General features: G+C 39.3%; 50 protein-coding genes, 1 tRNA gene and 2 pseudogenes (2 of these 53 cut by a window edge). 31 read left to right on the forward strand and 22 right to left on the reverse strand.

What is annotated here, in order from left to right; genetic code table 11:
• Together PMI_RS10485 and PMI_RS10490 are read left to right on the forward strand one after the other, a co-directional pair.
• A protein-coding gene (locus PMI_RS10485; protein ID WP_012368258.1) for a chondroitinase family polysaccharide lyase crosses the window boundary here: on the forward strand, nucleotides 1–50 show its final stretch. It extends 3,016 nt beyond the left edge of the window; 50 of the gene's 3,066 nt are visible here — the last part of the coding sequence; its start codon lies beyond the left edge, outside the window; the stop codon is at nucleotides 48–50.
• Nucleotides 51–107: 57 nt separating this feature from the next.
• The gene (locus tag PMI_RS10490; protein WP_004250316.1) at nucleotides 108–3,149 is read left to right on the forward strand and encodes a chondroitinase family polysaccharide lyase; all 3,042 of its coding nucleotides are present in this window, start codon (nucleotides 108–110) and stop codon (nucleotides 3,147–3,149) included.
• A 922-nt stretch (nucleotides 3,150–4,071) separates the two neighbouring features.
• Here the strand turns inward: PMI_RS10490 and PMI_RS10500 are convergent.
• The 11 genes from PMI_RS10500 to agaR all read right to left on the reverse strand — a co-directional run bounded on the left by PMI_RS10500 (nucleotide 4,072) and on the right by agaR (nucleotide 14,103).
• Entirely contained in the window at nucleotides 4,072–5,142 is a 1,071-nt protein-coding gene (locus PMI_RS10500; protein WP_004244200.1) for a glycoside hydrolase family 88/105 protein, read from the reverse strand.
• Between the two features lie 17 nt (nucleotides 5,143–5,159).
• Entirely contained in the window at nucleotides 5,160–5,915 is a 756-nt protein-coding gene (kduD, locus tag PMI_RS10505) for a 2-dehydro-3-deoxy-D-gluconate 5-dehydrogenase KduD (protein ID WP_004248613.1), read from the reverse strand.
• Nucleotides 5,916–5,996: 81 nt separating this feature from the next.
• On the reverse strand, nucleotides 5,997–6,827 hold the full coding sequence (gene kduI / locus PMI_RS10510; protein ID WP_004244203.1) for a 5-dehydro-4-deoxy-D-glucuronate isomerase: 831 nt from the start codon (nucleotides 6,825–6,827) through the stop codon (nucleotides 5,997–5,999).
• A 42-nt stretch (nucleotides 6,828–6,869) separates the two neighbouring features.
• Nucleotides 6,870–8,039 carry an N-acetylglucosamine-6-phosphate deacetylase gene (gene nagA, locus PMI_RS10515; protein WP_004248614.1) on the reverse strand — a complete coding sequence of 390 codons (1,170 nt, stop codon included), beginning with the start codon at nucleotides 8,037–8,039 and terminating at the stop codon, nucleotides 6,870–6,872.
• Nucleotides 8,036–8,470, reverse strand: coding sequence for a PTS galactosamine/N-acetylgalactosamine transporter subunit IIA (agaF, locus tag PMI_RS10520; protein WP_004244205.1), 435 nt, complete (start codon nucleotides 8,468–8,470; stop codon nucleotides 8,036–8,038). Before agaF ends, nagA begins: the two co-directional genes overlap by 4 nt.
• A gap of 99 nt (nucleotides 8,471–8,569) precedes the next feature.
• Nucleotides 8,570–9,460, reverse strand: coding sequence for a PTS system mannose/fructose/sorbose family transporter subunit IID (locus PMI_RS10525; protein ID WP_004244207.1), 891 nt, complete (start codon nucleotides 9,458–9,460; stop codon nucleotides 8,570–8,572).
• Nucleotides 9,450–10,217 (reverse strand): PTS N-acetylgalactosamine transporter subunit IIC, encoded by a 768-nt coding sequence (agaW, locus tag PMI_RS10530; protein WP_004244210.1) that lies wholly within the window; start codon nucleotides 10,215–10,217, stop codon nucleotides 9,450–9,452. The genes PMI_RS10525 and agaW overlap by 11 nt, the downstream gene beginning before the upstream one ends.
• Before the next feature lie 49 nt (nucleotides 10,218–10,266).
• Nucleotides 10,267–10,761 carry a PTS N-acetylgalactosamine transporter subunit IIB gene (gene agaV / locus PMI_RS10535; protein ID WP_004244211.1) on the reverse strand — a complete coding sequence of 165 codons (495 nt, stop codon included), beginning with the start codon at nucleotides 10,759–10,761 and terminating at the stop codon, nucleotides 10,267–10,269.
• A gap of 24 nt (nucleotides 10,762–10,785) precedes the next feature.
• A complete protein-coding gene (locus tag PMI_RS10540; protein WP_004244212.1) occupies nucleotides 10,786–11,976 on the reverse strand; it encodes an SIS domain-containing protein in 1,191 nt (396 codons plus the stop codon).
• A gap of 12 nt (nucleotides 11,977–11,988) precedes the next feature.
• On the reverse strand, nucleotides 11,989–13,269 hold the full coding sequence (kbaZ, locus tag PMI_RS10545; protein ID WP_004248615.1) for a tagatose-bisphosphate aldolase subunit KbaZ: 1,281 nt from the start codon (nucleotides 13,267–13,269) through the stop codon (nucleotides 11,989–11,991).
• A gap of 54 nt (nucleotides 13,270–13,323) precedes the next feature.
• Nucleotides 13,324–14,103 (reverse strand): transcriptional repressor AgaR, encoded by a 780-nt coding sequence (gene agaR, locus PMI_RS10550; RefSeq protein WP_004244214.1) that lies wholly within the window; start codon nucleotides 14,101–14,103, stop codon nucleotides 13,324–13,326.
• 536 nt (nucleotides 14,104–14,639) lie between these two features.
• On the opposite strand from agaR, the gene PMI_RS10555 reads away from it, so the two are divergent.
• The 7 genes from PMI_RS10555 (at nucleotide 14,640) to PMI_RS10585 (ending at nucleotide 22,198) form a co-directional block, all read left to right on the forward strand.
• The gene (locus PMI_RS10555) at nucleotides 14,640–15,875 is read left to right on the forward strand and encodes an anaerobic sulfatase maturase (protein ID WP_012368262.1); all 1,236 of its coding nucleotides are present in this window, start codon (nucleotides 14,640–14,642) and stop codon (nucleotides 15,873–15,875) included.
• A 40-nt stretch (nucleotides 15,876–15,915) separates the two neighbouring features.
• Complete coding sequence (locus PMI_RS10560) at nucleotides 15,916–17,526, forward strand: sulfatase family protein (protein ID WP_012368263.1); 1,611 nt, start codon at nucleotides 15,916–15,918, stop codon at nucleotides 17,524–17,526.
• 53 nt (nucleotides 17,527–17,579) lie between these two features.
• A complete protein-coding gene (locus PMI_RS10565) occupies nucleotides 17,580–19,055 on the forward strand; it encodes a DUF2264 domain-containing protein (RefSeq protein ID WP_004244217.1) in 1,476 nt (491 codons plus the stop codon).
• Between the two features lie 114 nt (nucleotides 19,056–19,169).
• A complete protein-coding gene (locus PMI_RS10570) occupies nucleotides 19,170–20,024 on the forward strand; it encodes a tagatose bisphosphate family class II aldolase (protein WP_004248618.1) in 855 nt (284 codons plus the stop codon).
• Nucleotides 20,021–20,992: a sugar kinase gene (locus PMI_RS10575; RefSeq protein ID WP_012368264.1), complete on the forward strand. Its 972-nt coding sequence runs from the start codon at nucleotides 20,021–20,023 to the stop codon at nucleotides 20,990–20,992. Before PMI_RS10570 ends, PMI_RS10575 begins: the two co-directional genes overlap by 4 nt.
• On the forward strand, nucleotides 20,973–21,611 hold the full coding sequence (locus PMI_RS10580; RefSeq protein WP_004244222.1) for a bifunctional 4-hydroxy-2-oxoglutarate aldolase/2-dehydro-3-deoxy-phosphogluconate aldolase: 639 nt from the start codon (nucleotides 20,973–20,975) through the stop codon (nucleotides 21,609–21,611). The genes PMI_RS10575 and PMI_RS10580 overlap by 20 nt, the downstream gene beginning before the upstream one ends.
• A gap of 5 nt (nucleotides 21,612–21,616) precedes the next feature.
• On the forward strand, nucleotides 21,617–22,198 hold the full coding sequence (locus tag PMI_RS10585) for a DJ-1/PfpI family protein (protein ID WP_004244223.1): 582 nt from the start codon (nucleotides 21,617–21,619) through the stop codon (nucleotides 22,196–22,198).
• A gap of 88 nt (nucleotides 22,199–22,286) precedes the next feature.
• On the opposite strand, the gene PMI_RS10590 is transcribed toward PMI_RS10585, so the two are convergent.
• On the reverse strand, nucleotides 22,287–23,702 hold the full coding sequence (locus PMI_RS10590; protein ID WP_004248621.1) for an NAD(P)/FAD-dependent oxidoreductase: 1,416 nt from the start codon (nucleotides 23,700–23,702) through the stop codon (nucleotides 22,287–22,289).
• 604 nt (nucleotides 23,703–24,306) lie between these two features.
• Between PMI_RS10590 and PMI_RS10595 the strand changes: the two genes are divergently transcribed.
• Nucleotides 24,307–25,194, forward strand: a complete 888-nt coding sequence (locus PMI_RS10595) for a PhzF family phenazine biosynthesis protein (RefSeq protein WP_004248622.1) — start codon at nucleotides 24,307–24,309, stop codon at nucleotides 25,192–25,194.
• Between the two features lie 130 nt (nucleotides 25,195–25,324).
• On the opposite strand, the gene PMI_RS10600 is transcribed toward PMI_RS10595, so the two are convergent.
• Together PMI_RS10600 and PMI_RS10605 are read right to left on the reverse strand one after the other, a co-directional pair.
• Nucleotides 25,325–26,614 (reverse strand): arsenic transporter, encoded by a 1,290-nt coding sequence (locus tag PMI_RS10600; RefSeq protein WP_012368266.1) that lies wholly within the window; start codon nucleotides 26,612–26,614, stop codon nucleotides 25,325–25,327.
• 75 nt (nucleotides 26,615–26,689) lie between these two features.
• The gene (locus PMI_RS10605; RefSeq protein WP_012368267.1) at nucleotides 26,690–27,025 is read right to left on the reverse strand and encodes a metalloregulator ArsR/SmtB family transcription factor; all 336 of its coding nucleotides are present in this window, start codon (nucleotides 27,023–27,025) and stop codon (nucleotides 26,690–26,692) included.
• A 431-nt stretch (nucleotides 27,026–27,456) separates the two neighbouring features.
• Here PMI_RS10605 and PMI_RS10610 point away from each other — a divergent pair, with 431 nt between their 5' ends.
• Nucleotides 27,457–28,167: a fimbrial protein gene (locus PMI_RS10610; protein ID WP_004244233.1), complete on the forward strand. Its 711-nt coding sequence runs from the start codon at nucleotides 27,457–27,459 to the stop codon at nucleotides 28,165–28,167.
• 82 nt (nucleotides 28,168–28,249) lie between these two features.
• On the opposite strand, the gene PMI_RS19830 is transcribed toward PMI_RS10610, so the two are convergent.
• Nucleotides 28,250–28,426 (reverse strand): phage tail fiber protein, encoded by a 177-nt coding sequence (locus PMI_RS19830; RefSeq protein ID WP_004244242.1) that lies wholly within the window; start codon nucleotides 28,424–28,426, stop codon nucleotides 28,250–28,252.
• Nucleotides 28,427–28,650: 224 nt separating this feature from the next.
• A tRNA-Arg gene (locus tag PMI_RS10615) sits at nucleotides 28,651–28,727 on the reverse strand.
• A gap of 190 nt (nucleotides 28,728–28,917) precedes the next feature.
• Here PMI_RS10615 and folD point away from each other — a divergent pair.
• From folD to fruK, 3 genes are all read left to right on the forward strand, one after another.
• The gene (gene folD, locus PMI_RS10620) at nucleotides 28,918–29,790 is read left to right on the forward strand and encodes a bifunctional methylenetetrahydrofolate dehydrogenase/methenyltetrahydrofolate cyclohydrolase FolD (RefSeq protein WP_004244243.1); all 873 of its coding nucleotides are present in this window, start codon (nucleotides 28,918–28,920) and stop codon (nucleotides 29,788–29,790) included.
• A 3-nt stretch (nucleotides 29,791–29,793) separates the two neighbouring features.
• Complete coding sequence (gene ybcJ / locus PMI_RS10625) at nucleotides 29,794–30,006, forward strand: ribosome-associated protein YbcJ (RefSeq protein WP_004244244.1); 213 nt, start codon at nucleotides 29,794–29,796, stop codon at nucleotides 30,004–30,006.
• A gap of 636 nt (nucleotides 30,007–30,642) precedes the next feature.
• On the forward strand, nucleotides 30,643–31,584 hold the full coding sequence (fruK, locus tag PMI_RS10630; RefSeq protein WP_004244246.1) for a 1-phosphofructokinase: 942 nt from the start codon (nucleotides 30,643–30,645) through the stop codon (nucleotides 31,582–31,584).
• 65 nt (nucleotides 31,585–31,649) lie between these two features.
• On the opposite strand, the gene cysS is transcribed toward fruK, so the two are convergent.
• Nucleotides 31,650–33,041, reverse strand: coding sequence for a cysteine--tRNA ligase (cysS, locus tag PMI_RS10635; protein WP_004244247.1), 1,392 nt, complete (start codon nucleotides 33,039–33,041; stop codon nucleotides 31,650–31,652).
• 391 nt (nucleotides 33,042–33,432) lie between these two features.
• Between cysS and ppiB the strand changes: the two genes are divergently transcribed.
• The 6 genes from ppiB (at nucleotide 33,433) to PMI_RS10665 (ending at nucleotide 38,875) form a co-directional block, all read left to right on the forward strand.
• On the forward strand, nucleotides 33,433–33,927 hold the full coding sequence (gene ppiB, locus PMI_RS10640) for a peptidylprolyl isomerase B (protein WP_004244249.1): 495 nt from the start codon (nucleotides 33,433–33,435) through the stop codon (nucleotides 33,925–33,927).
• 12 nt (nucleotides 33,928–33,939) lie between these two features.
• The gene (locus tag PMI_RS10645; protein ID WP_004244250.1) at nucleotides 33,940–34,662 is read left to right on the forward strand and encodes a UDP-2,3-diacylglucosamine diphosphatase; all 723 of its coding nucleotides are present in this window, start codon (nucleotides 33,940–33,942) and stop codon (nucleotides 34,660–34,662) included.
• Nucleotides 34,663–34,794: 132 nt separating this feature from the next.
• The gene (gene purE, locus PMI_RS10650) at nucleotides 34,795–35,316 is read left to right on the forward strand and encodes a 5-(carboxyamino)imidazole ribonucleotide mutase (RefSeq protein WP_012368268.1); all 522 of its coding nucleotides are present in this window, start codon (nucleotides 34,795–34,797) and stop codon (nucleotides 35,314–35,316) included.
• A complete protein-coding gene (gene purK, locus PMI_RS10655) occupies nucleotides 35,313–36,380 on the forward strand; it encodes a 5-(carboxyamino)imidazole ribonucleotide synthase (RefSeq protein WP_012368269.1) in 1,068 nt (355 codons plus the stop codon). Before purE ends, purK begins: the two co-directional genes overlap by 4 nt.
• 123 nt (nucleotides 36,381–36,503) lie before the next feature.
• A complete protein-coding gene (locus PMI_RS10660; RefSeq protein WP_004244255.1) occupies nucleotides 36,504–37,772 on the forward strand; it encodes an MFS transporter in 1,269 nt (422 codons plus the stop codon).
• A gap of 77 nt (nucleotides 37,773–37,849) precedes the next feature.
• A complete protein-coding gene (locus tag PMI_RS10665; RefSeq protein ID WP_004244256.1) occupies nucleotides 37,850–38,875 on the forward strand; it encodes a mechanosensitive ion channel family protein in 1,026 nt (341 codons plus the stop codon).
• A gap of 99 nt (nucleotides 38,876–38,974) precedes the next feature.
• Here the strand turns inward: PMI_RS10665 and ybbP are convergent, their stop codons facing one another.
• Nucleotides 38,975–41,416, reverse strand: a complete 2,442-nt coding sequence (gene ybbP, locus PMI_RS10670) for a putative ABC transporter permease subunit YbbP (protein ID WP_012368270.1) — start codon at nucleotides 41,414–41,416, stop codon at nucleotides 38,975–38,977.
• A complete protein-coding gene (gene ybbA / locus PMI_RS10675; protein WP_004250296.1) occupies nucleotides 41,413–42,099 on the reverse strand; it encodes a putative ABC transporter ATP-binding protein YbbA in 687 nt (228 codons plus the stop codon). The genes ybbP and ybbA overlap by 4 nt, the downstream gene beginning before the upstream one ends.
• On the opposite strand from ybbA, the gene tesA reads away from it, so the two are divergent.
• The 5 genes from tesA (at nucleotide 42,070) to PMI_RS10700 (ending at nucleotide 45,965) form a co-directional block, all read left to right on the forward strand.
• Nucleotides 42,070–42,699, forward strand: coding sequence for a multifunctional acyl-CoA thioesterase I/protease I/lysophospholipase L1 (gene tesA / locus PMI_RS10680; RefSeq protein ID WP_012368271.1), 630 nt, complete (start codon nucleotides 42,070–42,072; stop codon nucleotides 42,697–42,699). The two genes, ybbA and tesA, sit on opposite strands and share 30 nt — an antisense overlap.
• Before the next feature lie 50 nt (nucleotides 42,700–42,749).
• A complete protein-coding gene (locus PMI_RS10685) occupies nucleotides 42,750–43,535 on the forward strand; it encodes an SDR family oxidoreductase (protein ID WP_004244260.1) in 786 nt (261 codons plus the stop codon).
• A gap of 85 nt (nucleotides 43,536–43,620) precedes the next feature.
• Nucleotides 43,621–44,478, forward strand: a complete 858-nt coding sequence (locus PMI_RS10690) for a co-chaperone YbbN (protein ID WP_004244262.1) — start codon at nucleotides 43,621–43,623, stop codon at nucleotides 44,476–44,478.
• Nucleotides 44,479–44,517: 39 nt separating this feature from the next.
• Nucleotides 44,518–45,441: an SPFH domain-containing protein gene (locus PMI_RS10695; protein ID WP_004244263.1), complete on the forward strand. Its 924-nt coding sequence runs from the start codon at nucleotides 44,518–44,520 to the stop codon at nucleotides 45,439–45,441.
• Between the two features lie 2 nt (nucleotides 45,442–45,443).
• Nucleotides 45,444–45,965 (forward strand): NfeD family protein, encoded by a 522-nt coding sequence (locus PMI_RS10700; protein ID WP_004250295.1) that lies wholly within the window; start codon nucleotides 45,444–45,446, stop codon nucleotides 45,963–45,965.
• Here the strand turns inward: PMI_RS10700 and cueR are convergent.
• Entirely contained in the window at nucleotides 45,931–46,332 is a 402-nt protein-coding gene (gene cueR / locus PMI_RS10705; protein WP_004244266.1) for a Cu(I)-responsive transcriptional regulator, read from the reverse strand. The genes PMI_RS10700 and cueR overlap by 35 nt on opposite strands.
• Before the next feature lie 134 nt (nucleotides 46,333–46,466).
• Between cueR and copA the strand changes: the two genes are divergently transcribed.
• The 4 genes from copA to ybaK all read left to right on the forward strand — a co-directional run bounded on the left by copA (nucleotide 46,467) and on the right by ybaK (nucleotide 52,871).
• Nucleotides 46,467–49,421, forward strand: coding sequence for a copper-exporting P-type ATPase CopA (copA, locus tag PMI_RS10710; protein WP_012368272.1), 2,955 nt, complete (start codon nucleotides 46,467–46,469; stop codon nucleotides 49,419–49,421).
• A 335-nt stretch (nucleotides 49,422–49,756) separates the two neighbouring features.
• Entirely contained in the window at nucleotides 49,757–51,409 is a 1,653-nt protein-coding gene (locus PMI_RS10715) for a YadA-like family protein (RefSeq protein ID WP_012368273.1), read from the forward strand.
• A gap of 125 nt (nucleotides 51,410–51,534) precedes the next feature.
• On the forward strand, nucleotides 51,535–52,344 hold the full coding sequence (locus PMI_RS10720; RefSeq protein WP_012368274.1) for a TraB/GumN family protein: 810 nt from the start codon (nucleotides 51,535–51,537) through the stop codon (nucleotides 52,342–52,344).
• Between the two features lie 47 nt (nucleotides 52,345–52,391).
• The gene (gene ybaK / locus PMI_RS10725; protein WP_004248647.1) at nucleotides 52,392–52,871 is read left to right on the forward strand and encodes a Cys-tRNA(Pro)/Cys-tRNA(Cys) deacylase YbaK; all 480 of its coding nucleotides are present in this window, start codon (nucleotides 52,392–52,394) and stop codon (nucleotides 52,869–52,871) included.
• 123 nt (nucleotides 52,872–52,994) lie between these two features.
• On the opposite strand, the gene ushA is transcribed toward ybaK, so the two are convergent.
• Both ushA and PMI_RS10735 read right to left on the reverse strand, forming a co-directional pair.
• The gene (gene ushA, locus PMI_RS10730) at nucleotides 52,995–54,659 is read right to left on the reverse strand and encodes a bifunctional UDP-sugar hydrolase/5'-nucleotidase UshA (protein ID WP_004244272.1); all 1,665 of its coding nucleotides are present in this window, start codon (nucleotides 54,657–54,659) and stop codon (nucleotides 52,995–52,997) included.
• 215 nt (nucleotides 54,660–54,874) lie between these two features.
• Nucleotides 54,875–56,076 (reverse strand): annotated as a pseudogene (locus tag PMI_RS10735) (RNA-guided endonuclease InsQ/TnpB family protein).
• A gap of 22 nt (nucleotides 56,077–56,098) precedes the next feature.
• On the opposite strand from PMI_RS10735, the pseudogene tnpA reads away from it, so the two are divergent.
• Nucleotides 56,099–56,514: pseudogene (gene tnpA / locus PMI_RS10740) on the forward strand (IS200/IS605 family transposase).
• Between the two features lie 734 nt (nucleotides 56,515–57,248).
• Nucleotides 57,249–57,671, forward strand: partial view of a YbaL family putative K(+) efflux transporter gene (ybaL, locus tag PMI_RS10745; protein ID WP_004244273.1) — the beginning only. 1,338 nt of this gene lie beyond the right edge of the window; the window shows 423 of its 1,761 coding nt (coding positions 1–423); it begins with the start codon at nucleotides 57,249–57,251; its stop codon lies beyond the right edge, outside the window.

Below are 57,671 nucleotides of genomic sequence, written 5' to 3' on the forward strand. Positions count from 1 at the left end.
CCAGTTACTTTGGCATTCCACAAGAAATTAAACTCTCTCCTCTCTCTTGATTAAACCTTTAAAGGAGCGCATTCGCGTTCCTTTTTTATTTTGCAGGAAATCTGATTATGCTAATAAAAAATTCTTTAGCTTATGCGATTACACTAAGTTTCTGCTTATCCTTACCCGCACAAGCATTACCTTCTCTTTCTCATGAACCTTTTGGCGATCTTTATCTTTTTGAAGATGAAATGCCAAATACCTTGAGCACCTCAAATGACCATCAGCTATCACTAAGTAAAGAGCATGCTAAAGATGGCGTACAGTCACTCAAATGGCAGTATCAACCCCAATCAACATTAACACTTAATAATGAAGTTAATTATCAAGATGATAAAAATACAGCAACACCACTCACTTTTATGATGTGGATTTACAATGAAAAACCACAGTCAACGCCCCTTACATTACAATTTAAACAAAATAATCAAGTAGCATTAAGTTTTAAAACGGAACTGAATTTCACAGGTTGGCGAGGTATTGCAGTTCCTTTTCGTGATATGAAAGGCTCAGCAACAGGCAAATTAGATAAATTAGTCATTACTGCACCAGATCAAGCAGGTACGCTTTTTTTTGATCAAATAATTATGAGCGTACCTTTAGATAATCGTTGGCCTATTCCTGACTATCAAATTCCATATGTTAATAATGCAGTAAATACAATGGTGAGTAAAAATTGGAGTGCATTATTGATGTACGATCAAATGTTCACAGCGCATTATCCTACATTAAATTTTGCGACTGAGTTTCGCGATGATCAGCCTGAAGTGGCATCTATTTATCAACGTTTTGAATACTATCAAGGTGTCAGTCGTGATAAAAAAATCACCGCTGAAATGATCGACAAAAATTTAGCATTATGGAAAAAATTAGCCTTAGAACAACATGCTGATGGCTCAATAACCGCAAAAGCCCTTGATCATCCTAATCGCCAGAATTTTATCAAAGTCGAGGGGGTCTTTAGTGAAGAAACCCAAAAAGCATTACTTGATGCCAACATGCTAAGAGATGTAGGCAAAACGCTTCTTCAAACAGCGATTTACTTGCGTAGTCACTCCTTATCAGCAATCGATAGAAAAAAATTAGAAACGCTCTATTTATTAGGCACTCGTTACGTTCTTGAACAAGGTTTCACACGGGGGAGTGGTTACCAAATTATTACTCACGTAGGTTATCAAACAAGAGAGCTTTTTGATGCATGGTTTATTGGTCGCCATATTCTAGCAAAACATAATCTGTTAGCACCGACACAACAAGCCATGATGTGGTATAACGCAACAGGGCGCATATTTGAAAAAGATAATGAAATCGTTGATGCAAATGTCGATATTCTCAATACCCAATTACAGTGGATGATAAAAAGTTTATTGATGTTGCCAGATTATCAACAGCGCCAACAAGCCTTAGCACAATTGCAAAGTTGGCTAAACAAAACCATTCTTAGTTCTAAAGGTGTCGCTGGTGGCTTTAAATCTGATGGCTCTATTTTTCACCATTCACAACATTATCCAGCTTATGCCAAAGATGCATTTGGTGGCTTAGCGCCTAGTGTTTATGCCTTAAGTCATTCCCCTTTTCGTCTTTCATCACCAGCACATGCACGCTTAAAAGATGTATTATTAAAAATGCGTATCTATACCAAAGAAACACAAATTCCTCTGGTATTAAGTGGCAGACATCCTACGGGGTTACATAAAATAAGTATTGATCCCTTCAAATGGATGGCTCTTGCAGGTACGCCCGATGGTAAACAAGAGCTAGATACTACATTAGCAGCCGCTTATGCAAAATTAGCAAACAAAGATAGCTTTGAAGGTATTAAAGCAGAAAATGAACCGGTAGGTGCATGGGCAATGAATTATGCTTCAATGGCAATCCAGCGTAGAGCATCAATAACAGCGCCACAGCAAAGCTGGCTTGCTATCGCTCGTGGTTTTAGTCGTTATTTAGTGGGTAATGAAAGTTATGAGAATAACAACCGTTATGGTCGTTACTTGCAATATGGGCAACTTGAAATTATTCCTGCGGATTTAACTAAATCTGGTTTTAGTCATGCAGGTTGGGATTGGAATCGATATCCAGGAACGACTACGATCCACCTTCCTTATGATGAACTAGAAGCAAAACTAAGCCAATTGCCAAGTGCAGGCATAGAAGAAATGTTGCTTTCAACACAACGTTATTCTGGTGCCAATACACTAAATAATAACAGTATGTTTGCCATGAAATTACATGGTCACAGTAAATATCAACAACAAAGTCTAAGAGCGAATAAATCCTATTTCTTATTTGATAATAGAGTGATCGCATTAGGCTCTGGTATTGAAAATAACGATAAACAACATACAACAGAAACGACACTGTTCCAGTTTGCTGTTCCTAAGTTACAATCAATTATAATTAATGGTAAAAAAGTGAACCAACTCGGTACTCAATTAACCTTAAATAATGCCGATACATTAATTGATCCGGCGGGTAACTTGTATAAATTAGCTAAAGGGCAAACGGTAGAATTTAGTTATCAAAAACAATACTCTGTTGATGACAGAAATTCACAGCAAACAGAACAATTGTTTGCAACAGCCGTTATCTCTCACGGTAAAGCCCCTAAAAATGCAAATTATGAATATGCAATAGCCATAGAAGCACAAGATAATAAAGCGCCTGAATACACCGTATTGCAGCATAATAATCAACTTCATGCAGTAAAAGATAAAATCACGCAAGAAGAGGGATATGCTTTTTTTAATGCCACCGAAGTCAATTCATCTCAAGCTTTATTATTATCAAGTGATTCCCCCACTATGGTAATGGTAAAAAAACAAAAACAACAATTAACGCTAAGTATTGTTAATCCTGATTTAAATTTATATCAGGGTATTGAAGCTGACCAAATTGATAATAAGGGTAACCAGGTTGAAGTGAGTGTTTATTCTCGCCAATGGCTTACAGCCGATCCTCAACCAATAAGTAGTACAGTTACTGTAAAAGGGATTTGGAAATTAGCCACACCACAATTAGGTGTTAATATTAGATATCAAAATAATAATACGCTAATTACAACAACGACTATACAAGCAATACCAATAACAGTTTATTTAATTAAGTAAAAGTCGTAACTTTTAAATTAAAGAGTCTCGATATAAAACATCGAGACTCTTTTTATTTATAAATCAATTTAGCGAATCAATTATTTTATTTAAATAATAATAAATCATATCTTCATTTATTATTGATAATAAATCTGTTGTCTCATTTTAATAATTTGTTATGCTCTGCGCCGGGTGCTTGGATCAATCTGGTTCAAGCATTATGCCAATACCAGAAAGAGAAAAGCCCCGGAAAATATACAGTATATTAACCGAGGCGGACTCAAACATAGACAATTTGATTCTGCCTCCATTCTTATCGGAGCGCAAGAGGAAATGAAAAAATATTCTTTAATCGGGCTAATAATGGTCGCCATGATAACACCGAGTAATCTATTATTAGAGCAGAAGCCTGTTGTTTATTCCCCGCTAATAAGGAGTATTTAATGGTTCAGGTTAATACTTCACTAATTGAGTATTAATCTTGTGGGGGAGTTATCCCCCACAATTTCCTAATTCGATTGTTGTGTTTTAATCTAAGCACCCTAATTTATAAGAAGAGGTAACAATTTTATGTTACCTCTTCTTTTATTTATAACTCAACTTAACGAATCAATTACTTTATTTAAATAATAAATAATCATATCTTCATTTATTATTGATAATAAATCTGTTGTCTCATTTTAATAATTTGTTATGCTCTGCGCCGGGTGCTTGGATCAATCTGGTTCAAGCATTGTGCCAATACCAGAAAGAGAAAAGCCCCGGAAAATATACTGTATATTAACCGAGGCGGACTCAAAAACACACAGTTTGATTCTGCCTCCATTTTTATCGGAACGCAAGAGGAAATGAAAAAGTCGACTTTTATTTTAGCCAATATATTAGTTAGAAACAAATTAAAAGGAATAGGTATTAAATTACCAATTATTAATATAAAGAGCTAATTATTTAACGTCATTTTTAATACTTCACTACCCGCTAATAAGTATGCTCCAGCGCCATAATCCATATTATGCTCAAACTTTACCTCTCGCGGATTAAATGCCGGAAGTTGTACCCAACCAATCATGCCATTATCATGAATACAGGATTGTAATGCTGACCACGCTCTATGTAATGCGGGAAAATATTCTTCTTTATTTAATTCACCCTGATTTATTCCCCATGCAAGTCCATAACAAAAAAGCGCCGTAGCTGAACTTTCAGGTGCAGGGAAATTATCAGGATCTAATAAACTGGTGCGCCAAAAACCATCTTCATGTTGGTAATCTAGGATAGAACGCGCTAATTGTTTAAACAGTGTTATATAACGATCGCGCTCATGATAATCATCAGGCATATATTGAAGAATGCGAGGAATAGAAGCCAAAACCCAACCAATACCGCGACTCCAAAATACTTTTTCACCATTAGCTTCACGCATTTCATTTCCCTGACCATCAGGAATATAGCGGTGATCGCGGAAAATAAGTCCAGTTTCAGCATCACGTAAATGTTCAATAGCATCCCAATAAGCGGTATGCATATAATCCAAATAACGTCGTTCGCTAATAATTTCAGCCAAAGCAGCAAAACCAGGAGGTGCCATAAAAAGAGCATCGCACCACCACCAGTCTTCACGCCCTGGTTTTGGATCATTTAGCATGATATCAAACGCTTTAATCGTCGGTTCAAGAATTTCAGATTGTTCAAACAAAGGACTTATCGCCAAATAAGCTTGAGCGCAAACATGATCATCCGCAAAACGTGCATTAGGACCTGTTCTAAATCCAGTATGTAAGGTGTAATTTAACACACCATTAAGGTACTCTTTATCTTGTGTCGCTTGCCATGCCGCACTTACACAGGTCCATAAAACACCGCGTTCCCAATCTGTATCTTTAATAAAACGAGTTTTACCACTACGGCGACGAACACTACGAACTTGATGAGCAGATTGATAACGATAAACCCGTTTCATATTTTGTAACACGAGATCTCTTTGTAAAGCCTCTGTATTAGCGTGTTCCATCCTAGTTCTCCATAAGATTATCGAGCTAACCAACCACCATCAACCGCAATGGTATATCCATTGATATAATCACTAGCTTTAGAGGCTAAAAATATGGCAGGACCTGCGACATCTTCAGGTGTTCCCCAACGCCCCGCAGGAATACGCTCTAAAATAGCAGCATTACGCGCTTCATCAGCACGAAGTGCAGCGGTGTTATCGGTTGCCATATAGCCAGGAGCAATTGCATTTACATTAATATTATATTGTGATAATTCCGTCGCTAATGCTCGTGTTAATCCCATTACCGCGGATTTACTTGCCGTATAAGAAGGAACTCGGATACCTCCTTGATAAGAAAGCATTGACGCGATGTTGATTATCTTGCCACCTTCGCCTTGTTTGACAAACTGGCGAGCCACTTTTTGCGATAAGAAAAACAGTGTCTTTTGGTTAATATTAATCACATCATCCCAATCTTTTTCACTAAATTGCAAAAGATCTTCACGGCGAATAATACCGGCATTATTCACTAAAATATCAATACGTCCCATCACCTTAACAGCCTCATCCACTAAAGCATCTAATCCATCTTGTTGGATTAAATTTTGCGTGATGTAATGAAAACGACGGCCTAACGCTTCGACTTTTTGACGCGTTTCAGGAGCATCTTGAATACCCACGCCAACAATATCCGCACCGGCTTGTGCTAAACCTATTGCCATTCCTTGCCCTAAGCCTGTATTACACCCAGTAACAATGGCAACTTTGCCTGTTAAATCAAATAAATTCATGATTAAAACCTCTAGAAGTGTGGCAATAATTGCCACACTTTTTTTTGTAGGAATAAAGAATAAAATGTAATTAATTATCTGTTATTTCAGATCTTTCATAGCAACATGATCCATATCGTGGAATACCTGGTTTTCACCCACCATTCCCCAAATAAAGGTATAAGATGCGCTTCCTACGCCAGAATGAATTGACCAACTAGGACTAATGACAGCTTGTTCGTTGCGTACCACTAAATGACGAGTTTCAGTTGGCTCTCCCATATAATGGAAAACCACATTGTCATCTTTCATATCGAAATAAAGATATACTTCCATACGACGTTCATGAGTATGACATGGCATTGTGTTCCACAAGCTACCCGGCTCAAGCACTGTCATCCCCATGGATAATTGACATGTTGGTAACACTGAAGGATGTAAAAACTTATAAATCGTACGAACGTTACAATTTTCTGCATTACCTAACTTTTCAGGTGAGGCCTGCTGTTGAGTAATTTTGCGAGTAGGATAAGTGTGATGTGCTGGTGCACAGTTAATATAAAAACGCGCCGGTGTCTCTACAGAATCACTGGTGAATTCAACAGATTTGGCTCCCATACCAATATAAATGGCTTCACGAGGGCCAATTTCAAATACCTCACCGTCTATAATAACTTTACCCGCACCACCAATATTAATAGCCCCTAATTCACGTCTTTCTAAGAAGAAATCAACACCAAGTGCTTTACCCGCCATTAATGCTAAAGGTTGAGTTGTTGGGACAACTCCCCCAACAATAATCCGATCTATATGGCTATAAGTGAGATTCATTTCCCCTTCACAGAATAGGTTCTCAATCAGGAACTCTTTACGAAGTCCTTCTGTATCAAGCCTTTTAGCATGTTCACTATGAATTGGCTGACGAATTTCCATTATAAATACCTCATTTTTACTGATGGGAGCATAACGAAAAGGTTATGCATTATCCCCGGATACAGAGTAAATATGATTTCCTCTGATGAATGTATCGGTAAGATGAAAACACTCATCCACCACGGCAAAGCTGGCTTGTTGACCTGCTTTGATATAACCCAATTTATCCCCTATGCCGAGATATTCAGCGGGGATCGCCGATGCCATTTGAACTGCTTCCCACTCAGGAATATGTGCAAGTTGCACCATGTTTCTTAACGCACTATCAAGACTGCAAGTGCTACCAGCTAGCGACCCATCGGCAGTTTTTGCCTGTCCATTGGTGACGGTGACCGTTTGAGCACCTAATGTGTAATCACCATCAGCTAAACCTCCCGCTCGCATACAATCTGTAATTAGGGCAATCTGTTGATATCCTTTCATGCGATATGCCAGTTGCATCATTACAGGGTGAACATGGATACCATCAGCAATAAGTTCAGCTAATACACTGTGATATAACACTGCACCACAACATCCCGGCTCACGATGATGAAGCCCGGTCATGCCGTTATACAGATGCACACCACAATCAGCACCGTGTGAAAAAGCTCGTGAAGCTTGTTCATAAGTTGCTGCTGTATGTGCCACACTTGGTTTAATTCCTCGGCTGACCAACCAATCAATCGCATTCATCGCACCTTCAGCTTCAGGTGCAACAGCAACACGCAATAGCGATCCCCCAGCACTGTCGAGTAATGTTTCTAATTCACAGATGGTCGGCGCTTTGAGATATTTCACAGGGTGTGAACCACGATGGCGTTCTGTAAAATAAGGGCCTTCTAAAAAGCTACCGAGTAACAACGCACCTGTTGCTTGAGGTTTTGATACAAACTCACGGACTTGTAATAGCGCATGACGGATATCCTCCATCGGTGCTGTGACAGTCGTTGCAACCCAAGCCACAACCCCTGTTTTAACCAGCGCATCGGCTATAGTTTGTAGTCCTTGTTGCGTTGCATCCATCACATCAGCCCCTTCACGACCATGAATATGGATATCCACAAAACCGGGTAATAATGATTTTCCTTTTAAGCGAATAACTGGGCAATCTGTTGGTGCTTGTGTGGTGATTGATTCAATATTTTCACCATTAACATGGACATAGCAGAGATAACGGATACCTTCAGGTGTAAAGGTTCTATCTGCTAAAATGGCATATCGCTGATTCATAAGCCGTCTTCTTCTTCAACATCATGACTATCTATTTGTGCCAATTGCTCTCGAATATCTTGAATGCTGTCTTGACCAATTTCGCGTAGCGTTTGCACCAATTCCGTCGTTGAACACCCTTCCCGTTCAAATGCCGCATTTACAATCATGGGTAAATTAACCCCAGCTAACACCTCAACAGAGGGATTTTGCATCATGATTGCCATTGCGCGATTACAGGGGGTACCGCCAGGTAAATCTGTTAAGAAGAGATATTGCTGGCATGACATAGCGTTAATCGCTTCACGCATTTTTTGTTCAAGCTCATCCGGAGAAATTGACTCAATAAAATCAATAAACGCGATATTTTCTTGCTCACCAGCAATCGCCTTTACAGCGGATGCCATACCTGTAGCAAAATTAAGATGTCCTGAGACAATAAGACCTATCATGAGTAACTCCTTGCGAGTAGCAGATAGCTCTACTACCCGTTTGTAGCAAGTTAATAATGTATTTCGATTAACAGTGTCGACAATTAGGGCATCTCTTTTTTATAAGAATCCTAATACATGCCCAATAACGCCAAATGCTAGGGTTGAAAAAATCAATACCGGTGGCTTACCCCAAAAACCGGTACTTTTCACCATTTTGTACATTAAGAAAACTAAGCACAGTGGCAGTAAATTCGGCATAATTTTGTCGAAGAGGGCTGTTTGTAATTCAACGACTTTTCCGCCAAGTTCCAGCGAGGCGGTGGTTTGCACTTTGATAAAGGTCGCCGAGAGCGCACCAATAACAAAGATCCCCATAATATTTGCCGCTTTCGCTAATTTTTCAGTGGCATCGCTCATATTGACCATTGCCGCAGTACCTGCGCGATAGCCCATAAACATCAGTCCGAAATACACTAAAAAATGCACAATTTGATACAAGAAGAAGAAAACGAAAGGTCCTGCAATCGAGCCTTCCATTGCAATAGAAGCACCTAATGCTAAGGTCAAAGGCATTAAGGTCATATGGTCGATAGCATCGCCAATACCCCCAGTCGGCCCCATTCCTGCCACTTTCATCACATTAACAGTCGATGGCTTTTCTTTGTTCTCTTCCATTGCCACCGCCGTTCCTAATAAAAAGGTAAACAGCTTTGGACTGGCATTAAAAAATTGCAGATGGTTTTTCAACGATGTTGCATAATCGCGTTTATTATTGCCGTGAATTTTCTTCAATGCTGGAATAATTGAGAAAGCAAATCCACCACCTTGCATACGTTCAAAGTTGAAGTTACCTTCCATAAATAAGCCACGGAATGCACACTTCCAAAGTATGCCTTTAGTAATAACTTTTCTGACAGCAGTATCTTGATACTCATCAATGCCATCAATCAAAGAACCTGTTTCTGGTTTATCCTGCGTTTTCAATGCGGTGCTGTTATCAGATACCATCTTCGAAATCCTCATTCTGCTGACTTGAATTTTTATTGTTACCACTAAAGAAGAAGTAGAGTGCGGCGGCTGATGCGCCTAAAATAGCGACGGCCATAATTGGGAGTTTGAGATAGGTTGTCATCACGAAACCAATAAAGAACACACCGGCCACTTCTTTTGACCACATAATTTTTAGAAGCATTGCAAAACCAATTGCGGGTACCATTTTCGCCCCAATACCTAATCCTTCTAATAAGACTTTTGGCGTGTTCTCATCAATCCATTGAGCAGCATGTTCACCAAAATAAACAGTAACAAAAGCGACTAAAGCATAAAGGAGTGAACGGACAATAAGTGTAATAATCAGCAAGCGAGAGATCCCCGCACCGTCAGCCTTTTCTGCATATCGATCCGCTTTACCCATGGTAAATGCAGTCATAGCAAAGAAACCAATCACCAACATCTGCATTAAAACAGCAATAGGCATACCTATTCCCATTGCAACTTCCGGTGATTGTTTTGTCATTACCGCAAAAGCAACTGCTGCAATGGTGCCTAATGTCACATCTGGTGGCTGAGCTCCGGCATTAGGTACAAGCCCTAACCATGCAAGTTCTAAGGTAGCACCTGCAATTAATCCTACTTGCATATCTCCCATAATCAGACCGACAACGGGCCCTGTAATTAATGGTCGATGGATATTTAATGCCACGTCGTACTTATCGATACCGCAAAAGAAGGCCCATAAAGCCACTAAAGAAGCTTCAAAAATCATAAATTATCCTCAAACCTGCCTATAGCAGGTTTTCTTGATCAGGAAATAATCAGGCTGATGCGAGTGTTAGTACATCAACAGGAGTTTGATCTGGTGTGTTTTGGACTGTGCAAGTAACCCCTTTTTCGATAAGACGCTTAAAAGCACTAAGATCTTTTTCATCGATAGAGACTGTTTTCGCAATTTGACGTTTACCTTCATGAAAATGCATATTGCCAACATTACAATGAGTAATAGGCACGCCACCTTCAACTAAACGGGCTACATCAGTTGGGTTATTACACAGAACAAAAATTTTCTGACGAGGAGATGCTTTGCTAATAACATCAATAGTTTTTTGAATAGAGAAAAAGCGAACCGCATATTCGCCGCCAGCAGATGCTTTCATTCCCGCCTGCATAAATGCAGCATTGGGACCTTCAGCAGCATCATCATTAGCGACTAAAATTAGGTTTGCTTCCGTATGTTTACCCCATGTAATGCGGATTTGTCCATGAAGTAAACGTTCATCAATGCGGGTCCAGACAATATTAGGTGTGTTCATAACTAGCTCTCTTATTATATTTTATTAATTTAAAGCAGACTGTGTGTCTTCTGTTTTAAGTGAGAACGGATAAATTGTGACGCCTTGTACAACTCGATTGATTTCTCCGGTTGGAGATGGATTATCAGGCGTATTCCCTAGTGCAATAGAACTGTGAAATGCAAATGATTGCGCCAACATCAAATAAGGGAACAATAGCGCCACATCTGAACAGTTCTCTAACGCTGGAATATAAACAAAACTCTCTGGTGAAAAAGTTTTATCATTTCGTGCGGTGATCGCGATCACCTTGCCTGATGCATTATCGTGAATAACCTCTCGTAATAAATCTGTCTCGTATTGACGTGTATAAGGATCATTAGAGAAAAACATCACCACAAGGGTTTCTTTATTTACGATGGATTTAGGCCCGTGTCGAAAGCCTAATGGGGTATCAAAATTGGCTACGACTTTACCCGCCGTCAGCTCTAACATTTTTAATGCGGCTTCTTGTGCTAGCCCTTGTAATCCTCCGCTACCAAGATAAATAACGCGTTTGAATTTTCCTGCGTATTGATGGCGGATAATTTTATTTGCTTTGTCAAATTGCGCTTTGTAATCACTAAAAAACGGCGCAATAGCATCAGTAAATACACTATCGCCTAAAAAGATAGTGACCGCCGCCATCATCATTGAAGAAAAACTTGATGTCATTGCTAATGAGCGATCGTTTGACTCTTCCGGCATTAATAACGCCAATGCCTTATGACTATTTTGGCAATATTGATAAAGCTGGCCCTGAGGGTTACAGGTTAAAACTAAGTGGTAACATTGCGATAAGCACTTCTTTGCAATATCTAACGCAGCCACACTTTCGGGGCTATTCCCTGAACGAGCAAAAGAAATCAGTAATGTAGGGATATCTTCGGCTAAATATTCTTGAGGATCAGCGACTAAATCCGTTGTGGCAATAGCATCAACACGACGTTTTATAGCTCCCGTCAAAATAGGTGCTAACGCTCTACCGGCAAACGCGGATGTTCCAGCTCCCGTAAGAATTATTCTGCTATTTGATGCCTCCAATGCTTTTTCTAAAAAAGACTCAATATCAGCACGTTTTTCTCGAATTGATAGCCATGTTTTTTTCCAGCACTCTGGTTGCTGGTCAATTTCTTTCGCTGTCCAAAATGCGTTTAACTGCTCAAGTTCAGCGGTTTGATAGCTTAAATATTCCATGGTTTCCCTCAATTAATGGACATTGCACGCATCGGCATAAACCGACAACACATCACGAATTTTCGCAATAACAAATGACTCAGGCGTACCCGCAATTTTCCCCTCTCTAAACTGGGTAAATTGATAAGGCAAATATTGGCTAAGTAAGGGAAGTGGAATAGGCTTAACAGATAAATTATCCATTAATGTGTCAATAGCAGTATTAATCTCGGCATCAGGCCAATAATAACGAATACGATCACTAAAACTATAAACACGAGCAAAGGCGAGTTGACGTTCATCACCGTGATAATATTTTTGCCAAAAATTAGGCTCACGGCACATCAATTGTTCCATTTTTTCACGTAATCGAGAGCACTTTTCAAGAGGAAATAATGTTTCTTCAATGGCGCAAAGAGCATATAAACCTTCACGCATAGCAAATGTTAGCGCCGGCCCAACTTTTAAAATAGCAAAGTGATCATGGACGAGTTGCTGATAAGCTTGATTGGTTTGATAATCTGTAGAGTGAGCTTCAAAAACCAGATGAGAATAGTCATTTACTACTTGGCTTAACGCTTGTGCTTTTTCAGATTGATAATCAATAATACCGGTATGATCAAATTCAACCCCAGGCTGTACAACTAAACCTATAACACGAGTCCAACACTCTCCCACACCAGCGTCATAAAATGCTTGGCGATGGCACGCTAATGTTTTACGGGCAGCATCAGGTGAAGTCACCTCAACGGTATCAAGCTCTTCAGCAGCGCCACCAGGAACGGGGACTTCTGTGCCAACAACATAAACAATATCACTAAAACCAAATGTCTTTTTGGCGGTATTTTCTGCAATAACAGCAAGACGAGCTGCACGCGATGCCACGATTTCATCTGTTAAAGGAATAGGATCATCTGCACAAGACATACTGCAATCAAGATGGATTTTTTTAAATCCCGCGGCAACATAATGTGCAATAAGTACATCCGCATTTGCCATCGCTTCTTCAGCATTAAGATGCTGCCAGCGATTAGGCCCTAAATGGTCACCACCAAGGATAAGCTTTTCGACAGGAAAACCGACATTTTCCGCTTTCTCAATAACATATTGGTAGAAATCAGCGGGAGTCATACCTGTATAACCACCAAACTGATCAACCTGATTAGAGGTGGCTTCAATCAGCAGAAAGGAATCATCGTCCAGCGCTTGTAATAAAGCAGCTTCTATTACTAAAGGGTGGGCAGAACAAACAGAATAAATACCATTCTGTTTGCCTGATTTATGTTGCTGAACAATCTTTTCTAAAGGATGCATGTAAATACTAACTCCATAATCAACACCGGCGGTGTTGCTAATGGAGTTAGCAAATTACGCTGTCTTATCGTCCACGATGATAACGTCGATTTTATGATCTTTCAGTTCCTGAACATACTCATCAGGAATACCCGAATCCGTCACTAACACATCAATATCACCAAACTCTCTGATCATATGACAGCTGCGTTTACCGAATTTCGTAGAATCTGCAACCGCAATAATCGTTTCTGAGATATCACACATTAAACGGTTAAGACTGGCTTCCTGTTCATTGTGAGTAGTGATACCAACACGTAAATCAAATCCGTCAACACCAAGAAAAACCTTATCGAAACGGTAATTTCTTAGACTATTTTCAGCTTGTGAGCCAGAAAAAGACAATGCACTTTTTCGCAATACACCACCTGTCATTAAAACTTCAACACCTGTGGTATTTGCTAACTCCATTGCGACATCCAGACCGTTAGTCATGACGACTACATTTTCGCGCGACTTTAAATGTGTCGCGATTTCGCGTGTAGTTGTCCCCGAGTCAAGAATGACGGTGTCTCCATCCTTTATCAGCGTTGCGGCAGCTTTCCCGATTAATGTTTTAATGCCCGCATTTTGTCCACGTTTTTCATGGATACTCAGTTCAGCAATAAAGCCTGTATTAGGAATTGCTGCGCCATGAGAGCGAACGATATAGCCATTTTTCTCAAGAAAACTTAGATCGCTGCGGATAGTGACACTTGAGACTTTAAATAATTCAGCGAGATCTTCGACTCTGGTTTTGCCCTGTTGGTTAACCATATCGAGGATTTCCATACGCCTCTCAACTGCCGCTTTCACTTTCGTCTCCTTACGAAACCAAAAGATTTACTTTCGATTGATTTCGAATGTAGTTTACTACGCCAAATTTAACCGACAACGCAAAAAAACAAAACTTTTGATCTCTTTCACAAAGTTTCGATTTCACTGTCGATTTCTTACGATTATTTTCGTGTCATGTCAATGATAGCCTTGAGGGCATCAGTTTCCAATAAATAAAATGATATAAGGTAATGTCACTCTTATGATTACACCATATATAGCTATATAAAATGCCATGAAATAGAATTAATAGCGAAATATTTCACAAAAATCAGATTAAAAATTCAAAATGATTATTTATTTTCGAAAAATAAAAGAGTCATATCGCTCAAATAATCAAAAGAACACGAAATTATCGCCATGAGAACATCGTTAAATTGAAAATTATTGTGTTATATACTTATCAATAAACTTTCATTTACTTTCGATATTCTATATTTGTGATTTTAATCTCTTTTGTTTTGTAAAAATTTACGTAATGTAACAGGATAAAAAATAAACTCAGGAAATAAATAATGGCATCAAATCAACCTGCTTTATTTCATATGATGGCAAAGCCGACAAGCTACCACTGTAATATTAAATGTGAATATTGCTTTTATCTGGAAAAAGAAAATATTTTTCAAGATGAGACAAAAGAAACAGGCCATACAGTGATGCCTGATGGTGTACTTCGTCGTTATATTAAAGACTATATTCAGTCACACAGTGGCGATCAGGTTGATTTTGCTTGGCAAGGTGGTGAACCAACGCTGGCAGGATTAGCTTTCTTTGAAAAAGTGGTCAAATACCAAAAGCAATTTGCTAACGGCAAGACAATTACCAATAGTGTACAAACCAATGCGATTGCCATTAATCGCCAATGGGCACAATTCTTTGCTGATAACCACTTTCTATTAGGCGTTTCAATTGATGGCATTGAAGCCGTTCACGATAAATATCGTATTTCAGTCAATGGTAGCCCAACATTTGAACGCGTAAAACGCGCCATCAATTTACTAAATGAGTATGGTGTTGAATTTAATACATTAACCGTTGTAAATGATCAAAACTGGAATAAAGGAAAAGAGACTTATCAAGCTTTAAAAAATTTAGGTTCAACTTTTTTTCAATTTATTCCCATAGTCGAAGTGGATAGACGTTTCCCACACACTCATGGCGGACATTATGCTCCCGGTCCTAACGCACAATTAGCGGCTTTCTCTGTTCCCGCTGAAGGTTACGGAAAATTTATGACCGATATATTCAATGAATGGATACGCCAAGGTGATGTAGGAAAAATATACATTCGCTTATTTGATAGCTTATTAGGGACATGGATGGGATATCCTGCATCAACATGTATTCAATCTAAAACTTGTGGTCAAGCATTAATTATTGAAGCCAATGGTGATGTTTACTCTTGTGATCACTATGTTTATCCCGCTAATAATTTAGGCAACATACAACTAACAAGTCTTGCACAGCTCGCAACATCAAAAACACAGCAACGCTTTGGTCAAAATAAATACGATAAACAAACCAACCTTTGCAAACAGTGTGAAGTGCAAAGCTTATGTTATGGCGGTTGTCCTAAACATCGCATTATTGCGATAGAAGGCGAAAAATATCGCCACAATTATCTATGTCACTCTTATAAAAAAATATTTTATCACACGGCAATCGGCATGCAATTAATGCGTCAAGCGATAGCTCGTGGAGGCCTTGCCAGTGATGCACTTGGGGCGATGCAAAAAAACTATCTCAAGTGACTCTTATTTTATTTCATTTTATTTATTTTGGAGACAATCTGTGACCTTACCTTTTGTTAAAAAAAACATACTCGCGGGGATCATTGCCACGTCATGTTTAAGCCTTCCAATATCAGCCCATGCTGGTGGCACACCTGAAAAACCGAATGTACTGTTAATCGTAATGGATGATTTAGGCACAGGACAACTTGATTTTGTACTGGATACCTTAGATGTAGATGCGTTAGCTCAGCGACCAACACCTCCTCGTTATAAAGGTGATATCAATAAAATGATAGAAGCCGCACGTATTGCGATGCCTAATGTCAGTGATATGGCAGAAAACGGTGCAAAAATGACTAATGCATTTGTAGCTCATCCCGTTTGTGGCCCTTCTCGTGCAGGTATCTTTACAGGACGCTCGCCCGCCAGTTTTGGTACTTACAGCAATGATGATGCCATTTTAGGTATACCCCAAGATATCAAATTGTTACCTTCACTTTTCCAAGAAAATGGCTATGCCACTGCCAGCATTGGTAAATGGCATAATGCAAAAGTTATCCGTAAACCGAAAATAAATGAAAATAAACAAACCCGTGATTATCACGACAATATGATCTCAACCCCTGAAGCGGGTTATGCGCCTCATGAGCGGGGCTTTGATTACGCCTTTAGTTATTATGCATCAGGTGTTGCCTTATGGAATTCGCCTGCATTTTGGCGTAATGGTGTCAATGTTCCTGCTCCGGGTTACACCACCCATCTATTAACGGATGAAACACTAAAATTTATTGATGAACATAAAGATAAACCTTTTTTTATCAATCTTTCTTATAGCGTTCCACACATACCGTTAGAGCAAGCATCTCCTGCTAAGTATATGGATAAATTTGATACAGGGAATGTGGAGGCAGATAAATATTTTGCCGCCTTAAATGCAGCAGATGAAGGTATTGGACAAATCATTGCGAAATTAAAAGAAAATGGTGAGCTAGAAAATACATTAATTTTTTTCTTATCTGATAATGGTGCAGTTAATGAATCCCCCATGCCCATGAATGCCATGGATAGAGGCTTTAAGGGCCAGATGTTTAATGGTGGAGTTAGAGTACCTTTTATTGCTTATCAACCCGGAACTATTCCCGCGGGAACAAAAAGCGATGCGATGATCTCCGCACTTGATATTTTGCCAACCGCGTTACAAGTCGCTGATATTCAAATTCCTGATAGCCTGCAAGTAGAAGGTAAAAATATTATGCCATTGCTTAAAGGTGAAACAACGCGTTCGCCTCATGCTTATCTGTATTGGGCAGGCCCCGGCACTAAGCATTATAGTGAAGAAAACCAAGAGTTTTGGCATGGTTATCATCAATGGATCACCTATCAACGTCAAACGCCTCCAGTAAACCCTAACTTAGAGAAACTGTCTAAAGGTGCTTGGGCAGTGCGTGATGGTGAATGGGCGCTCTATTTTTATGATGATGGTAAAAATCAACCACAGCTTTTTAACGATAACACCGATCCTGGCGAATCAATCGATTTGGCAAAACAAAATCCACAAAAAGTGGCTGAACTAAAAAATGCGTATTACCAGTGGATCAAAGATAAACCTAAACCTGTTATTTGGGGGCAAGATCACTATCAAATACTAGTAGATTCAGCCAAACCTTAAACTCAACTTCCGTTTTGTTTCGCAAGGATGCGTCTTTTTTCTGAGATACGAAAATGGTTATTGAAATTGCATCTAAACCACGGCCTAAACTGCCTTATGAGCACCCTGATGTAAAAATTTATCAACGCTTATTTAAAGAAAATATAATCCGGCGATTAGTCAGAAAATCGGCTTATCACCGTCATGATAATGCTATTGCTGATTTTTTTAAGGATGAGACACACTCTCTTTTTTCGCTCTGTGAAAGACTTACTCAGTATATTACAGAAGCTTTTCATCACTATCAGGTTTGGGGTTATTCCCATGCCTATTACCCCGGTAGTCCTGGCCAACAAACCGTCAGAACCGATGCGCTAGAAGGGGTCAGTCGAGTACTTCCTTTACTTGCCGCATGGACAGTAAATAGCAAAAAAAGCACATTACTAGGTTTAAACCAGCAAATTTACCATTTACCCTCAATGATAAAACAAAGCTTTATTCATGGAACAGATCCTCTTCATAAAGGCTATTGGGGAAAACTTGAAAATTACGATCAACGAATTTGTGAGGCATCTGATCTCGCTCTTACTCTTTGGATCAGCCGTGAATGGGTTTGGGATACGTTATCTTCGGAGATCAAACAGCAAATAATTAACTGGTTTGAACAAGTTAATCACTGCGAAATTGTTGATAATAACTGGCATTTTTTCCCACTAACCGTCCAATTTGTTATTAAAGCACTGACAGGTAAAGATACCATTGCCCATTGGCGTTATGAAAGATTAAAAGAATTTTATGTCGGTGATGGATGGTTTCGTGATGGGGCAAAAGGTAATTATGATTACTACAATGCGTGGGGGTTTTATTATTCTCTTTATTGGCTAGCGCAAATTGATCCACAATTTGATCATGATTTTATTACTCAATCCCTGAATAATTTTAATCAACACTACCTTTATTTTATCACCCCAAAAGGTATTCCTTTTTTTGGTCGTAGTGCCTGTTATCGTCTTGCTGTTTCTGCGCCATTACTCGCAGGCGTTGATTTACAATGCCCTTTTGTCAAAGTTGGAGAGGCTAAACGGGCTTTTGAAAGTAGCTTACGTTATTTTATTTCTCAAGGTGCACTCAAAAATGGCGCTCCCACTCAAGGGCTATTTAATCATGATGCTCGTTTAGTTGATAATTACAGTGGTCCAGCAAGCTCTTTTTGGTCATTACGGGCTGTCATTATCGCTCTTTATTGTGCTGATCGTATTAATTTATGGCAAGCACCATCACTTCCTTTACCTATCGAAAAAAATGACTTTCGTTTCGAAATACCCGCTATCCAAGCATCAATTATCGGGGTGAAAGCAACACAAGAAGTCAGTGTTATTTTTCGAGAGGATTATACACAACAACAATCACCTTTAACTCGCCGTTTAGAAAAACAAACGCGAGTACAAAAAATCACAGAAACTGTAATTGGACAATCAAGACGCCCTAAAAACAACCTATTACGCAAAGGAGTCACCAGTTACAGTTCTAAAATGACACATTTCTTCTGACTTACTTTCATTTGCTTTCGGTGCGAAGGGAATAAAAATGTGATTTAGATCTTTTACCTTTCTATTTCTTTCGTTTATTATTAATCGTAATTAAACGAAAGATGAGAGGCAAACATGTATCTGGTTTCTACTCGTAATATGCTCAATAAAGCACAGCATGAAAACTATGCTGTGCCCGCTTTTAACATTCATAACTTGGAAACTATCCAAGTGGTAATGGAAACTGCGGCTGAAATGGCATCACCTGTGATCTTAGCAGGCACACCTAGCACGTTTGCTTATGCTGGTAGTGATTATTTAATTTCGATTTGCCAGCAAGCGGCTGAACAATATCGCATCCCAGTAGCACTACATTTAGATCATCATGAAAATATTCCTGATATTTGCAATAAAGTGATTTCGGGGGTGCGATCAGCCATGATCGATGCTTCTCATTTTCCTTTTGAAGAAAACATTCGCCTGGTTAAAGAGGTCGTCAATTTCTGTCATTATTGGGATTGCACCGTAGAAGCTGAATTAGGTCGTCTTGGTGGGCAAGAAGACGATTTAATCGTTGATGCGAAAGATGCGCTATTTACCGATCCTGATTCAGCAGTACAATTTATCAAAGCCACGGGAATTGACTCATTAGCAGTGGCGATTGGTACAGCACATGGTATGTATAAACATGAACCACATCTTGATTTTGATCGTCTACATGCCATCCGCCAAAAAACAGAGATCCCTTTAGTACTACATGGCGCGTCAGGTATTCCTGATACTGATGTACGTCATTGTATCGACTTAGGTATTTGCAAAGTTAACGTAGCAACCGAACTTAAAATTGCTTTCTCTAACGCAATTAAGCAGTACTTTTTAGATAATCCTGATGCCAGTGATCCTCGCCATTATCTAGTGCCAGGTAAAGCGGCGATGAAAGCGGTGGTTGCAGATAAAATTCGCGTCTGTAAAAGTGATGGGAAACTGTGAAAATAAATAGAACTGTCGCCATTATTGGCGAATGTATGATAGAGCTAAGTGGCCAACCTTTTTTGCCACAACAACAGCGTTTTGGGGGCGATACATTAAATACAGCACTGTATTTAGCGCGCCTCATTCCTACATTACATCCGCAATATATAACAGGTTTAGGCACTGATAATTACAGTGCCTTAATGCAAAAAGCATGGGAAAAAGAGGGGATCAACTGCAAGTCAGTGATCACCATTCCCGAAAAACTTCCCGGTTTATATGCCATTGAAATTGATACTTGTGGTGAGCGTAGCTTCCATTATTGGCGTAGTGATGCCGCTGCACGTTATATTGCAACGGACAACCGTTTTGCAACACATCTAGATACCTTGCCCGACGATAGTGTTATCTATCTTAGTGGTATTTCACTGGCCATTTTAACGCCGAAAGGAAAAGAAGCGTTAATCACGCAATTAATCCGCCTTAAACAGCGAGGGATCACCTTAATTGTCGATTCAAACTATCGGCCTCGTTTATGGGATCTAATACCTCATGCGCAAGAGTGGTTCGAAAAACTATATCGACTCAGTGATATCGCTTTAGTCACCGGAGATGATGAACAAGCTCTCTGGCAACAACCCAGCCTTACTGAGCAAAAAATTGTCGAACGCCTTCATCAATGGGGCAATAAAAACGTCATTGTTAAACTAGGAGCAAAAGGGGCTTTCTGGTCTGATGGTGAAAATACCGGTTATATCTGCCCCAAACCGATACAGCATGTCATAGACACTACGGCAGCCGGGGATTCTTTTAATGCTGGTTTTATTGCTGCATGGCTACAAAACTACCCTTTGCCTACATGTTGTTTATGGGGAAATACATTAGCAGGATTAGTTATCCAACATCATGGCGCCATTATTCCCCATAACATCACTGATTCATTCTATTCACTCATCAAGGATAACCATGAGACAGTCAATTGTTGATACACTTTCAGTACTGAAAGTGATCCCCGTGATCCAAATTAATCGCGCCGAAGATGCAATTTGGCTGGGTGAAATACTAACCCAAAATCAATTACCTATTGCTGAAATTACCTTTCGTACTCCAGCAGCCGCCAAAGCAATAAAGCTGATGAGAGAACACTTTCCTGAGCTTATTCTTTGTGCGGGTACCGTATTAACAGCGCAACAAGCTGATATAGCAAAAGAAGCGGGTGCAAGCTTTGTTATTTCTCCCGGTTATAATCCAAAAACCGTCGATTATTGCCTTCATAATGGCATTGATATTGTGCCTGGAATAAATAACCCAAGCCAAATTGAAGTTGCTCTTGAGCGGGGTTTAACCTTGCTAAAATTTTTCCCAGCAGAAGCTTCTGGTGGAGTAAAAATGCTAAAAGCAATGGCGGCACCTTACTCTCAAGTTCAATTTATGCCTACTGGAGGAATTAGTCTAAACAATGTTAGTGATTACCTCGCTATCGGGCAAGTTATCGCATGTGGTGGCAGTTGGATTGCTACTACTGAGGCAATTGATAATCAAGACAAACAGACTATTGCTCGCAATATTCAAAATATCCATTCATTACTTAAGAATAAAGGATAAACAAAATGAAACAGGTTGCCGTTTTATTGGCTGATGGTTTTGAAGAAGGTGAAGCGGTTGTTTTTATTGATATCATGCGTCGCCTTGATATTCATGTAGATGTACTTTCTTGCATGGATACACTGGTGTTAAACACCTATTTTAACACTAAGATCAGTGCTGATTACCTATTAACCGAAAAATTCACACACAGTTATGACGCAGTAATGATGCCGGGTGGTCCTAAAGGTACAGATCGTCTATGTGCAAATTCACTCGTGATTGATTTTATTAAACGCCATATTGCACAAGACAAATACATTTGTGCTCTATGCTCTTCCGGTGCAAAAGTATTAGCAGCACATCATCTTCTTGAAGGTCGTTATTACAGCACTGGTGATAAACTTGCTGATAAATATGATGATGGTCATTATCTTGACCAAGATGTTGTTGTTGATGGGAAATTTATCAGTGCCAAAGGATTAGGTGTTAGCTTTGAATTTGCCTTTACGGTAGCTAAATATTTGCTCAGTGATAATGTAGAAAAAGTAGATTGGCAAGCTAATCACATTTACTTTAAACATTGGCCGTTGTCTTACCTTGACTAAATATTAAATAACTAAGCCCTCTTTTTAAACCGCCGTTAATAACAGTGCGGTTTATTAGAGGGCTTTCATTTCTTATCAAAAAAAAGAGTTAGAAACGATACAGACTAAATGGTTTGGCATCTAATACAGGTTTTTTGCCTAATAATAAATCTGCTGTAATTTCTGCTGATACAGGGCTTTCTGTCATTCCCCAACCTGTTGCAGTATTAATAACTAGACCTGGATACTCTTTAACATCAGAGATAATTGGGTTTTCATCTGGTGCAATCGCCATCGCACCACTCCACTGATCAATTAACGTTGATTCTTTAAATGCTGGGAACTCTTTTTTCAGTTTTTCCAGTGAGGCATTTAATTCTGGCAGATCAGGCAGAGCGGTCATATCACGATATTTTTCAAATGGCGACTCTTCATTAAGATCCCAATGTGTTGATTGCATAAAGGAATTAATCAACTGCTCATTTAACGAAATATGTACTGGGAAATCAGGTAAAGCCAGCAGAGGTAAATATTTATAGCCGTAAGTAAATGATTCTTTTACTACCGGAGCAACAATGACACGAGGAGAAGTTGCATACGTTCCATCCGCTTGCTCACGGAAGAAAATTCCGCCGGGTAAAGCAACGTTTCCACCTGGCGCATTTGGTGCTGCGCTAATTAATTGCTGTGATTGATAAGCAGGTAATGTTGGTACATCAACATTTAGGTTCTGCATAAATAAACGTGACCAAACACCACCGGCGACAACAACACGAGAGGTTTTAATTGGTCCTTTTTCTGTTACAACATCAGAAATAACACCAGCTTGCGTTTCTAAACCACGGGCTGCACAGTTTGTGAAAATTTTGATACCCATTTTTTTGGCATATTCTGCCATCACAAAAGTCGCAACTTCAGGATCGAAGCTTCCTGAGTCTTCTTCGAAACCAGCAATTTTCCAATCAGTGGTAGCGCCACGTAAACGCTGTTTTAACTCAGCGCCTTCAATCATTTTTGTTCTAAATGGAATGTCTGAGCCAACATCTTTGCTTTTAGCATCAATCCATTTTCTTACGTTTTCTAAATCTTCTTCATCTAAAGGAACTTCTACACGACCTTGTGTACGATAAGTGGTATCAATACCAACTTTAGCGTTCATTTCACGCCAGCGGTGCTTCCCGAGGTGATGTAATAAGAAGGTTTCATCTGGCATTTTATAGCTAATAGCTTGACCATAGAATCGAGATGATTGTTCGCCGGCAATATTTCCTTTTTCAACGATTGTGACAGATAAGCCACGCTCAGCAAGGTTAATCGCGGTCATGATACCTAAAATACCCGCACCAATTACAACAACATCATCTTGTTTCGGTAATGGACCGCCAGTTCCCTCAACAAAACCATGTCTCGGCGTACCAGGAACAAAACGCCCTTCTCGCGTTAACATAGGTGTTAAAATCCCAGCGCCTGCAGCAACAGCAACCACTGTGCCACCAAGAATAAATTTTCTTCTACTTATTGCCATTTCGAAACAATTCCTTTCATGCAGTGAATAATTATCATTATATAATCACGGCATTTTATTCTATTTGTAACGCAATAGTAAACTAGTTGTGATTATTTTTTTGGTGAATAGTATATGAATGAGCTAATATATTCAAAATGTAAGCAATTGATTCAAGGTATTAATATTTAAGGCATTATTGGATTAAAATAATTTTTTTAATAAAAAATTTAATATTTTCATTAGGTTTATATAAATCAAGTTCATAATAACTGATAGAAAAATAACCATTGATACAAAATTTTTCACTAAAAAAGCTATTATCATGGCGTTTTTTATCATAGCGGTGTTAATATAATTTCATCTATTAACGCACTTTTTGATCAAAGAATATTCAGGCAGATAAATAACGTTGGAATAATGTTAATCTTTTCCTCTATTTTAGAGATGCGTATTGATGCTTATTTCAATAGTGTGTTGTTCTTTCAGACTAGATATTTATATAATTCAAATTGCTTAAAAAATAACGCCCTACCCATCATCAAAATTAATTATCTATTAAGTACTGCTATCCCATTATTTAACAACTATAAATCAATCGGTTAGCCTCAAACACGGTGAGTAAATGCAAAATCAAGTCGCACAATCAATGAAAAACAGTATCAAGGTATACTTGGTAAACTCATTTACTCGTGATCATTGCGGTGGCAACCCTGCCGGAGTCGTCCTCAATCCTCCCAAGCTAACGACAGAACAAAAAATCGCCATTGCTCAACAAGTTGGATTTTCTGAAACGGCATTTGTCTATTCGGGTGATGACACTGATTTTAAAGTAGATTTTTTTACTGCTGAAGGAGAAGTTGATTTTTGTGGGCATGCAACATTAGCGGTTTTTTTCACTCTGTCATCGCTTAAGTTACTCAAACCTGGCGATTATAGCCAAAAAACCAAGGCAGGAATTTTAACCGTTACCATTAATCACGATAATATTGTGATGGAACAAACGCTTCCTATTACCCGTAAGGGGCCTTGTGTTAACGATGTCGCAAAGGCGCTGGGCATTCTACCTGAAGTGATAGAAAAGACAGATTTACCAATAGAGATTGTCTCAACAGGATTAAACGATATTTTTGTTCCCGTACAATTTGGCTATTTAGATGCCTTACAGCCTGACTATCAAGCTATCGCTGCTTTAAGCCATAAATTTGATACTATCGGCTTTCATGTCTTTGAACTTAGTCATGATCAAAATATTACTGCCCACTGCCGAAACTTTGCACCACGCTATGGCATTAACGAAGAATCAGCCACAGGTAGCTCGAGCGGTGCTTTAGGGTGTTATCTTGTTCATCACCTTTTGCCAAACAAAAGGCAATTTTTGTTCGAACAAGGTAGAGCAATGCAATGCTCTTCTTTAATTGACGTATTTATTGATTCGACAGCAAAAAACGTCACTCGCGTTCAAGTTGGTGGAAAAGCGACATTGATTGGTACAAAAATAATTGAGATCTAAAAATACTATATTTAATAAGTGGCGTTGAACCGATGATTATTTATCATTTGGCAACGCCACTATTACGAATCAAAACAAGTTGATAGAGCAAAACGTCACAATTTAACAGGTGATAGTCACTGTGTTGCTCTTAATTAAACAGTGAAAGCCGAAGCACTAAAGCAACGAGTGTAACAATGAGCACAGGGATAGTCATGATGATCCCTGTTTTGAAATAATATCCCCATGTGATCGTCATATTTTTTTGTGATAAAACATGTAGCCACAATAATGTTGCCAAGCTACCTATTGGTGTAATTTTTGGCCCCAAATCAGCACCAATCACATTGGCATAAATCATCGCTTGTTGAATTACCCCTGTCGCGTCACTTCCTTCTATGGATAGAGCACCAATTAATACCGTTGGCATATTATTCATTATTGATGATAAAAAGGCGGTAATAAATCCCGTACCAATTGTTGCTATCCATAACCCTTTATCAGCAAGGTAATTAAGTATTTCAGAAAGATAATTAGTTAATCCTGCATTTCTTAAACCATAAACAACCAAGTACATACCTAAAGAGAAAATAACGATTTGCCACGGTGCGCCACGCAACACTTTTTTAGTATTAATCGTACGGCCTTTGGCTGCAATTACCCAAAGAATTAAAGCGCCAATTGCCGCTATTGCACTAACAGGAATGCCTAATGGCTCTAAAATAAAAAAACCAATGAGCAATAACAACAATACAAGCCAACCTGCTTTAAACGTAGTCATATCCTTAATAGCTAAAGCTGGCTCACTCAGCTTTTTAACATCATATTGGTTAGGAATATCTTTACGGAAAAACCAATGTAGCATCACAAGCGTTGCAACAATTCCCGCAATATCGACTGGCACCATAATTGATGCATATTCAGTAAATCCAATATTAAAGAAGTCCGCAGAAACGATATTCACGAGGTTCGAAACAATCAGCGGCAAGCTCGCTGTGTCTGCGATAAACCCAGCTGCCATAACAAAGGCTAATGTCGTACCTTTGTTGAAACCAAGTGCAAGTAACATCGCAATCACAATAGGTGTTAGTATCAATGCTGCACCATCATTAGCAAATAAAGCAGCAACCATTGCACCAAGTAGCACGATATAACTGAATAGTAATCTTCCTTTCCCACCACCCCACTTGGCAACATGTAATGCCGCCCATTCAAAAAAGCCACTTTCATCTAAAAGTAGGCTAATAATAATTACTGCAACAAATGTCGCTGTGGCATTCCACACAATGTTCCAAACAGTCGGAATATCTTGAAAACTGATCACACCAAAAAGGAGTGCCAATATAGCGCCGGCCGTTGCACTCCAACCAATACCCAACCCTTTCGGCTGCCAGATAACCAAGGTGATCGTTAAAACAAAAATTAATGCAGCAACAAACATAACAACCTCGTTTAAAAGGTGCATTCACACACACCTAATCATATATGTTTTTTCGAATATATTTAGTTAAATTTTTTACACAGAACAACGATGACCAGACTCTTTTTTCTCTAGGATCTTGAGTAAATCTGCAACTCTATTTTTCTCTGTGGTATAAGTTATATCAATGATACTTTTCACCCACGGCAGTAATACAGGAGATAATCGATAATGAACCCATTTGCCTTGCTTCGAATCGAGCAAAAGACCCGACTCTCTCAGCATAGCTAAGTGTCGAGATGTCTTGGGTTGCGATAAATTTAACGCAGTATAGATATCACAAACACATAGCTCACCAGATACTTTTAAAAGCAATACGATGTCTAGTCTGGTTTGATCACCTAAAATTTTAAACAGTTGTAATGGTTTCATGTATCCCCCTTTACGATCTTTAGCTTAAAAATACCCCCATCAAACACATACGTCAAATCATATATGAGTTATACATTATTGTGGCATAATCTCGCTATCTATTATGCCTATAATAAATACTTATTATCGAGTTCTATTTAAATGAATTATTAATTTAATTAAATATTGATAGGAAGATCATAGAGTTCAAATAAGAAAATCAAAATAAGATACGTTATTTATCATAATTTCACTGCCACATCCAACCTATTAAAAATAAAAAGTTCAACTTGAATTATTTAAATGAAACCTACTATTAAAATAACATCAAATTAAGAAAGTCTTAATTAGAGAAATTAGAAATATATACTTACTCATTATTAATTAAATAAATAAAAGGTGTATCATATGTATATTAGTTTGTTGTCTACTTTATAAAAAGGAATAATTATATGAAAAAAACATTACTCAGTCTTGTTATGCTGACTGTAATATCAACGCCAGTATTGGCTAAAACGCCTATCGCTAATTTGAAAATCAATGGTGATATCAAACCACCAACTTGTACTATTAATGGCGCAACACAAAGTGATGTTATTTTTGATTTAGGTAAAATTAGTCCATCGTTGATCCCTAAATCATCAAATTATATATATCCTCATAATACAACCTCGACTAACGTCACTATTGAATGCGATGCAAACACTTATCTTACATTTAAAGCCACTGATACTTATGTAAACAGTCAGCTTGATCTTGATCAAACCAGTAAAACTAAAGCTAGTGGGATATTTCACCTGGTTAATAAAGACCAGGTAGACACTTCCGTGGGGGGAATACTATTCGTTTGGTACAATGTGACTGTAGACGGAAAACCCGCATTTATTAGCCGGGCAAATGATGCAACGGTAGGTTTTTCAGATAATAAAACTGTTATAGTTAAAGAAGTCACTAATGGTTGGACGACAAAACAACAAGAAAATGTAGATAAAAATAGTTTAGATTTAATGCCAGGTCAGATTTTTTCTACCAGCATTTCAGCAGGGAAAGCATCTTCTGCATTTATTTTATCTAAAGATTCATTAAATAAAAAAGGTATAGATATTTCTAACGGATTAGATTTTATCGGCGAGGCTGTTCTCACTTTTAACTTTGGTGTCTAATTTTTAGAATAATTGATAATCACAATATAAAGATTTATTATATTGCGATTATCTTTTTATACTAATATGAATGTTATTTATGCTATCCTAGCTTTCTTCCTCTTCTTTCTGTCTGCATTTTTTCCGCTTTCTGTGCTTCTTCTATCTCACGTATTCTCACGAGAATAGAACCGTCCTCTATAACTGCAGAGTCGTCCCAAATAAGTGACTGTTTATTAACGTCGAGTGGCGTTTCAATACTGTTATCAACACAGCCCAATTTAGTTGACAGAGAAAAGTAAAACTACGTTATGGAGAATGTATGCAAAGAGAAAGGAGTTTCCAAAACCACAAAAAACGAAAGCCGGCACATTTTTAAATTAGCCAGAGCATGTCTATGAAGAGTGGGTTAGAAGTGAAAAATGGTAATGCTAATTTGACCCGTTACTTGACCCGCATATCTCGCAGATTTTTTTAAAAATCGCATAAGGTGTTGATTTTAAATGGTACGCCCTACAGGATTCGAACCTGTGACCTACGGCTTAGAAGGCCGTTGCTCTATCCAACTGAGCTAAGGGCGCCTAGAGGGGAAATAGACGTTAGCATTTATGCTGATAACGGGTGTGAATTATACTTTCAACATTCTGAGAGTCAACGATTTTTCCACAAAATCAAACTAGATGGTTAAAATATGGTAAGTAATCAACTGACAGATTGCTTATGATCTGACAAAATAGAGCAATACCATAATTGAATAATTTGGATGTATAGATGTCAGCAAGAATTATAGATGGGAAAACGATTGCGCAGACCATCAGAAGTGAAGTGGCAGAAAAAGTAAAACAACGTATTAAGATAGGAAAACGTGCACCGGGTTTAGCGGTTATTTTAGTCGGTGATAACCCTGCATCGCAAATCTATGTTGCTAGTAAACGTAAAGCTTGTGATGAGGTAGGATTTATCTCTCGCTCTTACGATCTACCGGATACTACAAGTGAAGCAGATTTACTCAATCTCATTGATACTCTAAATGAAGATAATACTATTGATGGTATTTTAGTGCAGCTCCCTTTACCTGCGGGAATTGATAACGTCAAAGTATTAGAACGTATTCATCCTGATAAAGATGTTGATGGCTTCCATCCTTACAATATTGGTCGGTTGTGCCAACGTGCACCTAAGCTACGTCCTTGCACCCCTCGTGGTATTGTCACACTCTTAGAGCGTTGCAATATTCCAATGAATGGCTTAAATGCGGTAATTATTGGTGCTTCAAATATTGTTGGTCGCCCAATGAGTTTAGAGCTACTGCTTGCAGGCTGTACAACGACTGTCACTCATCGTTTTACTAAAGACTTACGTTTTCATGTTGAACATGCTGATTTGGTGGTTGTGGCAGTTGGTAAACCTAACTTTATTCCTGGTGAATGGATAAAACCTGGCGCTATTGTCATTGATGTCGGTATTAATCGCCTTGAAAACGGTAAAGTGGTTGGTGATGTTGATTTCGCACAAGCCTCTCAACGCGCGGGGTGGATCTCCCCTGTTCCGGGTGGTGTAGGTCCAATGACTGTAGCGACTTTGATTCAAAATACGTTGCAAGCCTGCGAAGAATATCACGATCCTGATATAGGAAATAATTAATCAATGGAAACATTTCAATTAGATGGTCACCCCTATGTAGAACTGTGTGATCTATTAAAACTCCAAGGCTGGACAGAAAGCGGAGCCGCTGCAAAAAATATTATTGCTGAAGGCCTCGTTTGCGTTGATGGTGAAGTAGAAACACGTAAACGCTGTAAAATTACTGCCGGTAAAGTCGTCACACTCGGTGAGTTTGCTGTCACTGTCAGCAACTAGTTCAGCTAATCATACTCGTTACTCAAGCGTTACTCTTTAGTAACGCTTTTTTTATCTTTCTACCCTTTTTTTACTAAACACGCTATTTTTCGAGCTTTTATTTAAGTCTGTAAAATTAGTGGACTAATCCATTGATTTTAAATTGATTTAATTGCATCAATTTAAGATAATAATAGTAGGTTATTATTTTTGCTATTCATATCAGTGGTAATACTTTATCTCGTTTCAGCACATTAACGCTTTGATAAAGAATAAGTTAAATATTGATTACATAACCTATTATTTTTTATATAAATAATACTTAGTCTGCTAGTAGTAAGAATTTCAGCAACCTTATTCCGTTGGATGATTTTTACGTATTAATAATCGCTTTAATATGCTAAAACGTGATTTAGATCTAACTTTTCCTTTGTTTTATTAGGCAAAAGAACATTGTTTATACTAAATTAGACATTATAGTTTGAAACGATTCAGCCTGATAATAAAGTATGAAGCGTTATTTTTAATTTTTATGTTGTATTTGATCCTTAATCTAATAGGAGTTCTTATGTTTAACCTACCAATCCAAGGTGTCTCTCTGCTTTTCTTGCAACAGAAAAGTGATACCTATGATTTTACTACAGGTAAGGTACAAGCATGAGACGTCGAGTCGCTACCATTACATTAAATCCTGCTTATGATCTTGTAGGATTAAGTACCCCTATTGAATTGGGTGAAGTTAACCGAGTAACAACGGCGGGATTTCATGCTGCCGGTAAAGGTATCAATGTAGCAAAAGTATTAAAAAGCCTTGGTATTGATGTCACTGTTGGCGGTTTTTTAGGTAAAGAGAATCAAGATGGCTTTCAAAAAGAGTTTAGTGAAGCCGGGATTGCTAATCGCTTCCAAATGGTTGAAGGTCGCACACGTATCAATGTCAAACTCACTGAACCCAGCGGTAAAGTAACTGATTTTAACTTTTCAGGGTTTGAAATCACTAAACAAGATTGGACTCGTTTTGTAAATGACACACTCAGCTGGGCGGGTCAATTTGATATGATTTGTGTCAGTGGAAGTGTACCACCAAGTATTGATTTAAATGATTTTACTGCTTGGATGAAGCGACTACGTAGCGAATGTATGTGCCTTATTTTTGATAGTAGCAGAGAAGCATTTGTCGCGGGGTTAAAAGCGTTACCTTGGTTAGTAAAACCCAATCATCATGAACTAGAAATTTGGGCAGGTAGACCCTTACCTGAACTCTCTGACGTAGTACAAGCTGCCCATGAATTACGCCAGCAAGGTATTGCTCATGTTGTTATCTCGTTAGGTGAACAAGGCGCTATGTGGGTTAACGCCTCTGGTGCGTGGATGGCAAAACCGCCTAAATGTGATGTGGTCAGCACGGTAGGTGCCGGTGACTCTATGGTAGGTGGGTTGATTTATGGTTTGATGATGAGGCAAACCAGTGAACATACCTTACGTCTTGCTACAGCAATTTCAGCTCTTGCCGTCAGTCAAACTAATGTTGGAATAACTGATCGAGAACAATTGGCAAGAATGATGACCGAAGTTGAATTAACGCCACTAAAAATCTAAAAAAAATATCGGATAATAATTACCCGATATTTTTGACTTTATTGCTTTATCAATAGGTAGCAATATTAGCTATTACGACGCCATGTTGTACCTTGTGGGCCATCTTCTAATACAATCCCCATTGCTGTTAAAGCATCACGAGCGGCATCCGCAGCTGCCCAATCTTTATTCTTACGAGCATCATTACGTTGTTGAATTAACGCTTCAATTTTTTCTACTTCATCAGCATCGTCTGCTTGCGCACCACTTTGTAAGAAGTGTTCTGGTTGTTGCTCTAATAGGCCTAATACTTTGGCCAATTTACGCAACACCGCTGCTAAACCATTAGCCGCCTCCATATTGACGGTTTTTAAGCGATTCACTTCGCGGGCTAAATCAAATAACACAGAATAGGCTTCTGGTGTATTGAAATCATCGTTCATTGCTTCAATAAACTGCGCTTCAAACGCTTCACCACCAGCAGGTTGAGCATTTGCATCAGTGCCACGTAAAGAAGTATATAAACGCTCTAATGCGGTACGCGCCTGTTTTAAGTTCTCTTCGGTATAATTTAGTTGGCTACGATAGTGTCCTGATAATAAGAAATAACGTACCGTTTCAGCATCGTAATAGGCAAGAACATCACGAATAGTAAAAAAGTTATTCAGTGATTTAGACATTTTTTCTTTGTCTACCATCACCATACCGGAATGCATCCAATAGTTAACATAAGGACCATCATGAGCGCAGGTTGATTGTGCAATTTCATTTTCATGATGCGGGAACATTAAATCTGAACCACCGCCATGAATATCAAAATGATGACCTAATTCTTTACCATTCATGGCTGAACATTCAATATGCCAGCCTGGTCGCCCTTCTCCCCATGGTGATGTCCAACTTGGTTCACCGGGTTTTGACATTTTCCAAAGCACGAAATCCATAGGATTGCGTTTTACGTTAGCGACTTCAACCCGAGCCCCTGCTTGTAGTTGCTCTAAATCTTGACGAGAAAGCAAGCCATAATCCGGATCGGTATCAATGGCAAACATCACATCACCATTTTCTGCTACATAAGCATGACCACGTTTAATTAATGTCTCGGTAAGAGCAATAATTTCTGCAATATGATGTGTGGCTCGTGGCTCTGAATCAGGGCGTAAGATATTCAATGCATCAAAATCTTTATGCATTTCCGCTAACATACGTGTCGTTAATTGTTCGCAAGTTTCATTATTTTCAATCGCACGCTTGATGATTTTATCATCCACATCGGTGACATTGCGCACATAATTCACATCATACCCTAAATAACGTAAATAGCGGGTTATGGCATCAAATGCCACAAATGTACGTCCATGACCAATATGACATAAATCATAAATAGTGATGCCACACACGTACATACCTATTTTTCCTTTATGGATAGGTTTAAATTCTTCTTTTTGTCGAGTAAGAGTATTAAAAATCTTTAGCATCAGAGGACGTTCCCATTTTTAACTGTACGTGTTGATTACGTATTTATGTATATAAAATAACGACTACAGCGATAAAAATAACCACATAACATTACCTTTATAAGGGTTTTAATGCCTAAACTCAAAGGTAATCCAATTAATAGTCTCTTATATTACTCTGCTCTGCGTTTATTTTCACTGTTCAATCGTTAACAGTAAGGCGCCAAATTGAGTTTATTGGTGAAATAATTGGCGAAAAATGTTTTCTATTACTATTTTCGCGATTTTTAGCCTGAAAGTCGCCATGAACAAAAGATGAATACTGACTAAATAAGGTAACTGTGGTATAAAAAAACGGTCTATTGTTTCAGCCCACATCTGGGTAAAACTAAAATTATACTAGGATCTGAATATGGTTACTTTTCATACCAATTACGGCGATATCGTGATTAAAACATTTGCAGATAAAGCACCTGCAACCGTAGAAAATTTTTTAGATTACTGTAAAGAAGGGTTCTACGATAACACTATCTTCCACCGTGTTATTAATGGTTTTATGATCCAAGGTGGTGGTTTTGAACCTGGTATGAAGCAAAAAGAAACTAAAGCCCCGGTAAGAAACGAAGCAAACAACGGTCTTGCCAATAATCGTGGTACATTAGCGATGGCTCGTACCAACGATCCACATTCTGCAACAGCACAATTCTTTATCAACGTAGCAGATAACGACTTCTTAAACTTCCGTGCAGAAAATGCCAATGGTTGGGGATATTGTGTATTTGCTGAAGTTGTTGAAGGAATGGATGTTGTAGACAAAATCAAAGCCGTTTCTACTGGTCGCAGTGGTTTCCACCAAGATGTTCCTCGTGAAGATATTATCATTAACAGTGTTACTGTTAGCGAATAAGTAGCGCTTTTTATGTGCACCCTGTTTATTGCAGATCTGCATTTAAGTGAGCACGAACCGGCAATTACTGCCGGTTTTCTTCGCTTTTTACAAGAGCAAGCGATCCACGCAAATGCACTTTATATTTTGGGCGATTTCTTTGATTTTTGGATTGGTGATGATGATCCTAATCCACTACATCAGCGCATAGCCCAAGCATTAATGGCATTAAAAAATGCGGGAGTGCCCTGCTATTTTATTCATGGTAACCGCGATTTCTTAATCGGCTCTCGCTTTGCAAAAGAGAGCGGAATGACACTGCTACCACAAGAAAAAGTGCTTGAGATAGAGCAACATCGTATTTTAATCTTACATGGTGATACGCTTTGCACCGATGATGATGCCTATCAACGCTATCGTAAAAAAGTCCACAATAAGTTTATTCAACGCTTATTCCTACTCCTTCCTCTGACCATTCGATTACGTATTGCTAAAAAAATGCGCTCTCGTAGTCAAAGTAGCAACCAATACAAATCTGAAGCGATAATGGACGTTAATGCTCAAGCCGTTATCAATACCTTTAAACAATTTAATACCCAATGGATGATCCACGGTCATACTCATCGACCGGCGATCCACACCGTCGACATTGATGGGAAACCACATTATCGAGGTGTATTAGGAGCTTGGCATACGGAAGGCTCAATGTTTAAAGTCACCTCAGATAAAATCGAACTGATCCAATTTCCATTTTAAATAGATGATACTTTTTCGGCTATTGTAGCATATTTTTCTTTACGCAAACGTTTTCCTTGACGTGTTAGCGTGATACTATCATGCTCAGTTTCTCTGGCTATATCCGTTTATGCTTACAGGAGCAGTTAAGTAATGTCTTCTCAAGTTGGTCTCAATACCTCATCCCCTCGTATCGCCATTGTGATGGGTTCGAAAAGTGACTGGGCGACAATGTGTCATGCCGCAGAAGTCCTAGACACGTTACAACTTCCTTACCATGTTGAAATTGTTTCCGCACACCGAACACCGGATAAATTATTTCGTTTCGCAGAACAGGCCAAAGAGAATGGTTTTGACGTGATTATTGCGGGTGCTGGCGGTGCTGCACATTTACCGGGGATGTTGGCAGCCAAAACCTTAGTTCCTGTATTAGGGGTTCCTGTACAAAGTGCTGCATTAAGTGGTGTTGATAGCCTTTATTCTATTGTACAAATGCCGAAAGGTATTCCCGTTGGCACACTGGCTATTGGTAAAGCGGGGGCTGCTAATGCCGCGCTACTTGCCGCACAAATTTTAGCATTACACTCTGCTGATATTTTTAATGCATTAACACAATGGCGAGCAACACAAACACAAGAAGTCCTTAATCACCCTGATCCAAGGGAGGCGCTATGAAGCCGGTTTGTGTTCTTGGTAATGGACAGTTAGGTCGAATGTTACGTCAAGCGGGTGAGCCATTAGGTATTGCGGTATATCCCGTAGGGCTTGATGCTGAACCCGAAGCGGTACCTTATCAAAAGAGTATTATTACCGCAGAAATTGAACGTTGGCCGGAAACCGCATTAACCAATGAGTTAGAGCACCATGCTAACTTTATTAACCGAGATATTTTTCCATTACTCGCAGATCGCTTACCACAAAAACAACTCCTTGATGAACTTCATTTAGCGACGGCACCTTGGCAACCATTAACTTCGGCTGAGCAATGGCCTGAGCTATTCAATCAGCTAGGGGAGTTTATTATCGTTAAACGCCGTGTTGGTGGTTACGACGGACGAGGTCAATGGCGGATACACCCAGGTGACGAACAACAATTACCAGCCGAAATATATGGTGAATGTATTGTCGAACAAGGTATTCCTTTCTCTGGAGAAGTCTCTTTAGTTGGTGCAAGAAATCGTCAGGGGGATTGTGTTTTTTATCCACTCACTCACAATCTTCATCAAGATGGCATTTTACGCATGAGTGTTGCGCTACCAAATCCTCCCGAGGCATTACAACAATTAGCAGAGGATATGCTTAGCAAGATCCTCAATAAACTAAATTATATCGGTGTAATGGCCATGGAATGCTTTATTGTCGGTGATAAATTACTGATTAATGAACTCGCACCTCGCGTCCACAACAGTGGTCACTGGACACAAAATGGTGCTTCTATTAGCCAGTTTGAACTTCACTTACGTGCTATTCTTGATTTACCGATGCCCAAACCTAATGTTTGCCAATCGGCGGTAATGGTTAATCTTATTGGAACGGAGATCGACATCAAATGGCTATCATTACCTTTAGTTCATCTACATTGGTATGAAAAAGAAGTGTGTCCAGCCCGCAAAGTAGGGCATCTCAACTTAGTACATAATAACCATCAAGCTCTGCAAAAGAGCTTAAGTACATTAAGTCCCCTGCTCGATGAAGCCTATCAATATCCGATTAAATGGGCGCTAGAAAAATTAAGCTAGCAGTCCGACTCAGAAAGTTAGAGAATAATAGCCTTTAAATGTACTGGCCTGTGAATACAAGGCCAGTTATTCGCTATTTTTTCCTGAACATTCAGGATACTGCACCCGTTCTATGGAGTCAGGATGCCAGTCACGCAACAAAATTTTGGTCCTATCTATCAGTGGAGCATACTGATACTGCTAGGTTTAGTGTACTTTCTCGCTACCGCAACAACATTTACCTCTTTAGGTGTGGTTCTACCTAGTATGATAGCTGAACTAGAGTGGAACTGGACACAAGCTGGCCTTGGTTTTACTTTATTGGGCTTAACCTGTGGACTTGCGAGCTTTTTACCCACTTTACTTATCCGTAAATTAAACGTCCGCTTCACACTCCTCATTGGACTGATTATTTTTGTCAGTGGATTCTATTTTCTATATGAAACCAATACCATCACACGCTACTTTCTTGGTACCGCCTTACTTGGGGTAGGTTTTACGCTATTAGCAACCGTACCGGGCACTTACGTGCTATCGCGTCTATTTGAAAAACAGTCTTTTGCTTTTGGTGTCTATTTTACTATTGGTGGATTGGGAGGAGTTGCAGGCCCTTGGATCTATTTTTTAGCCACACACCTTTGGCACACATGGCGTATGCATTGGCTCATTTCAGCTATTATTCTATCAATTATTACCCTGCTGACTATTTTAGTATTACGAGAAGGCTCAGCAGAAAAAGCGCATGCGAAAAAAATCAGTCAATTACAAAGTAGCAAACGTATTTATCAAACCAAAGCGATATGGACCGCACGTCATGCTTTACGAACATGGCAATTTTATGTCATTGCTGCCACTTACACCGCTTTTCTATGGTGCGGGATCACAGTAAATAGTTTTGCAGTTGCACATATTATTGAAAATGGTTTTAGTGAAACTATTGCTGCAACGCTACTGAGCACCATGGCTTTTATCAATGCATTCTCACGATTAGCCGGTGGGGCGATTGGTGAATGGTTAGAGCCTAAAAAATTACTGATTGCCAGCTTAACGATTATTATTATCGGTCTATTAGCACTGAGTATGGCTAATAGTTGGATCTACCTAATGCTATTTACCCTTTGTGTGGGGATCGGTTATGGTATGACCTTCTTAGCCTCAAGTGTATTACTGGCTAACTATTTTGGTCGCGCACCTTATTTAGAACTATTTTCGGTGATGAACCTGATCTCAACATTGGCCTGTTTAGCCCCCTTCTTTGCTGGGGCTATTAAGGATATTTCAGGCAGCTTCACACCTGCATTTTTAATTCTCACTATCCCTGTTTTAGTTATTTTGGTGATCACACTATTTATGCGCCCACCAATTTATCCTAACTTCCAACATGCCAGTGAAAAACATAATGCGCCAAGATAAAAATAAAACCGCAAATCTAGTTTAGAAATCCAATCAATATTATAGAGAAGCGGTTTTAGCGAGGAGAGATCGAGCAGATGAATGAAGAATTAATCATGAAATACTCAATTGGTATCGGCATAGCTTTGGCGTGTTTTATCGCCTTTCTTGCCATATCTTTTTTACATGATAAACAAAAAAAACGTCGTAGAAACATAATTATTCACATCATCCAAGCTATTTTACTTTGTAGTTTAGTGGCTATTGTAAGCCAATACTGTGAAATGGCGGTGGTAGATTTTAAACTACACTTTATCTCTTTTCAGATGATTAATTTCTTTAGCTATCTTGCTATCGCATTAATCCTGATGAGAAAATTTTTCTTACTCATTAATTTATTAGAAAAATCACAAATTAAAAAAGGCAGTGATCCTACCTCAGCCCGTATTATTTCGCGTATATTTAAAATCACTCTTCTTGTCATCATGATCTTACTGTTCGGTGAGCATTTTGGCATGAGCTTATCGGGCTTAATGACATTTGGTGGCTTAGGCGGTATTGCCATTGGTATGGCAAGTAAAGACGTTATGAGTAACCTTTTTTCAGGTGTTATGCTCTATTTTGATCGCCCTTTTAACATTGGTGATTGGGTACGTTCACCCGATCGCAATATCGAAGGAACTGTTGTTGAGATTGGCTGGCGTATCACGAAGATAATGACCTTTGATCATCGCCCGTTATATATTCCAAACTCAGTATTTTCCTCCATTAGTGTTGAAAACCCCGGCAGAATGACCAATCGACGTATTGAAACAGAATTAGGGTTACGCTATGAAGATTCGGACAAAGTTGGGGTTATTGTCGAAGATATCCGCACAATGCTACAACAAAACGACAAAATCGACACCAAACAGACTTTATTGGTCTATTTTAATCAATTCGCCGATTCATCATTAAATATTATGGTGTACTGTTTTACCAAAACCACGGTATGGGCAGAATGGTTAGATGCGCAGCAAGAAGTTTATTTAAAAATGATTGATATTGTGCATCAACATGGCGCTGACTTCGCCTTCCCATCACAAACTGTATATATTGAAAAATCATCGCCTGTATCACCATAAGCATCCGATAAAAAAATGCTGATATCCGTTCGATATCAGCATTTTTAATTCAATATCACGTATCACTTCATTTAATGATAACTAGATAACTAATGGCGACTATTCTCCCTGAATACGACGATATTGGCCTTTATCTTGTAATAGCCTAACCCCTAAAATACTGCCACAAAGTGAAAGTAATACGGCGGCAAGAGCGGGAACAACTATCCACATCATCCATTGTGGTTGCCATGGGAAATTAAATACCGATTTTTGCAACAACCCTAATGCAACTTCAGCCCCTATCGCTGCAGCTAAACCGGCCATTAACCCTAATAAGGCAAACTCCGCCCAAAGCGTGCGTCTTAATAGTGACTTACTCGCGCCTAATGTTCGATAAACCACCAACTCGATACGACGTTGTGTCATACCGACTTGAATTTGTGCCACTAATAGCAATGCCCCACACAGCATAACTAATCCAACCATAATTTCTAATGCTCGGCTGACTTGCTGTAAGATCTGCTGAACTTGCTGAATTAATGCCCCCGTATCTAGCACACTGACCGTAGGAAATTGTCGATTTAATGCGGTGATCAAACTTCCATCACCATTGTAATAAAAACTGCTCATCCATTTTTCAGGCTGATTGCTTAGCCCTTCTTCTGCGAAAATAAAGAAGAAATTTGGTCGCATATTTTCCCAATCAACATGGCGAATGCTGGTGACAACAGATTTAAACTCGCGAGTATCACCAACAAAAGTTAGCTCATCCCCCAGCTTTATTTCTAACTTTTGTGCAACCCCCTGATCGATTGAAACGCCATTACCGACGGGAGGCCATGAGCCTTCGACAATAACATTATCTTTAGGAAGTTCACTGTGCCACGTTAAATTAAGCTCTCTTCGTACGGTATTATTCCCCGCATCCCGTGCATCTGCCCACACTTTCGCATTGTGATCATTAATCGCTGTTAAACGTGCTAACACAACCGGATAAGCATCTGTCGGTGCCACATGATAAGTGGCTAATAATGTATTAATCTGCTGTACCTGAGGCTTTGACATATTAATCAAGAAATAGTTAGGACTATCTTCAGGTAACTGCTGTTGCCATTTTTCCAATAAATCCCCTTGCAGCAAAACCAATAGCGTCAATAGCATAAAGGATAATGAAAAAGCGGCTAATTGCGTCATGGTTTGGAAAGGCTGGCGTAATAAACGTGTCACCGCTAAACGGGCACTCAATTGCTTAAATTTAAATTGCTTTAAAAGCCATAATCCAAGCCAACCAATCACGCCGAGCAAGAAAGCAATGACGACGATACCTAATAAAATAGACCACAATAAAACACCCGTTCCGGCAAACAGAGTTAAAGCGCCAACAACAATCAATGCAACAATGGGTAAATAATAACGTAGTGGCCAACTAGGTGCCGTAGTACCACTTCTCAACACGCGGGAAGGTTGCGTTGACATTAATTGGTGATAAGGGCGTAAACCCGTCAATAACGCGATGAGTAGTAAAGAGCCAACTGACCATAGCCATGGCATAAAGCTCGCATCAGGTAAACTTTTTGGTAATACCGGTGCTAAAATCTGCAACAATACTAATTCAAAGCCCCAACCGACCAGTGAGCCGACCACGATAGCCGCAACAATAATCACACCCCACTGACCTATAATCCATTTACGTAATGCATGATTATCAGCACCTAAGGTTTTTAATACCGCAATTAGCGTATGTCGACTACGGCAATAATGTGTCATTGAAACCGCAACGGCAGAAATCGCCAATAGTAGTGTTAATAATGCAGATAATAGTAAAAAGTTTTTTGCTCTCTCCATTGATTGAGATAGCGCACCATTATCTTGTTTTAAGCTATTCCAACGCTGATCCGGTTTTAATAAGGGATCAAAGCGTTGTTGGTATTCATCAATTAATGCTTCATTACCCGCAAACATATAACGGTAAGTTAAGCGGCTTCCCGGCTGAACGGCACCAGTCGCTTCAACATCAGCAAGATTAATTAAAATACGCGGGGCAATTTGAAAAGGATTAAAACCACTATCAGGCTCTTGAACTAATACACCGCTAATTGTAAAAGTGGCATCACCGACATCAATATTATCACCAACCTTGATCCCCAAAAGCGCCAGTAACCTTGCATCCACTAACGCCGTGCCTTTCTCCGCTTTTAGCCCTACAGGCTGAGTTTCTAGCTCACCATAGAGTGGATATAAGTTATCCGCGGCTTTTACCAACGCCAATTGAGGAGTATCACCTTCTGGGGCATAAGACATGGTGGTAAATTGCATTTGACGACTAAGTGTTAGCCCCATTCTTTTAGCTTCAGCTAGCCAATTTTCATCAACAGGATACGAGGCGCGTAGCACTAAATCACCGGCGATAAGATCACGACTTTGAGCATAAATACTTTTATCAATGCGATCACCAATACGCCCTAACGCCAGCACACAAGCCACCGCCAGCGCTAAAGAGAGCCAAACAATTAATAAAGCCGGCGAGCGCCACTCACGCCAAAACCAACGCCAGATCATGACTCCTCCTTAAGTTGCCCATCAACAAGACGTAATCTTCGCTGACAACGAGCGGCAAGCTCATTATCGTGGGTGACCAAAATTAATGTTGTGGCATAATCACGATTAAGGGAAAACAGTAAATCGGCAATTTTATCTCCCGTTTTTCGATCAAGATTACCTGTTGGCTCATCAGCAAACAGGATCGCCGGTTGGGTACAAAAAGCTCTTGCTAATGCAACACGTTGTTGCTCACCACCGGAAAGTTGTGCGGGCATATGATACAAGCGCTCACCCAAACCCAATTGTTTAAGTAAATCAACGGCTCGCGTATGGCTCTGTTTTTCTGACTCACCTTTTAATAACGCAGGAAGTTGCACATTCTCTAAGGCATTTAACGTTGGAATTAGCATAAAAGATTGAAAAACAAATCCGACATGTTGTGCACGTAATTTTGCCCGCTCTTCTTCATTCATTTTGGTCAGATCGTGTCCCATTAATTGCACACGACCAGCGCCTCCATCATCTAATCCTGCAATAATACCTAAAAGTGTAGATTTGCCCGATCCTGACTCACCAATTAAAGCAATTGTCTGTGCAGACTCGACAACTAACTCAACACCCTGCAATATAGAGATCTGACTATCACCTTCTCCTACTTGTTTGGTTAACTGATGAACTTCAAGAACCTTTTCCGTCGACATACTTGTTTCCTTATCGTCATGATGATGTTTAGCTTTAAGTCTATCGCTGCTGATACCTTTTTGATCTTTGGTGACAGCCTAAGTGCCGGATATCGCCTTCCTATTGAAAGCGCATGGGCGCAACGCCTCGCGGATAAGTGGAAATTAACTTATCCTGAAATAAATGTCGTAAATGCAAGCATCAGTGGCGAAACCGCATTTCAAGGTCAAAATAGGCTCCCTGATTTATTAAAACAGCACCAACCTCGTTGGGTTTTGATTGAACTGGGTGCAAATGATGGCTTACAAGGCTACCCTGTAGCCCAAACGAAAGAAGCGTTGCAAAACATCATTACCCAAGTAAAAGAAGCGGGAGCAACGCCACTCTTTATGCAAATTATGATTTCGCCTAATTATGGTAAACGCTATACGCAATCTTTTTCTGCGATTTACCCACAATTGGCGAAAGACAATGCTCTTGAGCTTATCCCATTTTATATGGAGCAAATAGCAGATAAACCTGAGTGGATGCAAAACGACAGCATTCACCCAAATGAAGCGGCTCAGCCTTTTATTGCTCAATGGATGGATAAAACCCTATCCCCTTACCTAACACGTTAAACTATTGTGACAGTAGTTAACCTAGATTAAATGAGATTAATTGTAAAATTATGCAAAAAACGGTATTGATTACAGGAAGTTCTAGTGGGATTGGACTGTGTGCGGCAAAAACACTCAAGCAAAAAGGATATCGAGTACTGGCTGCTTGTCGCAAAGAAGATGATCTTAACCATATGGAAACATTGGGGTTTGAGCCTATTTTTCTTGATCTCGATGACGCAGAAAGTATCGAAAAAGCCATATTAGAAGTCATTCGCCTTACTAATGGGCGTTTATATGGATTATTTAATAATGGTGGTTTTGGGGTTTATGGTCCATTAAATGCGATTAGTCGCCAGCAAATGGAAAAACAATTTTCCACTAATTTCTTTGGCTTACATCAGCTTACTATGGGGTTACTGCCGGCGATGTTACCTCATGGCGAAGGACGTATTATTCAGACGAGCTCGGTAATGGGATTAATATCCACTCCCGGCCGAGGTGCTTATGCGGCGAGTAAATATGCCGTTGAAGCTTGGTCTGATGCATTAAGAATGGAACTTGCCTCTACGGGGATAAAAGTCAGTTTAATTGAGCCGGGTCCAATAAAAACACGCTTTACTGAAAATGTTAATCAAGCCCAACAAGATAAACCGGTAAAAAATCCGGGGATTGCGAGTCGTTTCACATTAACACCTGATGATGTAGTGAAAAAACTAATCCATGCTTTAGAAAGTCCAAGACCTAAGTTACGTTATCCTGTGACCTTACTCACTTATGCCGTCAAAGTGTTAAAACGACTCCTCCCTGATAGACTTATGGATAGGATCTTAAACGGCCAAAGTAACAAGGCTTGATTTTTGTAAAATTCATCCTTATTTATTAATGAAATAGCGTAATAAACAGCATTTATATTTAAAACTCTCAAAAAGGGATAAGTTAATGTTAGCAACTGCACATATTGTTGATGTAAATGAATCGAATATTCAGCAAGTTATAGAACAATCGATGACAAAACCGGTCATGATGTACTTCTATTCAGAGCGTAGTCCTCATTGTGCAGAGCTTGGGGCAACGTTGGATAAACTAGCGGCTGAATTTGCTGATCAGTTTGTATTAGCTAAATTAGATTGTGATGTTGAACAGATGATTGCCTCGCAATTTGGTCTACGTGCGATCCCAACTGTTTATATATTGCAAGAAGGTCGTCCTGTCGATGGGTTCCAAGGCCCACAACCTGAAGAAGCTATTCGCCAAATCCTTGCCAATATCTTACCTAAACCAGAAGAATTAAAAGCAGCGCAAGCTTCAGCACTATTAGCAGAAGGTAAAGCAGACGAAGCATTACCACTGTTAAAAGAAGCACACCAAATTGATCCTAAAAACAGTGAAATTACCTTAGCCCTCGCAGGTGCTTTAATTTCATTAAATAAACATAATGAAGCAGAAGAATTATTAGCCGCAATTCCATTGCAAGATCAAGATAGCTATTATCATAGTTTATTAGCTCAAATTGAACTGCAAAAACAAGCTGCCGACACACCTGAAATTCAGCAATTACAAGATAATTTTAATCAGCAACCTGACAATACTGAACTCGCTATTCAACTGGCGTTAAAACTGCATGAAGTGGCACGTAATGATGAAGCCCTTGAATTGCTATTTAATTTTCTGAAAAAAGATCTTAATGCCGGTGAAGGACAAGTTAAGAAAACCCTGATGGATATTTTATCTGCTTTAGGGACTAATGATAATCTAGCATCTAAATATCGCCGAATGGTGTATTCTTTACTTTATTAATATTCATTTTATTTATTAAAGCAGGCTAAGGACAGATACATGGAAATAGTTATTGGTATTATTATCTTATTCGCCATTATTTTAGTTTTAAGTGGTGTAAAAACCGTTCCACAAGGTTATCAGTGGACTGTCGAGCGTTTTGGACGTTATACACGTACCCTTGCTCCAGGCCTTCAACTCCTTATTCCATTTATTGACCGTATTGGTCGTCGTATTAATATGATGGAACAAGTATTAGATATCCCTTCTCAGGAAGTGATTTCTCGTGATAACGCCAATGTCAGTATTGATGCGGTCTGCTTTATTCAAGTTATCGATCCAGTAAAAGCTGCTTATGAGGTGAATAACCTAGAGCTTGCAATCATCAATCTAACGCTAACCAATATCCGTACTGTGTTAGGCTCTATGGAACTGGATGAAATTCTTTCACAACGTGATCAGATCAATAGCCGTTTATTACTGATTGTTGATGATGCAACTAACCCATGGGGTATTAAAATTACCCGTATTGAAATTCGTGATGTGCGCCCACCACAAGAGCTAATTTCAGCCATGAATGCGCAGATGAAAGCTGAGCGTACTAAGCGTGCTGATATTCTAGAAGCAGAAGGTATCCGTCAAGCGGCAATCTTAAAAGCGGAAGGTGAAAAACAAGGGCAAATCTTAAAAGCAGAAGGTGAACGTCAGTCTGCTTTCTTACAAGCCGAAGCCCGTGAGCGTGCAGCAGAAGCGGAAGCAAAAGCGACGCAAATGGTATCAGAAGCTATCGCTAAAGGGGATATGCAAGCCATTAACTACTTTATTGCACAAAAGTATACCGATGCCCTGTCACAAATTGGTTCTGCCGATAACAGCAAAGTTGTAATGATGCCATTAGAAGCCAGTAACTTAATGGGTGCAATTGGTGGTATTTCAGAATTATTAAATACCAAAAAAAGTGACTCAGGTAACAAGAGCAATTAATTATGATTGAATGGATTAGTGCTCAGCCAGCACTTTTCTGGCTTTGTCTTGGTGTCTTACTATTAATCGCCGAAATGCTGGGCACTGCAGGCTACTTACTATGGTCTGGTATGGCCGCATTATGTGTTGCATTAATCGCATGGATCTTACCTATTGGTTGGCCCATTCAAGGTATTCTATTTGCATTACTCACCGTTATTAGTGCAATCCTTTGGCGTATCTGGCTTAAACGCAAAAAGTTATCCAAAGAAGCAGAAAACCTAAACCAAAAAAGCCACCAACTTATTGGTATAAAAGCAGTTTTGTTATCGGATACTGAAAATGGTTTTAGTCGCATAAAGCTTGCTGATGGGAGTTGGCGAGTCTATTCTGACACGCCATTAAAAGCAGGTGATACAGTCAAAGTGATTGCTATTGATGGTATCACCTTGCACGTCACCTCATTTTCTCCCACCACTCGCTCGGCATCATCAACACAGCATGCTGCTGTTATTGATGATGACAACAACCAGAAAGATGATTGATGATTGGGCATTCCGCCCCATCATCGCCAGGGCATTCATTTGCTAATAAGAGAAGCCGTTGACGAATGGCATTTAATTCGTTAATGGTTTTCTCTATCTCAGCCACTTTCTTTAAGGTTGCCTCTTTCACATCAGCACTGTGACGTGAGGGATTACGTAATAACATCAGCAATGAACGACACTCTTCTAAACTAAACCCGACTTCACGAGCTTGCTTTAACAGTGTTAATTCTTCGATATGTTGTGGTAAATAGTATCGATAGCCATTTTCACCCCGATGAGGTGGGGTTATCAGATCTTTTTCCTCATAAAAACGGATTGCTTTTGTCGTCAAACCGGTTTTGGTTGCGATTTCACTAATATTCAAAATTCCCCCTTGACCTTCCCCTTGCGGAAAGGTTTAGCCTTTATCTCAGATAAGAAAAAACCTTTTCAAGAAAGCAAGTTATCCCATATTACGCCATAATAGAGGTAATCGCTTTTTATTTGGAGATATTGACCATGGCAAAAACTACGCTACTCGCACTACAAGGGCTTTCATGCTCCCACTGTATTAACAGTGTAAAAAAATCACTTGATGCCCGCAATGATATAGAACAGTCCACGGTGACTATTCAATACGCTAAAATTGACAGCGACGCAACTGTTGAAAGCTTAATCAAAACAATTGAAGAAGCCGGATATGAAGCTCATCTAGCCACTCAAGCTGATGTAAAACTAAATTTGAGTGGACTTAACTGTATGAAATGCGTTGGTAAAACAGAAAATGCGTTATTAGCCGTTGACGGTGTTGTTGCGGTCAATGTAGACAAAACATCAGCTGAAATTTTTGGTACAGCAAACGCAAAAGATTTAATTGCCGCCGTTGTTGCTGAAGGTTTTGAAGCCTCATTAGCAAACGAAGAAGAAAATAAACCAAAAACGATTGAACTGACTTTATCAGGCTTAAATTGTGGTCATTGTATTAATTCAGTGAAGAAAGCTCTTGAAGGGACTGATGGGGTAGAAAGTGCACAAGTGGAATTAACTCATGCCACAGTAACAGGTACGGCAAACACAGAGCGTGTGATCACAGCCATTCAAGATGCTGGTTATGATGCAAAATTAGCAGGAGCCAACCACCCAAAAACTGAGCCGCTGACGCAAACGGATGCACCACTGGAAGCATCGTCAGCGGCGATTTGTGATATTCCAGTAGAAGAAGCCATCCTTGATAATAATAATGCTGATATCAGTATCGATGATGATAGCACTCAGCTATTAATCGACGGTATGACTTGTGCAAGCTGTGTTAGCAAAGTACAAAAAGCCTTACAAAGTGTTTCCGGTGTTGAAAATGCACGTGTTAATTTGGCTGAACGTAGCGCACTTGTAACCGGTCATGTTAATCATGATGACCTGATTAATGCGGTCGAAAAAGCAGGCTATGGGGCAGAAATTATTCAAGATGATGTAAAACGTAGAGAGCGTCAACAAGAAGTCGCTGTTGCTAATATGAAGCGTTTTCGCTGGCAAGCAGCCTTAGCCTTAGTCGTTGGTATTCCTGTAATGGTATGGGGAATGATCGGCGATAATATGATGTTAACGGAAGCTAATCATAATATCTGGTTAACTATCGGTATTATTACGCTTATTGTGATGATAGCTGCAGGTGGGCACTTTTATCGTAATGCGTGGCAAAGCCTAAAAAACGGCAGTGCCACCATGGACACGCTCGTTGCGTTAGGTACAGGGGCGGCTTGGCTCTATTCAATTAGTGTTAACTTATGGCCTGAGGTGTTTCCTGCCCAAGCAAGACATCTCTATTACGAGGCCAGTGCGATGATCATTGGTTTGATAAACCTTGGTCATATGCTTGAACAAAGAGCCCGTCAGCGCTCTTCTAAAGCATTAGAGCGTCTATTAGACTTAACACCACCAACAGCAAGAGTAGTAACAGATAATGGCGAAGTTGAAATGCCATTAGCGGATGTGAAACAAGGTATGATCTTGCGTTTAGCAACCGGTGATAAAGTTCCCGTTGATGGTGAAATCACCCAAGGTGAAGTGTGGATGGATGAGGCAATGTTAACTGGTGAGCCTATTCCACAACAAAAAAGCCTTGGTGATACCATTCATGCAGGTACTACCGTGCAAGATGGCTCAGTGCTGTTTAAAGCTGCAGCAGTAGGCAGTCAAACTACCCTTGCCCGAATTATCAAACTGGTACGTCAAGCACAAAGCAGTAAACCCGAAATAGGTCAATTAGCAGATAAAATTTCCAGTGTATTTGTTCCTATCGTCGTCGTTATTGCGTTAATTGCAGGGGCTATTTGGTACTTTTTTGGTCCTTCACCACAAATTACTTATGCACTCGTCATTATCACAACGGTATTAATTATCGCTTGTCCTTGTGCTCTAGGATTAGCGACCCCCATGTCGATTATTTCAGGTGTGGGACGTGCCGCAGAATATGGCGTATTAGTGCGTGATGCGGATGCATTACAACAAGCAAGCCAATTAGATACCTTAGTTTTTGATAAAACAGGTACCTTAACTGAAGGCATGCCACAAGTAACTGAGATCCACACATTCAATCAGATAAGTGAAACTCAAGCGCTAGCATTAGCAGGCGCACTAGAAAGTGGCTCTAATCATCCATTAGCAAAAGCGATTTTAACCAAAGCTGAAGGTATTAAATTACCGCAAATAAGCCAATTTAGAACTCTTGCAGGTATGGGGTTAAGTGGTGAAATTGACGGCAATATTGTGCTGTTAGGTAAACCTAAACTAATGAAAGAATCTGGCATTGATATAAGTGAGATAAACGCCTTAATAGAAAACCAATCAGCGAAAGGGGTAACCCCTGTCTTATTGGCGCAAAATGGGAAAATAGCGGCCCTACTTTCTATTCGTGACCCACTGCGAGAAGATACCGTTAGTGCATTACAGCGTCTACATCATCAAGGTTATCGTTTGGTCATGTTAACTGGAGATAACCCTATTACGGCTAATGCGATAGCTAAAGAAGCGGGTATTGATCAAGTGATTGCAGGCGTTATGCCAGAAGGTAAAGCGCAAGCGATTAGTCAACTACAGGCAGAAGGTCGTCGCGTAGCAATGATTGGAGATGGTATTAACGATGCCCCAGCACTGGCTAAAGCAGACGTTGGTATTGCGATGGGTGGTGGCAGTGATATCGCCATTGAAACCGCGGCCATTACCTTAATGCGCCATAGCTTACATGGTGTTGCTGATGCGGTTGAGATCTCAAAAGGCACACTGCGCAATATGAAACAAAACTTGTTTGGTGCATTTATATATAACAGTTTAGGCATTCCTATTGCTGCCGGTATCTTATATCCTTTTACCGGTACATTATTAAACCCTGTGGTTGCGGGGGCTGCCATGGCCTTATCATCAATCACTGTCGTCAGTAATGCCAACCGATTATTACGTTTTAAACCGAAAAAATAGTCGCAATTAATCAGTCAAATACAGCCTCTTCTATCTTTAGATACCAGAGGCTTTTTTATTATCCAGAGAGAATTATCATCATTTCAATAAGTTAAAAAAAAGCCGATATTGCTATCGGCCAGTCAAAGAGGAATTTTTCATTATACAAGAGAGTCATCACTCCGCCCTCTTAACGATAGAATAGCAATTTATTATCAATAATTCATTATATTTTATTATTTATAAATATATTCATTAATAAAAATTAAAAGGCGTTTTATTTATAGTGATTAAAAAAACATTTTATAAAATAAGCCACTTATTTTTATACTTTATATTTTTATAAGGACTTTTTAATGAATTATAATAAATTATTTCTTATTTCTTTCTCTTTAATTTATTCTGCAAATGTTTTTTCTAATACTGATAGCCCATTACCAACAGATAATCCTTCACAATTAGGAAATGGTTCTATGGTAGAATCAAATATAGGTATTCCCTCAACATCAACAACTCATCTACCACAACCACCATTAATGGGTAATCGCGCACCAGTAATTAGCCCAAGCCCATTGCCAACAGGTAATACTTCACAATTAGGAAATGGTTCTATGGTAGAATCAAGTGTAGGTTCAGAAACAGAACCAACGACTCATCTGCCACAACCACCATTAATGCCTCATCTACCACAACCACCATTAATGGGTTATGGCGCACCAACAATAGGTAATACATCAGGATATAGGACACAATTTCCAAATACAGATGCTAATCCAATTAAAACAATTAAAGCAATTAAAGAAATTAACACATACCTTGACATGACTGACCCTGCAACCAATTATCATAGTAAATTGATAGGTGAATACATTTCAGCCTTTATTTCTATTTCTAGACCTTCTACATCTACATCATCTGAAAATACTGTAGTCAGCCTTTCTAAACCTTTTTTTGATCGTATGTCTAAAGCAATAGATGTTGATTCTGATGAAGATGGAAGTATGTTAGTGGATAAAAGTAAAAAGGATATCGCTCGTACTATGTCTTCTTATTTAGAAAATCTAGAAGCAGACTTTTTAGAAACAATGAACGATGAAAATACTAGTGAGGATGAAAATACTAGTGAGATAAGACTAACACAGATGGCATTATTACATCAGATACAAGATTTTAAAAATATTGTTGACGAAAGTATAGAAAAAGGTACCTCTTTTACTATTGTTGCAAATCAAGATCTAGAAACAGCAGAACCATTAACTGAAATCCAAATGATTACTAAGCGATTATCGCAACCAGTAACACGAGTTGATATTGCTAATGCATATGTTTTATTATCAGGAAAAATAGATAATGAAGTTGGAGCTATAGCGAATCAACAACAAATAACTACTGAAACGTTAACTTTACAGGATAATAAAATTACTAAAGTAGAAAGTGATGTGAAAAAAAATGAAGGTAATATAGCTGTTAATAGAGAAGGTATTACTAAAGTAGAAAGTATTGTAGAAAAAAATAAAGAAGATATACAAACAAATAAAGAAGATATACAAACAAATAGAGAAAATATTAATCAAGTTAAACAAACTGCTGACGAAAATAAAAAATATGTAAAGCAATACCTAGCTAATGATTTCGATGTTAATGAACAATCTAAAAGTTTAGTAGGTCATCTTGGCTCTTTATATGCAGGAAATAAGTTAAACACAGATAATATTAATGCCATTAGAAATGATCTTAGCCATTTTAAAAATGAAACCAATAATCGTTTCTATAAAGTTGAAAAGCGCGCTAATCAAGGGATTGCCTCTGTTGCAGCGATGAGTAATTTACCCTTTAATGATGCAGCAACCTTTAGCACCGCAATGGGTATCGGTAATTATCGTAATGCCACAGCATTTGCATGGGGAATGCAATACCGTATCAACGAAAATGTTAAAGTTAAAGCTTCAACCGCTTGGAATGACGCTAACAATTGGGTCTCTGCGGGGGGGATCGGTATTAGTTGGTAATATAAATTTATAAATATAGCGGTAAAGATAAGGAAAGCTAAGTAAAACTCAGTTTTCCTTGTTTTATTCAATACAAAATCCGTTATGCTACAACCTTGTGGTTTATCCCATGAGGAGCGTATCAAATGAAGGATATAATACAGAAAATCAAGAAATGGATCGGTATACAGAATACATCTGATTACCCCTATCCTGCTATTGATATTTCACTCCCTAATCATGTCTCTTTACATCTTGTTGGTAGTATCCATATGGGCGTGCCAACGATGTCACCATTATCTAATGTGCTGATTAATAAAATAGCAACAGCGGATGCGGTTATTGTCGAAGCTGATATTTCAACCGAAACTCAGCCCTTTGATCAACTATCGTTATTGCGAGAGCCATTAGAACAACGAGTAAATGAAACACAACTTGCCACTATCATCAGCCATTGTGATCTTCTTTCTATTCCACGTTACCAAATTGATGATAAACCACTGTGGCAAATCGCGCTGATATTACAATCAACCCAAGCGATGCAACTTGGATTACAACCACAGCACGGCATTGATTATCAAGTTATCCAACAAGCCAATAAACAACAAAAAGCGATTATAGAGCTAGAAGGTATTGAGCGTCAGGTCGCATTATTATTAGATTTTCCACAAGATGGCGCACAATTACTCGAAGATACGCTAAAAAATTGGCATGAAAATGCACGGGCATTGCAAATTATGATCAATTGGTGGTTAAATTATACCAGTGAAAAGCACCCTTCTCCTTTGCCAAATACTTTTAGCAAAGCGGTATTTGATATTTTAATGGAAAAGCGCAATCAAGTCTGGGCAACAACGCTTTCTAATCTTCCAGCAGGCCACTATGTTGTCACCGTCGGTGCTCTTCACTTATTTGGTGAAGATAATTTAGTTGATCGATTAACTTATCAAGCATAACAAGATCACGTTCACCATTGCTCTCACCTTATTGAGTAGGAATAATTATGACTCCCGCAGTGAATTTACTGGAAAAACAAAAAATTAAATTTACTCTTCACCCTTATGAACATGATGCGAATGTACATAACTTTGGTGATGAAGCCGTTGAAAAGTTAGGGCTAGATAACCGTCAAGTGTTTAAAACGCTTCTCGTTGCGTTAAATGGTGATGCTAAAAACCTAGCCGTTGCGGTCACCCCAGTATCAAGTCAACTTGACTTAAAACGAGTCGCCAAATGCCTTAAAGCTAAAAAAGCAGAAATGGCCGATCCACAAATAGCACAAAAAGTAACAGGTTATTTAGTCGGCGGTATAAGCCCATTAGGACAAAAAAAGCGCCTTCCCACGGTGATTGATGATCAAGCACTTAAGTTTGACACTATCTATGTCTCAGGAGGTAAGCGAGGGCTGGATATTGAACTAACGGCTGAAGATTTATGTTCAGTATTAGGTGCACAATTTGCCCTGATCCGTAAAGAGGATTAAGAGTAACAGATTGCTTATTTTAGGCTTTTATATCAACCAAGCTGCCAATAAGAAATAAAATAACAAAAGGCGACATCCTCTGCCGCCTTTTGGGAATTATCTATTGTATATTTTCAATAAATACTATTTTTTATACACAATCTCGCCTTGCGGTTCAAAATCAGCCGCTTTTAGTGGTGAGTGTTTTTCGATATAACCTTTTAACACTTCTGCATCAACAAAACCGGTATTGACATATCCTGGGTGTGAATCAATCTTAGGATAACCATCACCACCAATACCGTTAAAGTTTAATGTCGCCATACGATAATTTTTAGTTTTATCTAATGGTTTGCCCGCAATTTTTACATCACTCACTTTACAATCTGCATCTACGGTTAAACTTACATTGTAAAATTGTGCATAAGCGCCTGAGTCTACTTTCATGCAAGCAACTGCGGATAGGTAAGGTTCAACTTCTTCACCTTTGAAATCAACATAGACGAGTTCGTTAGCAAAGGGTTGTACTTTTAATACATCTTTATAAGTAATATCGCCAGATTCAATCGAATCACGTACACCACCACCACTCATAATGGCAAAATCAGCATTTGCACGCTCCGCCTGAGCAGATAACAGTAAACGCGCCATATTCGTTTGTTCAAAACGAACTTTGCTACGATCGCCTTCTAATTTACCAACAACTTCCCCCACTTTCACATTCAATTGCTCACCACCTTTCTCTTGATAAGGGGTCAGTAATTTCATCATTTCAGGGTTATGAGGGATCTCCTCTGTGTAGTAAACTCGCTCAGTGGTTCCGTCTTCTTTTTTCACTTTCTTATTTAAGTTAATTGGAATTAACTGATAGTGTTTTAATGTGAACTCACCATTACGGAACTCAAAATCAGCGCGACCTACATATTTACCCCATTCATGGGCTTGAACAATCCATGTGCCATTTTGATTATCTGGAGCGCAAGGCGTGCCGGGAACATAATCTGCTTGTTTGTAATTTTTATTCTCTTGAGACATACACACCGGATCTTGTGAGTGTCCACCAACAATCATATCTAAATAGCCTTTCGGCAAAGCACGCGCCATTTCAACATCACCCGGTGCATTAGAGCCATGATTACCATCGTCATAATGCCCCATATGGGTAGCAGCGATAATAATATCGGGTTTTTCTGTGGTACGTAATTCTTCAACGACTTTTTTCGCTTCATCTGCCGGTTTACGGAACTCAGTATCAGGGAAGTTAGCAGGATTACCAATACGCACAGTATCATCGGTAGTTAAACCTAATACCGCGATTTTCACTCCTTGTTTATCAAAAATAGTATAAGGTTTAAATAAACGTTCACCGGTACTTTTTTGATAAATATTCGCAGAAAGGAAAGGGAAAGTAGCCCATTTTTCTTGTTGGCGTAGCACTTCGAGTGGATTATCAAACTCATGATTACCCAGCGCCATAGCGTCATAACCGACAAGATTCATCCCTTTAAAATCAGGCTCTGCATCTTGTAAATCAGATTCAGGAACCCCCGTATTAATATCACCACCAGACAGAAGCAATACGCTACCGCCATTTTTAGCGACTTCATCGCGAATATTGTCAACGACGGTTTTTTGAGCAGCTAAACCGTACTCACCATGATCATTGTGCCAAAAGTGACCGTGGTGATCATTAGTATGTAGGATGGTAATTTGGTAAGTTTTATCTTTTTCCCATGCCTGAGACATCACAGGCGCCATTGCTAAAGTCACTGTCAGTGCGCATGCAGATAATTTAAACGATAAGCTCATGGTCTATCCCCATGTATATTATTTATTGAGAAGGCTCTGCCCTGTATTCACAGTAGAAAAAGCAGAAAGAAGTAAATAGTTTTACTGTGTTTTATGACGTAGGTTATATATTTTTATTATTATTTCATTGTTCCAATAGTTTTTTTGAGACATCAGTCAAACTCTATTTGCTTTGACATCCTCCACGCCCTAAAGGACGTGGATCCCTACTGCGTTCAGACTGATGTCTGAATCACCTCGGCGAGTTCCTGCTTCGACGGGCGGTCTGACTGCACCCTCCCTTCACAGGCAAGCACGGCATGTCCTGCCGCTAAAATGTTACGTGCCCCGTTGATATCAGCATTCGCTGTATATCCACATTCAAGGCACTCGAATTGACTTTGTGACTGGCGGTTTTCCTTTGCTGTATGACCACAGCAAGCGCACTTCTGACTGGTGTAGGTATTGCCAGTACCTGACCACCTCGCCAGAGCTGCTTGTACTCAAGCTGACGGCGCATTTCATACCAGCCCTGCTCCAGTATTGAGCGGTTTAAACCAGATTTAGCTTTTACGTTCCGTCCATGCCGTTCTGTCGTACCTTTTGCCGATTTAGACATGTTACTGACCTTTAAGTCCTCAATGACAATCATTGCGTGGTTTTTGCTGATTTCGCTGGTGACTTTGTGAAGGGAGTCTTTCCTGATATTGGCAATATGAGAATGCAGACGTTGAATTTTGCGCTTTTGTTTTTGCCAGTTGGCACTGAATTTGATTTTACGGCTTAATTTCCGTTGAAGCCTTGCCAGCTTTCGCTGGTTTACTTTAAAACTGCTGACGGGCGGGTATACCGTACCGTCTGAAAGCGTGGCCAGTTTTGTAACGCCTGCATCAAGCCCGACTATTGAGGTTGATTCAGGTTGTGGTTCTGTCGCTTCATACTCAGTCTGAATGCTGACGTACCATTTACCGCATGACTGACTGACCGTGACGTTTCTCACTTCTCCGACGACTTCACGACTGTTGCGGTAGCGCATCCATCCCAACTTTGGCAATGATATACGACTATTGGATTGATCCAGCTTCACGCCCTGCGGGTAGCGAAAAGCGTCATTTTTACCGCGTTTCTTGAATCGAGGAAAAGCGGTACGCTTCTGGAAAAAATTCTTGTAAGCCCGTTCCAAATCTTTAAGTGACTGTTGTAATGGTTGTGATGGGGCTTCCTTCAACCATTGTGTCTCTGTGTCAGATTTCCACTCGATGAGCCATGAAGCCATTTTTGTATAGGGAATGTATTTATTCCCTGCTTCGTGATTCTTATTCTGACGTGCTAATGCCCGATTGAAAACAAAACGACAAGCCCCTGCAAAGCGTCTCATCTCACGCTCTTGCTGACCATTGGGTCTTAACTGGAATTTAAAGGCTTGTAGACGTTTCATATTACCTATTATACTTTGGTCTATGAAAAATGAAACTAATATTCGCCGTGGCAGACATTGTGTATTCCTGATGCCGTCCATTTGGTCTTTGTCACAAAATACCGGCGAAAAATATTTGATCAGGATGCAATTGAAAAATTGCGAGGCTACTTTGCCAGTGTTTGTGCTGATTTTGATGTTGAACTGGTTGAAATAGATGGGGAACGGGATCACGTTCATTTACTGATTAATTACCCGCCAAAACTGGCGATATCTAATCTGGTTAACAGCCTTAAAGGGGTATCGAGCCGATTACTTCGACGTGATCGTCCTGATATTGCCCAACGTTATTACTACAAGGGGGTTCTTTGGTCGCCGAGTTATTTCGCGGGGAGTTGTGGTGGCGCAGCAATATCCATTATCCGCCAGTACATTGAGCAACAGGAAACACCGAGTTAGTTAAAAAACCGCGCCTTATATCCCCGACCTGAAGGACGGGGTTTTACGGTGCTTTGGATAACAATAGCAATAACTTACTAACAAAAAAGCATACATTAAGTTGTGATAACAAATTTTTGGCTATTTTTACTCCATTATAGGTAAGAACGACTATAATTTAACTTAAAAAATAAATTTCAGTTATGAACATCTCGGGGACAATGTTGCCCGTTCCCCTATCGCAAAAACAAAGTCTGCTTATTGATATTATGTTAATCACAGCATTTTCTACTGTGTAGCATAGTGCTCAATAGTTATTCACTACTGAAATAACCATAGTTAGCATTTTTTATTTTATCTGAGTTTTACTTGGGTCAATATGAGGGATACTCGTCTTAGCGATTGCTCTCTAATTTAAAAAAACATTGAACATGTTGAGCCTAATGACACTTATCTATCTTTATTGATTATTTCCATACTTTTTCTTCACCAGATCCTGACCAATAAAGCTAAATAAGTTGTATTTATTTTTACAACCTACAACCAATCTAAATAGTCTATATCAAGCTTATACAAAGAAGATCTACCAAAATAACACAGAAACACTCAGTTACATTATAAAACTAAATCAAATTGCTATTTTCATAAAAATTCAATAAATTTTAGCGAAATTATCGCTTAGATACGTTAAACTAACCGTCTGCTGTACCACTCGCCCCCCGATACATGTAGTTTAATAACAAGAAGGAGAATTGATGCCGCATTCAACCCCACTCATTACCACCATTGTTGGTGGCTTAGCACTTGCTTACATCTTAGGCATGATTGCTCAACGGCTAAAAATCTCACCTTTAGTAGGATATCTTGCTGCGGGTGTGCTCGCTGGCCCATTTACCCCCGGCTTCGTTGCTGATACCTCTTTGGCGCCTGAGCTTGCTGAAATCGGTGTTATCTTACTGATGTTTGGCGTAGGTTTACATTTTTCTTTAAAAGACCTAATGGCTGTAAAAGCTATCGCGATCCCCGGTGCCATAGCACAAATTACCGTTGCCACCTTATTAGGGTTAGGGTTATCCACTTTCTTTGGCTGGGGTCTATTTAGTGGCATTGTCTTTGGATTATGCCTTTCAACGGCAAGTACTGTGGTATTGCTACGCGCACTCGAAGAAAGAGGTTTA

This window comes from Proteus mirabilis HI4320, from assembly GCF_000069965.1.
Classification (GTDB): Bacteria; Pseudomonadota; Gammaproteobacteria; order Enterobacterales; family Enterobacteriaceae; genus Proteus; species Proteus mirabilis.

What these genes read in the sequence shown, in the direction of transcription:
- PMI_RS10490 (WP_004250316.1), top strand. Translation starts at nt 108, where the DNA reads ATGCTAATAAAAAATTCTTTAGCTTATGCGATTACACTAAGTTTCTGC.
- PMI_RS10500 (WP_004244200.1), bottom strand. Translation starts at nt 5,142, where the DNA reads ATGGAACACGCTAATACAGAGGCTTTACAAAGAGATCTCGTGTTACAA.
- kduD (WP_004248613.1), bottom strand. Translation starts at nt 5,915, where the DNA reads ATGAATTTATTTGATTTAACAGGCAAAGTTGCCATTGTTACTGGGTGT.
- kduI (WP_004244203.1), bottom strand. Translation starts at nt 6,827, where the DNA reads ATGGAAATTCGTCAGCCAATTCATAGTGAACATGCTAAAAGGCTTGAT.
- nagA (WP_004248614.1), bottom strand. Translation starts at nt 8,039, where the DNA reads ATGAATCAGCGATATGCCATTTTAGCAGATAGAACCTTTACACCTGAA.
- agaF (WP_004244205.1), bottom strand. Translation starts at nt 8,470, where the DNA reads ATGATAGGTCTTATTGTCTCAGGACATCTTAATTTTGCTACAGGTATG.
- PMI_RS10525 (WP_004244207.1), bottom strand. Translation starts at nt 9,460, where the DNA reads ATGGTATCTGATAACAGCACCGCATTGAAAACGCAGGATAAACCAGAA.
- agaW (WP_004244210.1), bottom strand. Translation starts at nt 10,217, where the DNA reads ATGATTTTTGAAGCTTCTTTAGTGGCTTTATGGGCCTTCTTTTGCGGT.
- agaV (WP_004244211.1), bottom strand. Translation starts at nt 10,761, where the DNA reads ATGAACACACCTAATATTGTCTGGACCCGCATTGATGAACGTTTACTT.
- PMI_RS10540 (WP_004244212.1), bottom strand. Translation starts at nt 11,976, where the DNA reads ATGGAATATTTAAGCTATCAAACCGCTGAACTTGAGCAGTTAAACGCA.
- kbaZ (WP_004248615.1), bottom strand. Translation starts at nt 13,269, where the DNA reads ATGCATCCTTTAGAAAAGATTGTTCAGCAACATAAATCAGGCAAACAG.
- PMI_RS10555 (WP_012368262.1), top strand. Translation starts at nt 14,640, where the DNA reads ATGGCATCAAATCAACCTGCTTTATTTCATATGATGGCAAAGCCGACA.
- PMI_RS10565 (WP_004244217.1), top strand. Translation starts at nt 17,580, where the DNA reads ATGGTTATTGAAATTGCATCTAAACCACGGCCTAAACTGCCTTATGAG.
- PMI_RS10570 (WP_004248618.1), top strand. Translation starts at nt 19,170, where the DNA reads ATGTATCTGGTTTCTACTCGTAATATGCTCAATAAAGCACAGCATGAA.
- PMI_RS10580 (WP_004244222.1), top strand. Translation starts at nt 20,973, where the DNA reads ATGAGACAGTCAATTGTTGATACACTTTCAGTACTGAAAGTGATCCCC.
- PMI_RS10585 (WP_004244223.1), top strand. Translation starts at nt 21,617, where the DNA reads ATGAAACAGGTTGCCGTTTTATTGGCTGATGGTTTTGAAGAAGGTGAA.
- PMI_RS10590 (WP_004248621.1), bottom strand. Translation starts at nt 23,702, where the DNA reads ATGGCAATAAGTAGAAGAAAATTTATTCTTGGTGGCACAGTGGTTGCT.
- PMI_RS10595 (WP_004248622.1), top strand. Translation starts at nt 24,307, where the DNA reads ATGCAAAATCAAGTCGCACAATCAATGAAAAACAGTATCAAGGTATAC.
- PMI_RS10600 (WP_012368266.1), bottom strand. Translation starts at nt 26,614, where the DNA reads ATGTTTGTTGCTGCATTAATTTTTGTTTTAACGATCACCTTGGTTATC.
- PMI_RS10605 (WP_012368267.1), bottom strand. Translation starts at nt 27,025, where the DNA reads ATGAAACCATTACAACTGTTTAAAATTTTAGGTGATCAAACCAGACTA.
- PMI_RS10610 (WP_004244233.1), top strand. Translation starts at nt 27,457, where the DNA reads ATGAAAAAAACATTACTCAGTCTTGTTATGCTGACTGTAATATCAACG.
- folD (WP_004244243.1), top strand. Translation starts at nt 28,918, where the DNA reads ATGTCAGCAAGAATTATAGATGGGAAAACGATTGCGCAGACCATCAGA.
- ybcJ (WP_004244244.1), top strand. Translation starts at nt 29,794, where the DNA reads ATGGAAACATTTCAATTAGATGGTCACCCCTATGTAGAACTGTGTGAT.
- fruK (WP_004244246.1), top strand. Translation starts at nt 30,643, where the DNA reads ATGAGACGTCGAGTCGCTACCATTACATTAAATCCTGCTTATGATCTT.
- cysS (WP_004244247.1), bottom strand. Translation starts at nt 33,041, where the DNA reads ATGCTAAAGATTTTTAATACTCTTACTCGACAAAAAGAAGAATTTAAA.
- ppiB (WP_004244249.1), top strand. Translation starts at nt 33,433, where the DNA reads ATGGTTACTTTTCATACCAATTACGGCGATATCGTGATTAAAACATTT.
- PMI_RS10645 (WP_004244250.1), top strand. Translation starts at nt 33,940, where the DNA reads ATGTGCACCCTGTTTATTGCAGATCTGCATTTAAGTGAGCACGAACCG.
- purE (WP_012368268.1), top strand. Translation starts at nt 34,795, where the DNA reads ATGTCTTCTCAAGTTGGTCTCAATACCTCATCCCCTCGTATCGCCATT.
- purK (WP_012368269.1), top strand. Translation starts at nt 35,313, where the DNA reads ATGAAGCCGGTTTGTGTTCTTGGTAATGGACAGTTAGGTCGAATGTTA.
- PMI_RS10660 (WP_004244255.1), top strand. Translation starts at nt 36,504, where the DNA reads ATGCCAGTCACGCAACAAAATTTTGGTCCTATCTATCAGTGGAGCATA.
- PMI_RS10665 (WP_004244256.1), top strand. Translation starts at nt 37,850, where the DNA reads ATGAATGAAGAATTAATCATGAAATACTCAATTGGTATCGGCATAGCT.
- ybbP (WP_012368270.1), bottom strand. Translation starts at nt 41,416, where the DNA reads ATGATCTGGCGTTGGTTTTGGCGTGAGTGGCGCTCGCCGGCTTTATTA.
- tesA (WP_012368271.1), top strand. Translation starts at nt 42,070, where the DNA reads ATGAACTTCAAGAACCTTTTCCGTCGACATACTTGTTTCCTTATCGTC.
- ybbA (WP_004250296.1), bottom strand. Translation starts at nt 42,099, where the DNA reads ATGTCGACGGAAAAGGTTCTTGAAGTTCATCAGTTAACCAAACAAGTA.
- PMI_RS10685 (WP_004244260.1), top strand. Translation starts at nt 42,750, where the DNA reads ATGCAAAAAACGGTATTGATTACAGGAAGTTCTAGTGGGATTGGACTG.
- PMI_RS10690 (WP_004244262.1), top strand. Translation starts at nt 43,621, where the DNA reads ATGTTAGCAACTGCACATATTGTTGATGTAAATGAATCGAATATTCAG.
- PMI_RS10695 (WP_004244263.1), top strand. Translation starts at nt 44,518, where the DNA reads ATGGAAATAGTTATTGGTATTATTATCTTATTCGCCATTATTTTAGTT.
- PMI_RS10700 (WP_004250295.1), top strand. Translation starts at nt 45,444, where the DNA reads ATGATTGAATGGATTAGTGCTCAGCCAGCACTTTTCTGGCTTTGTCTT.
- copA (WP_012368272.1), top strand. Translation starts at nt 46,467, where the DNA reads ATGGCAAAAACTACGCTACTCGCACTACAAGGGCTTTCATGCTCCCAC.
- PMI_RS10715 (WP_012368273.1), top strand. Translation starts at nt 49,757, where the DNA reads ATGAATTATAATAAATTATTTCTTATTTCTTTCTCTTTAATTTATTCT.
- PMI_RS10720 (WP_012368274.1), top strand. Translation starts at nt 51,535, where the DNA reads ATGAAGGATATAATACAGAAAATCAAGAAATGGATCGGTATACAGAAT.
- ybaK (WP_004248647.1), top strand. Translation starts at nt 52,392, where the DNA reads ATGACTCCCGCAGTGAATTTACTGGAAAAACAAAAAATTAAATTTACT.
- ushA (WP_004244272.1), bottom strand. Translation starts at nt 54,659, where the DNA reads ATGAGCTTATCGTTTAAATTATCTGCATGCGCACTGACAGTGACTTTA.